Source organism: Rhodovulum visakhapatnamense, from assembly GCF_004365965.1.
Taxonomy (GTDB): Bacteria; Pseudomonadota; Alphaproteobacteria; order Rhodobacterales; family Rhodobacteraceae; genus Rhodovulum; species Rhodovulum visakhapatnamense.
Map to the genome: position 1 here is coordinate 1 of NZ_SOEB01000001.1, position 56586 is coordinate 56586.

49 protein-coding genes and 2 pseudogenes (1 of these 51 only partly in view) are annotated in these 56586 nt (G+C 67.6%); 20 read left to right on the top strand and 31 right to left on the bottom strand.

Going from position 1 to position 56586, the window contains the following annotated elements:
• A pseudogene (locus tag EV657_RS00005) lies at positions 1-623 on the bottom strand (transposase); the annotation flags it as partial.
• A gap of 452 nt (positions 624-1075) precedes the next feature.
• On the opposite strand from EV657_RS00005, the gene EV657_RS00015 reads away from it, so the two are divergent.
• A complete protein-coding gene (locus EV657_RS00015; RefSeq protein ID WP_134076764.1) occupies positions 1076-1837 on the top strand; it encodes an APH(3') family aminoglycoside O-phosphotransferase in 762 nt (253 codons plus the stop codon).
• Positions 1838-1907: 70 nt separating this feature from the next.
• On the opposite strand, the gene EV657_RS21405 is transcribed toward EV657_RS00015, so the two are convergent.
• Both EV657_RS21405 and EV657_RS00025 read right to left on the bottom strand, forming a co-directional pair.
• Complete coding sequence (locus tag EV657_RS21405; protein WP_166673608.1) at positions 1908-2081, bottom strand: hypothetical protein; 174 nt, start codon at positions 2079-2081, stop codon at positions 1908-1910.
• Positions 2082-2457: 376 nt separating this feature from the next.
• A pseudogene (locus tag EV657_RS00025) lies at positions 2458-2553 on the bottom strand (IS5/IS1182 family transposase); the annotation flags it as partial.
• 378 nt (positions 2554-2931) lie between these two features.
• On the opposite strand from EV657_RS00025, the gene EV657_RS00030 reads away from it, so the two are divergent.
• From EV657_RS00030 to EV657_RS00040, 3 genes are all read left to right on the top strand, one after another.
• Positions 2932-3273: a zinc ribbon domain-containing protein YjdM gene (locus EV657_RS00030; protein WP_134076765.1), complete on the top strand. Its 342-nt coding sequence runs from the start codon at positions 2932-2934 to the stop codon at positions 3271-3273.
• 482 nt (positions 3274-3755) lie between these two features.
• Positions 3756-3962 (top strand): cold-shock protein, encoded by a 207-nt coding sequence (locus tag EV657_RS00035; RefSeq protein ID WP_075787603.1) that lies wholly within the window; start codon positions 3756-3758, stop codon positions 3960-3962.
• A 435-nt stretch (positions 3963-4397) separates the two neighbouring features.
• Entirely contained in the window at positions 4398-4622 is a 225-nt protein-coding gene (locus tag EV657_RS00040) for a DUF982 domain-containing protein (RefSeq protein WP_341800839.1), read from the top strand.
• A 339-nt stretch (positions 4623-4961) separates the two neighbouring features.
• Here the strand turns inward: EV657_RS00040 and nhaA are convergent, their stop codons facing one another.
• Positions 4962-6149 (bottom strand): Na+/H+ antiporter NhaA, encoded by a 1188-nt coding sequence (gene nhaA / locus EV657_RS00045; RefSeq protein WP_134076766.1) that lies wholly within the window; start codon positions 6147-6149, stop codon positions 4962-4964.
• 116 nt (positions 6150-6265) lie between these two features.
• On the opposite strand from nhaA, the gene EV657_RS00050 reads away from it, so the two are divergent.
• The 4 genes from EV657_RS00050 (at position 6266) to EV657_RS00065 (ending at position 9147) form a co-directional block, all read left to right on the top strand.
• Positions 6266-6883, top strand: a complete 618-nt coding sequence (locus tag EV657_RS00050) for a VOC family protein (protein WP_134076767.1) — start codon at positions 6266-6268, stop codon at positions 6881-6883.
• 104 nt (positions 6884-6987) lie between these two features.
• Complete coding sequence (locus EV657_RS00055; RefSeq protein WP_075786170.1) at positions 6988-7671, top strand: molecular chaperone DjiA; 684 nt, start codon at positions 6988-6990, stop codon at positions 7669-7671.
• Positions 7668-8699 (top strand): endonuclease/exonuclease/phosphatase family protein, encoded by a 1032-nt coding sequence (locus EV657_RS00060; protein WP_134076768.1) that lies wholly within the window; start codon positions 7668-7670, stop codon positions 8697-8699. The genes EV657_RS00055 and EV657_RS00060 overlap by 4 nt, the downstream gene beginning before the upstream one ends.
• A gap of 64 nt (positions 8700-8763) precedes the next feature.
• Complete coding sequence (locus EV657_RS00065; RefSeq protein WP_134076769.1) at positions 8764-9147, top strand: AAA+ family ATPase; 384 nt, start codon at positions 8764-8766, stop codon at positions 9145-9147.
• 99 nt (positions 9148-9246) lie between these two features.
• Here the strand turns inward: EV657_RS00065 and EV657_RS00070 are convergent, their stop codons facing one another.
• The 6 genes from EV657_RS00070 to EV657_RS00095 form a co-directional block, all read right to left on the bottom strand.
• On the bottom strand, positions 9247-9675 hold the full coding sequence (locus tag EV657_RS00070; protein ID WP_134076770.1) for a GFA family protein: 429 nt from the start codon (positions 9673-9675) through the stop codon (positions 9247-9249).
• 204 nt (positions 9676-9879) lie between these two features.
• Entirely contained in the window at positions 9880-10383 is a 504-nt protein-coding gene (locus tag EV657_RS00075; RefSeq protein ID WP_243837447.1) for a DUF6653 family protein, read from the bottom strand.
• A gap of 33 nt (positions 10384-10416) precedes the next feature.
• Positions 10417-11964 carry a Ppx/GppA family phosphatase gene (locus EV657_RS00080; protein ID WP_075786165.1) on the bottom strand — a complete coding sequence of 516 codons (1548 nt, stop codon included), beginning with the start codon at positions 11962-11964 and terminating at the stop codon, positions 10417-10419.
• A gap of 55 nt (positions 11965-12019) precedes the next feature.
• Positions 12020-14188 carry an RNA degradosome polyphosphate kinase gene (locus tag EV657_RS00085; protein ID WP_134076771.1) on the bottom strand — a complete coding sequence of 723 codons (2169 nt, stop codon included), beginning with the start codon at positions 14186-14188 and terminating at the stop codon, positions 12020-12022.
• A 40-nt stretch (positions 14189-14228) separates the two neighbouring features.
• Positions 14229-14915 (bottom strand): P-loop NTPase family protein, encoded by a 687-nt coding sequence (locus EV657_RS00090; protein WP_075786163.1) that lies wholly within the window; start codon positions 14913-14915, stop codon positions 14229-14231.
• A gap of 1 nt (position 14916) precedes the next feature.
• Positions 14917-16014, bottom strand: coding sequence for an AI-2E family transporter (locus tag EV657_RS00095; protein WP_075786162.1), 1098 nt, complete (start codon positions 16012-16014; stop codon positions 14917-14919).
• A gap of 130 nt (positions 16015-16144) precedes the next feature.
• Here EV657_RS00095 and proS point away from each other — a divergent pair, with 130 nt between their 5' ends.
• Positions 16145-17536 carry a proline--tRNA ligase gene (gene proS, locus EV657_RS00100; RefSeq protein WP_113668272.1) on the top strand — a complete coding sequence of 464 codons (1392 nt, stop codon included), beginning with the start codon at positions 16145-16147 and terminating at the stop codon, positions 17534-17536.
• A 362-nt stretch (positions 17537-17898) separates the two neighbouring features.
• On the opposite strand, the gene EV657_RS00105 is transcribed toward proS, so the two are convergent.
• Positions 17899-18207 carry a hypothetical protein gene (locus EV657_RS00105; protein ID WP_113668273.1) on the bottom strand — a complete coding sequence of 103 codons (309 nt, stop codon included), beginning with the start codon at positions 18205-18207 and terminating at the stop codon, positions 17899-17901.
• A 379-nt stretch (positions 18208-18586) separates the two neighbouring features.
• On the opposite strand from EV657_RS00105, the gene EV657_RS00110 reads away from it, so the two are divergent.
• Together EV657_RS00110 and EV657_RS00115 are read left to right on the top strand one after the other, a co-directional pair.
• Positions 18587-19867, top strand: coding sequence for a lipoprotein-releasing ABC transporter permease subunit (locus tag EV657_RS00110; protein WP_134076772.1), 1281 nt, complete (start codon positions 18587-18589; stop codon positions 19865-19867).
• Positions 19860-20537, top strand: coding sequence for an ABC transporter ATP-binding protein (locus EV657_RS00115; protein ID WP_075786158.1), 678 nt, complete (start codon positions 19860-19862; stop codon positions 20535-20537). The genes EV657_RS00110 and EV657_RS00115 overlap by 8 nt, the downstream gene beginning before the upstream one ends.
• 10 nt (positions 20538-20547) lie before the next feature.
• Here the strand turns inward: EV657_RS00115 and EV657_RS00120 are convergent, their stop codons facing one another.
• Complete coding sequence (locus EV657_RS00120) at positions 20548-21501, bottom strand: hypothetical protein (protein WP_134076773.1); 954 nt, start codon at positions 21499-21501, stop codon at positions 20548-20550.
• Positions 21502-21676: 175 nt separating this feature from the next.
• On the opposite strand from EV657_RS00120, the gene dinB reads away from it, so the two are divergent.
• A complete protein-coding gene (gene dinB, locus EV657_RS00125; RefSeq protein WP_134076774.1) occupies positions 21677-22888 on the top strand; it encodes a DNA polymerase IV in 1212 nt (403 codons plus the stop codon).
• Positions 22889-23242: 354 nt separating this feature from the next.
• On the opposite strand, the gene EV657_RS00130 is transcribed toward dinB, so the two are convergent.
• Positions 23243-24925 (bottom strand): class I SAM-dependent methyltransferase, encoded by a 1683-nt coding sequence (locus tag EV657_RS00130; protein ID WP_134076775.1) that lies wholly within the window; start codon positions 24923-24925, stop codon positions 23243-23245.
• 81 nt (positions 24926-25006) lie between these two features.
• Positions 25007-26965, bottom strand: a complete 1959-nt coding sequence (gene parE, locus EV657_RS00135; protein ID WP_134076776.1) for a DNA topoisomerase IV subunit B — start codon at positions 26963-26965, stop codon at positions 25007-25009.
• 258 nt (positions 26966-27223) lie between these two features.
• On the opposite strand from parE, the gene ppk2 reads away from it, so the two are divergent.
• The 3 genes from ppk2 to EV657_RS00150 all read left to right on the top strand — a co-directional run bounded on the left by ppk2 (position 27224) and on the right by EV657_RS00150 (position 30328).
• On the top strand, positions 27224-28240 hold the full coding sequence (ppk2, locus tag EV657_RS00140; RefSeq protein ID WP_134076777.1) for a polyphosphate kinase 2: 1017 nt from the start codon (positions 27224-27226) through the stop codon (positions 28238-28240).
• A 64-nt stretch (positions 28241-28304) separates the two neighbouring features.
• Positions 28305-28910 carry an SAM-dependent methyltransferase gene (locus tag EV657_RS00145; RefSeq protein WP_134076778.1) on the top strand — a complete coding sequence of 202 codons (606 nt, stop codon included), beginning with the start codon at positions 28305-28307 and terminating at the stop codon, positions 28908-28910.
• A 59-nt stretch (positions 28911-28969) separates the two neighbouring features.
• The gene (locus tag EV657_RS00150) at positions 28970-30328 is read left to right on the top strand and encodes an MATE family efflux transporter (protein ID WP_113668280.1); all 1359 of its coding nucleotides are present in this window, start codon (positions 28970-28972) and stop codon (positions 30326-30328) included.
• Between the two features lie 41 nt (positions 30329-30369).
• On the opposite strand, the gene EV657_RS00155 is transcribed toward EV657_RS00150, so the two are convergent.
• Positions 30370-31572, bottom strand: a complete 1203-nt coding sequence (locus EV657_RS00155; RefSeq protein ID WP_075786151.1) for a pyridoxal phosphate-dependent aminotransferase — start codon at positions 31570-31572, stop codon at positions 30370-30372.
• Positions 31573-31661: 89 nt separating this feature from the next.
• Between EV657_RS00155 and EV657_RS00160 the strand changes: the two genes are divergently transcribed.
• From EV657_RS00160 to EV657_RS00170, 3 genes are all read left to right on the top strand, one after another.
• Positions 31662-32066 carry a helix-turn-helix domain-containing protein gene (locus EV657_RS00160; RefSeq protein WP_075786150.1) on the top strand — a complete coding sequence of 135 codons (405 nt, stop codon included), beginning with the start codon at positions 31662-31664 and terminating at the stop codon, positions 32064-32066.
• Between the two features lies 1 nt (position 32067).
• Entirely contained in the window at positions 32068-32328 is a 261-nt protein-coding gene (locus tag EV657_RS00165; RefSeq protein ID WP_113668282.1) for an FAD assembly factor SdhE, read from the top strand.
• Positions 32329-32415: 87 nt separating this feature from the next.
• Positions 32416-32913, top strand: coding sequence for a MarR family winged helix-turn-helix transcriptional regulator (locus EV657_RS00170; protein ID WP_075786148.1), 498 nt, complete (start codon positions 32416-32418; stop codon positions 32911-32913).
• Here the strand turns inward: EV657_RS00170 and EV657_RS00175 are convergent.
• From EV657_RS00175 to EV657_RS00195, 5 genes are all read right to left on the bottom strand, one after another.
• Positions 32907-33662 (bottom strand): DUF1194 domain-containing protein, encoded by a 756-nt coding sequence (locus EV657_RS00175; RefSeq protein ID WP_243627606.1) that lies wholly within the window; start codon positions 33660-33662, stop codon positions 32907-32909. The genes EV657_RS00170 and EV657_RS00175 overlap by 7 nt on opposite strands.
• 3 nt (positions 33663-33665) lie before the next feature.
• Positions 33666-34367 carry a DUF1194 domain-containing protein gene (locus tag EV657_RS00180; RefSeq protein WP_134076779.1) on the bottom strand — a complete coding sequence of 234 codons (702 nt, stop codon included), beginning with the start codon at positions 34365-34367 and terminating at the stop codon, positions 33666-33668.
• A complete protein-coding gene (locus EV657_RS00185; protein ID WP_075786146.1) occupies positions 34361-34789 on the bottom strand; it encodes a VOC family protein in 429 nt (142 codons plus the stop codon). The genes EV657_RS00180 and EV657_RS00185 overlap by 7 nt, the downstream gene beginning before the upstream one ends.
• A gap of 208 nt (positions 34790-34997) precedes the next feature.
• Positions 34998-35801, bottom strand: coding sequence for a VOC family protein (locus tag EV657_RS00190; RefSeq protein WP_243837448.1), 804 nt, complete (start codon positions 35799-35801; stop codon positions 34998-35000).
• A 64-nt stretch (positions 35802-35865) separates the two neighbouring features.
• Positions 35866-36288 carry a DoxX family protein gene (locus EV657_RS00195; protein ID WP_113668285.1) on the bottom strand — a complete coding sequence of 141 codons (423 nt, stop codon included), beginning with the start codon at positions 36286-36288 and terminating at the stop codon, positions 35866-35868.
• 125 nt (positions 36289-36413) lie between these two features.
• On the opposite strand from EV657_RS00195, the gene EV657_RS00200 reads away from it, so the two are divergent.
• Complete coding sequence (locus EV657_RS00200; RefSeq protein ID WP_113668286.1) at positions 36414-37328, top strand: LysR family transcriptional regulator; 915 nt, start codon at positions 36414-36416, stop codon at positions 37326-37328.
• 13 nt (positions 37329-37341) lie between these two features.
• Here the strand turns inward: EV657_RS00200 and EV657_RS00205 are convergent, their stop codons facing one another.
• Positions 37342-37953 (bottom strand): NAD(P)-dependent oxidoreductase, encoded by a 612-nt coding sequence (locus tag EV657_RS00205; protein ID WP_134076780.1) that lies wholly within the window; start codon positions 37951-37953, stop codon positions 37342-37344.
• Between the two features lie 388 nt (positions 37954-38341).
• Between EV657_RS00205 and thyX the strand changes: the two genes are divergently transcribed.
• On the top strand, positions 38342-39253 hold the full coding sequence (gene thyX / locus EV657_RS00210) for an FAD-dependent thymidylate synthase (protein ID WP_134076781.1): 912 nt from the start codon (positions 38342-38344) through the stop codon (positions 39251-39253).
• A gap of 547 nt (positions 39254-39800) precedes the next feature.
• Here the strand turns inward: thyX and EV657_RS00215 are convergent.
• The 10 genes from EV657_RS00215 to EV657_RS00260 all read right to left on the bottom strand — a co-directional run.
• Positions 39801-42491, bottom strand: a complete 2691-nt coding sequence (locus EV657_RS00215; RefSeq protein ID WP_243837449.1) for a methyl-accepting chemotaxis protein — start codon at positions 42489-42491, stop codon at positions 39801-39803.
• 63 nt (positions 42492-42554) lie between these two features.
• Positions 42555-43718: an ABC transporter substrate-binding protein gene (locus tag EV657_RS00220; protein WP_166673609.1), complete on the bottom strand. Its 1164-nt coding sequence runs from the start codon at positions 43716-43718 to the stop codon at positions 42555-42557.
• A gap of 154 nt (positions 43719-43872) precedes the next feature.
• The gene (locus tag EV657_RS00225; protein WP_134076783.1) at positions 43873-45432 is read right to left on the bottom strand and encodes a formylglycine-generating enzyme family protein; all 1560 of its coding nucleotides are present in this window, start codon (positions 45430-45432) and stop codon (positions 43873-43875) included.
• Positions 45429-46628 carry an ABC transporter permease gene (locus tag EV657_RS00230; RefSeq protein ID WP_134076784.1) on the bottom strand — a complete coding sequence of 400 codons (1200 nt, stop codon included), beginning with the start codon at positions 46626-46628 and terminating at the stop codon, positions 45429-45431. Before EV657_RS00230 ends, EV657_RS00225 begins: the two co-directional genes overlap by 4 nt.
• A complete protein-coding gene (locus EV657_RS00235; protein WP_134076785.1) occupies positions 46625-47368 on the bottom strand; it encodes an ABC transporter ATP-binding protein in 744 nt (247 codons plus the stop codon). Before EV657_RS00235 ends, EV657_RS00230 begins: the two co-directional genes overlap by 4 nt.
• Positions 47369-47372: 4 nt before the next feature.
• Positions 47373-49295 carry a vWA domain-containing protein gene (locus EV657_RS00240; RefSeq protein ID WP_208323195.1) on the bottom strand — a complete coding sequence of 641 codons (1923 nt, stop codon included), beginning with the start codon at positions 49293-49295 and terminating at the stop codon, positions 47373-47375.
• Positions 49292-50314, bottom strand: coding sequence for a hypothetical protein (locus EV657_RS00245; protein ID WP_113668292.1), 1023 nt, complete (start codon positions 50312-50314; stop codon positions 49292-49294). The genes EV657_RS00240 and EV657_RS00245 overlap by 4 nt, the downstream gene beginning before the upstream one ends.
• A 3-nt stretch (positions 50315-50317) precedes the next feature.
• Positions 50318-53020, bottom strand: coding sequence for a virulence factor SrfC family protein (locus tag EV657_RS00250; protein WP_134076786.1), 2703 nt, complete (start codon positions 53018-53020; stop codon positions 50318-50320).
• Positions 53021-53029: 9 nt separating this feature from the next.
• Positions 53030-56146 carry a virulence factor SrfB gene (locus EV657_RS00255; RefSeq protein ID WP_134076787.1) on the bottom strand — a complete coding sequence of 1039 codons (3117 nt, stop codon included), beginning with the start codon at positions 56144-56146 and terminating at the stop codon, positions 53030-53032.
• Positions 56143-56586 carry the final stretch of a hypothetical protein gene (locus EV657_RS00260; RefSeq protein ID WP_134076788.1) on the bottom strand. The gene runs 822 nt beyond the window's last position, so the window shows 444 of its 1266 coding nt (coding positions 823-1266); the start codon falls outside the window, past its right edge — the gene reads right to left on this strand; it ends in the stop codon at positions 56143-56145. The genes EV657_RS00255 and EV657_RS00260 overlap by 4 nt, the downstream gene beginning before the upstream one ends.

Below are 56586 nucleotides of genomic sequence, written 5' to 3' on the forward strand. Positions count from 1 at the left end.
CCAGACATCGTTCGGGCCGACTGCTTCCTGGCGATCTTCCCGTAGCTTTGCCTTCACCCTGCGCTTCGGGTGCTTGTTGCGCAACTGAAGGCCTAACTCGTTGTAGATCCTGCGGGTCTTCTTCATGTTGATCACCCATCCTTCCCGTCGCAGCAGGACATGCACGCGGCGATAGCCATACCGCACACGCGTCTCGCAGATCTCCTTGATCCGCATCTCGACGGCAGCCTGGTCCGTCCGCCGGGACTTGTAGTGGTAGCTGGACGTGTCGAAGCAGATGGCCCCACAAGCCTTCCGGATCGACACGCCCCAGTCGACGCACATCCCGGTCACGATCTCTCGCAGACGCCCAGGCTTCAGAGCTTTCGGCGGATCACGTCATGCAACATCTCCCGATCGAGGGTCAGATCGGCCACGATCTTCTTCAGTCGCGTGTTCTCGTCCTCGAGCGCCTTCAGCCGACGCATCTCGTCCGGCAGCAACCCGCCAAACTTTTTCTTCCAGTTGAAGTAGGTCGCCTGACTAATGCCCGCCTTGCGGCAGATCTCCGCGACGGGCGTGCCTTGTTCCCCCTGCTTCAGGATGAACGCCTTCTGCGCTTCCGTGAACTTCGATGCCTTCATGCGTTTCCGCTCCTCTCCCAGCCAGGAAAGATTAGCCGAAAACTCCAGCTTCAAACGGTCCAGTTTTCAGGGAACAGAGCAATCCCGTGACCGGAACTTCTGGAATGCCCGCCTCGGGAGCGAAATATCGGGAGACGAAGCCCACCGGTACCTTCCCGCTATCCACCCCTCTCTGCCTGCGGTTGGACGCAGCGAGCGCGTTTTCGTCGCGCATTCACCTTGGAAACCTGCCTGAGCGCTTGGCCAGGGCTCAGATGCCCGCCATGATGCCTATGGCCTTGGAGACCAGTCTGGCCTGCTGGCGGTTCAATGGTCGCGATCTTATCTTCGTGTCCACGGAACCGACCGCAGGCCACACGACCCAACCCGAACCTGAGTTTTGAACCATCTGGAGGCGTGCTTTGCATCAGGACTGCGAGGCGAGATTTGGGGCCGCGGCCGAGGCGGCAGCCATGTTTGACGGGTTGTCCGGATATGTCTGGACCCGGAACAACATTGGAGAGTCGGGGGGCGAAGTGTACCGGCTTCACGGCAATCCCGGAGCGCCGGATCTCTACCTGAAGTACTGTTGGGGCGCGGAGGCGGGTAGTCTCCTCGATGAGGTGAGCAGACTTCGGTGGTTGGCAGCTCATCTTCGGGTTCCTGCATTGGTTGAGTTCAGATGCAGCGCCGACGAGGCGTGGCTGCTCATGGAAGCCTTGCCGGGCGAGACCGCTTATCAAGCCCTGCTGGCCCGCCCGGAGGAACGGGAGGTGGTGGTTGATGCGCTCGCCCGCTTTCTGAAGAAGCTCCACTCTATTCCGATCAACCAATGTCCGTTCAACAGCGGTCAGGCATACCGGCTCGGCCTTGCGCGTCAACGCCTTGACGCTGGACTGGTGGACGAGGATGACTTCGATGAGGAGCGGCGGGGCTGGAGCGCTTCGCACGTCTGGCGCGAGATGCTCCTGCTGTTGCCCCAAGCGCCCGATCTCGTTGTCACACACGGCGACTTTTCGCTTGATAACATACTCGTGGTTGGCAACGAAGTTGCCGGTTGCATCGATGTTGGGCGAGCAGGCTCCGCCGACAGGTACCAGGACCTTGCGATACTTTGGAATTGCCTCGGCGAGTTCGATACGTCACTGCGGGAAAGGCTCTTCGCGAGCTATGGCATGCCAGTCCCGGATTGGAGCAAGCTACAATTCCACCTCATGCTCGACGAGTTTTTCTGAGTGTCTTGAGTAAGTTCTTGAGCCGGCGCTGACGCACCGCCTTGCCCCGACCCGGAGGCGGGGGAAGCTTTCAGGCCCGGCGGCGCGTGACCGCCTCGCCGATCCGGAGCATCTGCCCCGCCGCGCCGAGATAGGTCACGCCCTCCCACGCGACCGAACCATGGCCCGTGAACATGTTCAGCTCGCCGCTGTCGAAGCGGCATTGCACCAGAAGCCCGAGGATCCGGTCGCCGCTTGCGTCCATTACAGCGCCTCACCTGCCGCACGACTTCCGCGATCTGTTCCGGGCTGGCATTGCTGCCCGCGACCGAGACATGCACATCGCCCATGCGCACCCCGCCGCCGCCCAGGCTCGCGACCCCGAGCTTGCCATTGCCAAGGCGGGACAGCGGCAGGATCGCCTCGGGGCCTGCCTCGCCCATGAGCCCGGTCGAGCCGCCCCTCATCGGAAAGAAGGTCAGCCGGTCGACCACGCCGCCCGCGGCAAAGGCCCGGACCCGGCCGCCGTCGAAGACATTGCCAAGGGCGCTGGCCGCCTTGGGCACTTGATGCCTTTTCGCGTGAGGCTGAAGGCACGGCCTTGACCGCATACCATCTGGGCGTGGGAACGGGCCAACGGCTTTGCGCCCGTTCGGGGCGCGGACGGCGAGTATGAAACCCTCGAAGAACGCCCATTCCTCGTCCGACATAAGATCTCGTGCCAAGCTGGTCTCCATCGCAGATGCCAGCTTGAATCATGCCCTACGCACGAGCGGAATCCCTTTTGTCAACACGACCTAGGCGAACGGCCACTTCGTCCCGCTCTCCAGACCTTGGCGGATCCATGGCATGCCGCAGCGGGGATGAACGGCCGCTTCCGTGATCCACTGACGGATCGGGCTTGGGGGACCGAACGACCGCTATCGGCAGCGAGCGTCCCTGGTCGCTTGGGGCGGGTCGCGTCGCAGCCGCGCCCCAGGACGTTCGACCGCATTGGGGCTGGGGAGTTCACCTTGGTCGCACTAGCTGCGACCGGGCAACTCGGGTCCTTGAAATCCTGATAGGGGGGAACCTCCGCTGTACACCGGACGTTCATGAGGCTATCGGCGTACCCCATGACCGATACATTGCCTCCATGCCCCGAATGTTCCTCGTCCTACGTCTATCAGGTCGATGCTCTGTTGAACTGCCCAGAATGCGGGCACGAATGGGTGCCCGATGATCTGGCCGACACCGCTTCCGATGTGCGTGACAGCGTCGGGAATGTCCTTGCCGACGGCGACACAGTTACCGTTATCAAGGACTTGAAGGTCAAGGGTTCTTCGTTGGTGGTTAAGGTCGGAACCAAAGTTCGGGGCATTCGGTTGGTCGACGGCGATCACGACATCGACTGTAAAATTCCAGGAATGGGCCAGATGAGCCTGAAATCTCAGTTCGTGAAGAAAGTTTCTGGGTAGGCCGCTGAACGCGAACCCCAGGCAGAACCTTTCTGGCCGGATTTGGAGCAACGGCATCACGAGACGACAGTTTCGTCCGCCCTCCGGATCTTGGCGGCCTGAGTGCATGCTGCAGCGGGGATGAACGGCCGCTTTCGTGAGCCGCAGGCGGTTCGGGCTCGGGGCGTCGAACGGCGGCTATCGGCAGGAATCGGGCCTCGGCAACGGGGGCGTCTGATCGGGTTCGGCGACGCCTTTGGTCGACACACGAGTACGACTTATGGCGCTGGCCCGGCTTGGGATCGCAAGCAGGGATCTCTCTTCCTTCCGCCTCGGGAAAAGAATCCTTGCATTAGCGCGCCATGGCCTCCATACAGCGTGCGCTGACGTTTTTTCTCTTCGAAATGCTGCTGCCGCTGACCCGGTTTCGGTTGATCGACTTGGATCGACTGTTGCCAGGCTGCCGCGATTCTGCGGGCAGCAATATCATGGAGAACACGGATATGGCCAATGGCACCGTGAAGTGGTTCAACGCAACCAAAGGCTTCGGCTTCATTCAACCGGAACACGGCAGCAAGGACATCTTCCTTCATATCTCTGCCGTCGAGCGTGCTGGCATCAGCCGCATCGATGACGGCCAGAAGGTGACCTTCGACGTCGAAACCGGTCGCGACGGCCGCGAGTCCGCCACCAACCTGGCGCTTGCGTGAAGCCATCGCTGTAACACCCGCTCGCGGGTGTTACAGGTTCGGGAGGGAAGCCTTGGGGCTCATGAAGCCCGCAGCGTTTCCGCCCGAAACGAAATGACAGCATGAGCTTCGGGATCCCGAAGTGCCCGGTTTGAGAGGGCGCAACCCGATGAGGATGCGCATAGTCTGCCGGACCCGGTGATGTACGAAGCGCACGGCATGCGCGGCTCCGCCAGCAGGGCGGGGCCGATCTAATCCGCCCCTGTCTCCGCTCAGATGTGCCGCGCAACCGATGCGCATGGCCGGATTTTGACCGGGTCGGGGCTGGTCTGTTCCCACTCTGTATTCGCGTCGCTCCCTGCCGGTTGGCGGGGCAATGCCTGCCCACATGTGGCGGCCGCAATTACCTGAAAAAGAAAGATTTTACGAATGATGGAAATTCAATGGGGACAACCCATGGTGCTGATGACCTCGCATGATGGCGATGTCGAGCGTTTCGGAACGATCGAGAAGGTCCGCTACTGGCTGCGTCGCAGATGGCCGGTTTCGGACAGGGCGCGGCACACCGCGCTTGCCAAGGTCGAGTCCGCGATGGAATGCATGAGTTCCGTTGAGGAGGCTCGGCGAGCCTTCCTCGTCGCAGCCCTCTCCGCCGGGTTCGCACCTGCAGGCGCGGAATAGTCTTCAGAGGGATCGGTGCGCTTCAGTGGCATCCGTCTGACCTTTTTCCGGCAGGGATCGGATGTGTCCTGGCGTGCGATCTGTGAGTGTCGTTTTCGCGATGCCGCGTCGTCGCTCGTAGCCCCCAGTCCGGGTGGCTGGCTGAGGAAAATGTGCGCCCGAATCCGTTTCCCGGGTTCACGGTATGTGCATGTGTTGTTCTATACAACTCGGGCGGTTAGAGCGCTGAGGTCGCGCGACCTTCCGGTGATTTAGGGTCTGGCGTCGGAAGGGACGGCTTGCCGTCTGGCCGATCGGTCCGCAGTCGCCCACGGACGGGCGACTGCGGACCGGGGACGGTCATCGGGCCGTGGCGACCTGCTTGGCCGTGGCCGGGCTCGCGATCAGGCGCAAGGCTGCATAGCCCAGAACCGCCGAGATCGCCGAGCCGCACAGCACGCCCAGACGGACGTCGTTCATCAGGGCCGGATCGCCAAAGCTGAGCGAGCCGATGAAAAGCGACATCGTGAAGCCGATCCCGGCGAGGCAGGAGAGCCCGTAGATATGGACCCAGCCGACGCCCTCGGGCAGGCGGGCGAGCCCGGACTTGACCATGGCGAAGGTCACCGCGAAGACGCCCAGCTGCTTGCCGATCACCAGCCCGAGCGCCACGCCCAGCGGCAGCGGCTGCAGCAGGTCCGACGGCGAGATGCCGGTCAGCACCACGCCCGCATTCCCGAAGGCGAAGATCGGCAGGATCAGGTACAGCACATAGGGCGACAGCGCATGTTCCAGCGCGTGCAGGGGCGATTTCCCCCATTTGTCGGTCAGCGGGATGCAGAAGCCCGTCACCACGCCCGCGATGGTCGCATGCACGCCCGATTTCAGCACGAAGAACCACATGATCGTGCCCAGCAGGATCATCGGCGCGATCCGGTGCGCGCCCCGGAGGTTCAGCCAGATCAGCCCGGCCAGCGGGATCAGCGCCAGGAACAGGTAGTCGACTTTCAGATCGGCGGTGTAGAACAGCGCGATGATGACAATGGCGCCCAGATCGTCGAGGATCGCCAGCGTCAGCAGGAACACCTTCAGCGCCGCCGGGACCCGGTCGCCCAGAAGCGCCAGCACGCCCAGCGCGAAGGCGATGTCGGTCGCGGCCGGAATGGCCCAGCCTGACAGGGTTTCGGGGGTGCCCCAGTTGAAGGCCGCGAAGATCAGCGCGGGCACCACCATGCCGCCGACCGCTGCCATCCCCGGCAAGACCACATCGGCGGGTTTCTTCAGCTTGCCCTCGCGCATCTCGCGCTTGAGCTCCAGACCGATCAGGAAGAAAAAGACCGCCATCAGCCCGTCATTGATCCACAGGATCAGGGGCTTTTCCAGCCCCTCGCCATTCAAGAGCACCGAGAAGGTCGCGCCGAGCGCGCTGTCATAGGCGGGTTGCAGCGAGGAATTGGCGACGATGAGCGCGGCCAGCGCCGCAAGCATGAGCAGAATACCACCAGAGGCTTCGTGGCCGAAAAACTTGTCGAGCGCGCGGAGCAGCATTGAACTTCCCGATTTTTACTGGATTGTCTGTCTGCCAGATGGGGTTCTGGCCTTGAGAAGTCAATTGCGGGTGGGGCGATCCGGCCCCGAAACCGCCGCAAAACGCGGGACATGCGATGCTCGAACTCGATCATCTGGCCATTGCGGCGGCGACGCTGGACGAGGGCGTGGCCGCGGTCGAGGCCGCGCTTGGGGTGCGTCTGGCCGCGGGCGGGCGGCATGAGGCGATGGGCACCCATAACCGGCTGCTGCGGCTGAGCCCCGCGCTTTATCTCGAGGTGATTGCCATCGACCCCGAAGCGCCGCCGCCCGGCCGGGCGCGCTGGGTCGGGCTCGACCGGTTCGAGGGGCGGCCGCGCCCCGCCGCCTGGGTGGCGCGCACGTCTGACCTTGGGGCCGCGCTTGCGCGGGCGCCTGCCGGGTCGGGGCGGCCCATGGCCGTCGCGCGCGGCGATCTACGCTGGCGGATGGCGGTGCCCGAAGACGGAGAACTGCCCTTCGGCGGGCTCTTCCCTGCGCTGATCGAATGGCAGGGCGATCTGCATCCGGTGGCGATGCTGCCCGATACCGGGTGCCGTCTGGTGGGGCTTGAACTGTACCACCCGCGCGCGGACGACCTGTGCCACGCCCTCGAAGGCCTGCTGGACGATCCGCTGGTGGCGGTGCATCCGGGGCCGGAACCGGCGCTTCGGGCGCTAATCGACACGCCCCATGGGCGCCGGATTCTCGAATGATGGCGAATATTTGCCGAAAACCGGCGGGGCTTGCCGCAGCGACACCGTCAGGGCGGCCGAATGCCCGACCTGACTCTGCCGCGCTGGCGGGCTAAGCTCTGCGCATGTCGCTCTGGTCCCGCATCGCCGACGCTTTGTCCGCCCTTGCCAAGGGCGAAGGCCTTGCGGCCGTGTTCGACCGGCTGCGCACCGCCCCCGAACGCACCGTAGCTTTCACCATCGCGGTGATCGCGCTGGGCGCCAAGATGGCCAAGGCCGATGGCCGGGTCACCCGCGACGAGGTGACGGCCTTCCGCGAGGTCTTCACCATCCCGCCGGGGGAAGAGGCCAATGCGGCCCGGGTCTTCGATCTGGCCCGGCAGGACGTGGCGGGCTTCGAGGATTACGCCCGCCGTATCCGCCGCATGTTCCGCGAGACCGAGGCGCCGCTTTGCGACCTGATGGAGGGGCTTTTCTTCATCGCGCTGGCCGATGGCGACTATCACCCCGACGAGGATGCCTTCCTTGCCCGGGTGGCCGAGATCTTCGGGCTGACAGACCGCCAGTTCCGCACGCTCCGTGCCCGCTTCGTGCCCGACGCGGTGCCCGATCCCTATGCGGTGCTGGGGGTCGATCCCGAGGACGATCTGGACGCCATCCGCAAGGTCTGGCGGGCCGAGGTCCGCGAGACCCATCCCGACCGGATGCAGGCGCGCGGCGTGCCCGAAGAGGCGATCAAGCTGGCCGAACGGCGGCTGGTGGCGGTCAATCAGGCCTGGGAGGCCATCGTCGCGGAACGCGCGGCGTGAGGATCGCCACCTACAATGTCGAATGGTTCAACGCGCTTTTCGACGATGCGGGCGCGCTTCTGGACGATGACGGCCCATCGGGGCGGCACGGGCTGACGCGGCATGCCCAGATCGAGGCGCTGGGGATCGTCTTTACCGCGCTCGACGCCGATGCGGTGATGGTGATCGAGGCACCCGACCAGAATGGGCGGCGCGGCACGGTGCGGGCGCTGGAAGGTTTCGCGCAGGCCTTCGCCCTCAGGGCCCGGCGCGCGGTGATCGGATTCGCGAACGACACCCAGCAGGAAATCGCGCTGCTTTACGACCCCGACCGGCTGGAGGCGCGGCACGACCCGCAGGGGCTGCCCACCGGCCGCAAGGGCGCGCGCGAGGCGCCGCGCTTCGACGGGGTGTTTCGCTGGGACGTCGATGTCGATGCCGCGCCGGACCTCATCCGGTTTTCCAAGCCGCCGCTGGAACTGGCGGTCGAAACCGCCTCGGGCGCGTCGCTTCGGATGATCGGGGTGCATGCCAAGTCGAAGGCGCCGCACGGGGCGCGCAGCCCCGAAGAGGTGATCCGCATCTCGATCGAGAACCGCCGCAAGCAACTGGCCCAGTGCATCTGGCTTCGTCAGCGGGTCGAGACGCATCTTGAGGCGGGCGAGCCACTGATCGTGCTGGGCGATCTCAATGACGGGCCGGGGCTCGACGAATACGAAAAGCTGTTCGGCCGCTCGGGGCTCGAGATCGTGCTGGGGCAGGACGGGCCGCCCGACCGGCGGCTTTACGACCCCCATGCGCGCGCGGCGTTGCAGGGGCTTCTGGCGGCGCAACCGGCCTCGGCGCGGTTCTACGTGCCTGCAACCGGGCGCTATCTGTCGGCGCTGCTCGACTATGTACTGGTCTCGCCCGATCTGCGCGCGCGCGCTCCCGTCTGGCGGATCTGGCATCCCTTCGACGACCCCGAGCTTTACCGGGTGCCCGAGCTGCGCGAGGCGCTGTTGACCGCCTCGGACCATTTCCCGGTCAGCCTCGACATCGCGCTGTGACGCGCCCGCGACCCGATGTGCGCAGCCGGTTCATTTTCCGCCGCGCGGCGCCTATACTGGGGCCATGACTCGTCTGGCCGCCCATGCCCCGCTGATCGCCCTTCTGCTGGCCCTGTCGCTTGCGGCACCGCCTGTCGCGGCCCAGGACGGCGCGCCGCTCGACGGCACGGGCGGGGCCAACGATCCGGGCGATCTGGATAAGGGGCTCGATCTTCTGGGCGAGGGGATGCGCAAGCTCTTCAAGGGGCTCGGCGACGAGATCCAGCCCCGGATGAGGGACTTCGCCGAGGCCGCCGAACCGGTGCTGTCGCGGTTGATGGACCTGATCGACGATCTCGACGCCTATCAGATGCCCGAGCGTCTTCCGAATGGCGATATCATCATCCGCCGCAAGCCCGACGCGCCGCCGCTGGCAGATCCCGATCACGCCGACGACATCGAGATCTGACGCCTCGCTCTGACGCCTCGGCCGAAGGGAAGGCGGCCGCAGGCGGGAAGGGCGCCGGAACCCGGGCGTCCCGGCGCCCCCCCGTCGGCCCGCCGCCCGTCAGGACGGCTGGGGCCAGACGAAATCGGGGCGGAGCCCCTCATAGACCGGCCGCCCGTCATCGGGTTTCGCCACCCCGGTCGCGGGGTCGTAGAAGGCGTGATAGGTCGCGGGCATCTCGGCGCTGGAGCCCATCAGGTTCGGCACCACGGCGCGGATGCGCCCCTGCTTGTCGTCCAGCATGATCGGAGTGCCGCATTCCTCGCAGATGCAGATTTCCAGCGGCCCGTCCGGGTTCCGATCGTTGAAGGGCACCCGCTTCATCGGCCCGCCCTGGGCGGCAAGATCGCCATGCCTGAAGAACACCACATGGGTCGTGGGCTGGCCGGTCACCCGCTTGCAGACCGAACAGTGGCAGGTGTGGTTGTCGATCGGGTCGTGGTCGGCATGGGCATGCACATGGGCGCATCCGCCGTCATAGCTGGACATCGGGTCATCTCCTCCCTCGGGGTCCGATCCGGTCGGCGCACATGTGGCAAGGCCCGCGACATGCGCGAGGCTCTGGCGTCCGCAGCCCCCCGGCCGAACCGGTCCTCCATGCGGAAAGAGCTCTCCGCACATTCCGAGCCTAAGCCCGAGCGGCCGGTCCGGTCGATACCGACTTCCGTCTGTCCCGGTGGCAGGAGGGACGGCTCAGCCAGGCGGCAATCCGGGCGCGCCCGCATCGCGATGTACCCAGACCATCCGGTCGAGCAGCCAGAGCTTTGACAGCATCGCCACCGCGAGCCCGGCAGCCGTGGGCGCGGGTGCCAGCAGGGCAAGCCCGGCCAGAAGCAGACCAAGACCCAGCGCCCCCGCCAGGCCGAGCGCGCGGACCATCGGGCGGTGATGCGCGAAGGCGGGGTCGGTTCCCTGCGTCAGCCAGATCCGCTCGCCTAGCACCCCCCGCGACATCCAGGACCCGGTCGAGGCGGGCGGCGGGAAGAGGCGGGGATTGGCCCAGGTCCAGACCAGCACCAGCGCCAGCGGTGCCAGTGCGCCCCAACCAAGCCAGATCCGGCTCCAGGCGGCAACACTCAGAAGCGGCAGAACCGACAGGCGCGACCAGCCGCTCCAGGGATTGGCATGGCGCGCCCAGGCGGCATCGTCCATAGCCATCAGCCGTGCCGAGGCGCGAAAGACAAGATCCCTGCCCATGCTTCCGGCCTCCTCTGGCCTGCGCCGCGCCGCTCAGTGGCGGCGGACGCGGACGCTGGTTTCGACCCCCAGCGCCTTCGCGAGCGAGGCGAACCGCGCCTCGGCCACCTCGCCGAACAGGGCCTCGGACCCGGCGGCGAGGATCAGTTCAAGTTGCTTCTTCTTGGGGTAATGACGCAGCTCGGCCAGGCTGTCGGGCGCCTGCAGCGAGAACATCGCACCGAAGCGCATCGCCTTGCCCAGCACCTCGGCCTGGCGGATCTGCTCGGGCTCGAGCAGCGCGAATAGCGGCTCGAACCGGCTGCCCGCGCGGCTGTTCTTGTAGCGATGCAGCAGCGACACCCCCAGAAACACCCGCTCCCAATGTTCCAGCCCGCCCAGATTGGCCTGGGTCGCGGATTCGAAGCAGACCTCGTGGCGATAGTCGGGATGGGCGCGCCAGGCGGTGTCGTGCAACAGGCAGGCGGCGCGGATCAAACGGCGCTTTTCCGGACCGGCCGCGCCGAACAGCGGCAGGATGAAGTTGTAAAGCCGGTTGCCGAAGCCCGGAAGCCGCGCCGAGGTCTGTTCGGCAAAGCGGCAGGCCTCGATCAGCGGGTCGCGGGCGCGCAGATCTGCGGGCATCTGTTCGAAAAGCAGCCCCTCGCGGATGCCGTAGCTCGACACCGCGATCTCGCGCGGGCGCAGATGGGCGACAAGCTTCTTCAGCACCTGCGCCGCATAGGGCACCAGCGCCATGCGGTCGGGCGAGGTGCCGGTCCTTTGGCGCAACGCCTCGGTATCCGACGTGGCGATCCAGTCGATGGTTTCCGACAGCGAGCTTCGCGTCATCCGGTATTCGTGCAGCACCGTCAGCGGATAGCCGCGCCGTTCCATGTCGAGCCGGGCTATGGCGCGCCAGGACCCGCCGACGAGATAAAGCCGGGGCGGCGCGATCGGCATCGGCGCGGCCAGACGCTCGATCTCCTGCCCGATATAGCGGTCGAGCCCCTTCTTGCCGCCCGGCACGTCGCGCAACTTGAGCGGGCCCAGAGGCGACGTGCCGCGCTGTCCGACGATGCCGCCCTTCAGCTCCGCCAGCTCCATCGAGGACCCGCCGATGTCGCAGACGATGCCCTCGGCGCCGGGCCAGCCCAGAAGCACCCCCTGGGCCGACAGCCGCGCCTCTTCGGTGCCGTCGATCACCCAGATCTTCAGCCCGGTGGCGCGTTCGATCTCGGCGCGGAATTCGGGGCCGTCCTCGGCGTCGCGCATGGCGGCGGTGGCGACCACGGTCAAGGGCGCGGCGCCCATCGCTTCGGACAGGATCTCGAAGCGTTTCAGCGCGGCCAGCGCCCGGCGCCGCCCCTCGGGCGACAGGCGGTTGGTTTCGCTCAGGCCCGCGCCGAGCGCGCACATGACCTTTTCGTTGAAGAAATAGGCGGGGCTGCGCGCCGCGCCGTCGAACACCACCATCCGGACCGAGTTCGACCCGATATCGACGACGCCGACGCGCGACAGCGCACGGGCCTCTGGCCCGCCGAACAGCGAGCGTCCGAAAGGATCCCATGCCTCGGGGCGATCCTCGGCCTGTCCGTCCATGAATTGCCTCTCCTCGGGACCGCAGGGGGACTCTGCCAAAACTGGCGAGGTGGGGTCAATCCTTGACCTTCGCCAGCTGCCGCACATCGGCCGCCCCGGCCGAGCCCCGCCCCGAGAGCGAGGCATTCTCCATGAAGAAGCGGTGGCAGTTGAAGGCATCGGGTCCCGCTTCGGCGCGCACGAAGCTGCCATCGGGCTGCATCACCCAGCTTTGCGCCTCGTCGGCGAAATTCGCGGTCATGATCTGGTCGGTGATCTGTGCCTTGACGGTGGGGTTGGTGCATTCGACCAGCGTCTCGACCCGGCGGTTGAGGTTGCGGCCCATCCAGTCGGCCGACGAGATATAGACCCGGGCGCGGTGCGAGGGCAGGCCATGCCCGTTGCCGAAGCAGACGATGCGCGAATGTTCGAGGAACCGGCCGATGATCGACTTGACCCGGATATTCTCGGACAGGCCCTTGATCCCGGGCCGAATGCCGCAGATGCCGCGCACCACAAGCTCGATCTTCACGCCCGCGCTCGAGGCCGCGTAAAGCGCGTCGATCACGTCGGATTCGATCAGCGAGTTCATCTTGGCCCAGATATGCGCGGGCCGCCCGTTGCGGGCATGGTCCGATTCCTCGGCGATCCGCTGCATCAGCGTCGATTTCAGCGACAGCGGCGAGATCGACAGGTTCTCCAGATGGGCGGGCTCGGCATAGCCGCCGACATAGTTGAAGACCTTGGTCGCGTCGCGCCCCAGAGCCTCGTCGCAGGTGAACAGCGACAGGTCGGTATAGATCCGCGCGGTGATCGGGTGGTAGTTGCCGGTGCCGAAATGGGTATAGGTCACCAGCTGGTCGCCCTCGCGCCGGACGACCGTGCTGATCTTGGCATGGGTCTTGTAGTTGATGAAGCCATAGATCACATGCGCGCCCGCACGCTCCAGCCGACGCGACTGGCGGATGTTGGCGGCCTCGTCGAAGCGCGCCTTCAGCTCGACCAGCGCGCTGACCGACTTGCCGTCCTCGGCCGCCTCGCACAGCGCCTCGACGATGGGCGAGTTCTTCGAGGTCCGGTAAAGCGTCTGCTTGATCGCCACCACGTTGGGATCGCGCGCGGCCTGCTGCAGGAAGCGCACCACCATGTCGAAGGTCTCGTAGGGGTGGTGCAGCAGCATGTCCTTCTGCCGGATCGCGGCGAACATGTCGCCGTCATGGTCCTGGACCCGTTCCGGCACGCGCGGCGTGAAGGGCGGCCAGAGCAGGTCGGGCCGCTCGTCGATGACCAGTTCCTTCAGATCGGCGACGCCGATGATGCCGCGCACCTCGATAACTTCTTCCTCAGTGATGTGCAGCTCGCGCATGATGACCGAGCGCAGCTGTTCGGGCGCGCCCGCCGACAGCTTCATGCGCACCACCTCGCCGCGGCGGCGGCGTTTCAGCGCCACCTCGAATTCGCGCACCAGATCCTCGGCCTCGTCCTCGACCTCGAGGTCGCTGTCGCGCAGCACCCGGAAGGTGCAGCTTCCGACCTCGCGATAGCCCGGGAAGAGCGAGCCCAGATGCACCAGCAACAGCTCTTCCATCGGCAAGAAGCGCTGCTGGCCATCCTCGGCGGGCAGCCGCACGAAGCGCTGGATCTGGTGCGGGATCGGCAACAGCGCCTGCAGCGGATGGCCGTCGCGGTCGCGTTCAAGCTGGAGCGCCAGGCAGAAACCCGTGTTGGGGATGAAGGGGAAGGGATGCGCCGGGTCGATCGCGAGCGGCGAGAGCACCGGAAACACCTTCCGCAGGAAATAGTCTTCCAGATGCGCGCGGTCGGCCGCGGTCAGCCGCGAGCGGGTCAGGATGTGGATGCCCGCATCCTCCATCTCGCGCTTGAGCTTGTTCCAGGCGGTCTGTTGCGATTGCAGGAGCTTGCGCGCGTCGCGGTCGATCAGCACCAGCTGTTCGGCGGGCGTCAGCCCGTCGGCCGCGGGTACGATATTGCCCTTCTTGGCCAGCTCGCGCAGGCCCGCGACCCGGACGGTATAGAATTCGTCGAGGTTCGTCGCCGAAATCGAGACGAAGCGCACCCGTTCCAGCAGCGGCACCCGCGGGTTCGACGCCTCTTCGAGCACCCGCCAGTTGAACCCCAGCCAGGACAGTTCGCGGTTATAGAACCGCTTGGGGCCGATCCGTTGGGGTTCGGGGATCTCGACCGGTTCGGGGAACGGGGCAACGAGGAAATCGGCTTGGGTCATGGCGGGCTTATGAGCAATCACTGTGACGGATGCATGACAGTTAATCATCCCCTCCGGGGCCGTTGTCCAGCACCTCGCGGGCCAGGCGGGGGCCGGGCTTGCGGCGGCTGGCCAAGGCCTCGCGGTCGATGGCGGCAACGGTCTCGGCGGCGGCGGCGAAGGACCGTTCCATCCGGTCCACCAGATAGCCGATCAGGTCGGGGCTGACGGCGATCTGGCGGTCTGCGAACAGCTTGACCAGCACTGCGGCCAGCAGCGTGTCGTCGGGCGGCTCCAGATGGGCGGTGGCGGCGGCCTGCACCCGGCTGGCCAGATCGGGCAGGCACAGCCCCCAGTCGCGCGGCGCCCGGCGCGCGGTCATCAAGAGCGTGCCGCCCTCGGCCGCCAGAAGGTTGTGCAGATGAAAAAGCGCATCCTCGGCCTGTCTGCGGCCCGCGATCCGGTCGGCATCCTCGACCGCCACGGCCCCGGCGGCCGCCAGCGCGGGCAATTCGGCCTGCGGCAGGTCGCGGGCATGGATCACCTCGGCCGAGGCGAGATCGGCCCAGACATGCACCAGATGGGTCTTGCCCGAGGCCTCGGGGCCGATCAGCACCAGCTTGCGCGCGGGCCAGTCGCGCCAGGCGTCGATCTGCTGCACCGCCAGCGCATTGGGCGGGGCCACGAAGAAGGCGGCCCGGCCGCGGGCCGGACGCACCGGAAGCTCGAGGGCCAGTTGCCGTACCATCTCAGGCCGCGTCCTCGTCGCTGTCGGGGGCGGGCGCGTCGTCGCGCCCGGCCATGCCCCGGTAAAGTCGGCTGTCCATGTATTGGGCGATGAAGAATCGGGTCAGCACGCCCAGAGCCGCCGCCACCGGCACCGCGGCCAGCAGCCCGACGAAACCGAACAGCGATCCGAAGGCCGACAGCGCGAAGATCAGCCAGACCGGATGCAGCCCGACCGACCCGCCGACGAGCTTCGGCGTCAGGATATGGCCCTCGATCTGCTGGCCCGCGAAGAAGATGCCGCCCGCGATGGCGATCATCCACCACTCGCCCCAGAACTGGAACAGCGCGAGCCCCAGCGCCAGGACGCCGCCGACCACCGCGCCAACGTAAGGAATGAACGAGATCATCCCGGCGACGAAGCCCACGATCAGCCCGTAATTCAGCCCCAGCAGGCCCAGCGCCACCGCATAGAAGACGCCCAGGATCAGGCAGACCGTACCCTGGCCGCGGATGAAACCCGCGAGCGTCCGGTCGATCTCGCCCGCGAGACGGCGGATCACCGGCGCATGGTCGCGCGGCAGAAGCCGGTCGACCTCGGCCACCATCCGGTCCCAGTCCATCAGCAGGTAGAAGGTGATGACCGGCACCAGCACGACCAGCACCACCATGTCGACGATGCTGACGACCGAGGTCAGCACCCCGTTCAGAAGCTCGCCGCCCTTGGCCTGCACCGCCTCGCCGATGCCCGTCAGGGTCTTTCGGACGGTCGAGCCGTTATCCGCAAGCGACGGGAAGCGTTCGGTCAGGAAGGCATGCAGATGGCTGGCGAGATCGGGCGCGGCATTGACCAGCGCCACCGCCTGTTCGATCATCGAGGGCAACACCAGCAGTGCGCCCAGCACGAAGATCACCAGCGCGCAGAGCGTGATCGTGACCGTCGCGCCTACCCGCGAGAACCCCGCCCGTTCCAGCCGGTCGGCCACCGGGTCGAGGAAATAGGCAACCGCCATCCCCACCAGGAAAGGCATCATCACATCGCCCAGCAGCATCAGGATCAGCACGATCGCCGCAGCCGCGATGCCCCAGTATTTCGCCTGTGCCCGGACCGGCAAGCCCATCCGCCCTCTCCCGTATCGGTTGCAATCCGTCTTCGCCCAGACCGGCCTGCCTTGCAAGGGCGGCGCTTGTCTGGCCGTCCGCGATGACATAGGAGGGCAGGGACGTCAATTCACGAGGCCCGACCCGAAAATGCGCCTGTCCCGCTATTTCCTGCCCGTCCTGAAGGAGACCCCTTCCGAAGCCCAGATCGCAAGCCACCGGCTGATGCTGAGGGCGGGAATGATCAAGCAGGCCTCGGCCGGGATCTATTCCTGGCTGCCGCTGGGCTTCAAGGTGCTCAAGAAGCTCGAGGCCATCGTGCACGAAGAACAGATCCGCGCGGGTCATATCCCGATGCTGATGCCGACGCTGCAATCGGCCGATCTTTGGCGCGAGAGCGGGCGCTATGACGCCTACGGCCCCGAGATGCTGCGGATCCGCGACCGTCACGACCGCGACATGCTGTACGGCCCCACCAACGAAGAGATGATCACCGACATCTTCCGGTCGCATGTGGGCAGCTACAAGGACCTGCCGCTGACGCTGTACCACATCCAGTGGAAATTCCGCGACGAGGTCCGCCCGCGCTTCGGCGTGATGCGGGGCCGCGAATTCTACATGAAGGACGGCTACAACTTCGATATCGACTATGACAGCGCGATCCATGCCTATAACCGGCACATGGTCAGCTATCTGCGCACCTATGAACGGATGGGGCTGAAGGCGATCCCGATGCGCGCCGACAGCGGACCGATCGGCGGCGACGACACCCATGAATTCCTGGTGCTGGCCGATACCGGCGAATCCGAGGTCTTCTATGACAGTGCGATCCTCGATCTGACCTTCGGCGACCGGAACGTGAACTACGACGACCGCGCCGAATGCGCGCAGATCGTCAAGGAATGGACGACGCCCTACGCCCGCACCGACGAAACCCATGACGCGGCGCTTTACGAGGCGATCCCCGAGGCGCGGCGGCGCAGCTCGCGCGGGATAGAGGTCGGCCAGATCTTCTATTTCGGCACCAAGTATTCCGAACCGATGGGTGCCACCGTCGTCAACGACAAGGGCGAACGGGTGCCGGTCCACATGGGCAGCCACGGCATCGGCGTCTCGCGCCTGGTCGGCGCGCTGATCGAGGCCAACCATGACGACCGGGGCATCATCTGGCCCGAGGGCGTGACGCCCTTCCATTGCGGCATCGTCAATCTCAAGCAGGGCGATGCCGAGGCCGATGGCGCCTGCAAGGGGATCTACAAGGCGCTGTCCGACAAGGGGCTCGAGCCGCTTTACGACGACCGCGAGGAACGCGCCGGCGCCAAGTTCGCGACCATGGACCTGATCGGCCTGCCCTGGCGGATCACCGTGGGCCCGCGCGGGCTGAAGACCGGCGTGGTCGAGCTGACCTCGCGCCGGACCGGCGACAGCGAAGAGATGAGCCCCGAAGCCGCCGTGGCGAAGATCGCCGAGATCTACGCGCCCCACCGGACCGGGTCGCACTGGGAGCCGATGGCGAAATCGAGCTTCCACACCTGGCTCTGAACGGCGGAGGCGGAGGTCCGGGTTCGGGGGGCAGCGCCCGGATCGTCGAAATGAAAGCCGGCGCGTGTAACGGGCGTGCCGGTTTTATTTGTGCCCGGCGGGACCGGGACGCGCGGATCGGCGCTCCGCCTGGCTGGTCGATGCGCGAGGGGGCCGATGGCTTGCGGGATCGAGGCGGAAATCGGCCTCAAAAGCCCGTCGAAGCCGGAGTTTGGTCGGGATATCCCTCTCGGTTCACGATTGCTCCCCCGGTCCGATAGTGCGGCCCGCCAGAGCCTTGAGGCCGGGGCCTGTTCAGGCGGGGGCCAATTTTCGTACATTAGAAACAACAGATTGCCGTTGGGCTGGACGCGGAAGCCGGATCAGCGCAGGGCGAACCCCGCGATCAGCCGTTTTTGTGCCTCGCGAGCGCCAACGATCTTGCCGTTCTCGCGATAGTTGATAAGTCCGAGACGCCCGGGATGCGGCAGCCTCCGGATCCCGATCCGGTCCGGCAGGTTCAGATACCGCGCGCTTGTCCAGGCCTGCCGCCCGAGAAGCAGCACCAGATCCACGCCCGCCTCCAGAATGAGCCGACGGTTATAAGCGGCGCCCTCCTTCAGCAGCCGCGCGGGCCGACTGGCCGGGCCATCGTACCAGGGAATGGCGTTCATCGGCAGATAGGCGGACAAGGGAATGCCGTTGGCCTCCAGAGCCTGGCCTGCAAAGGGTCGCGCTCGGATCGCCGTTCAGAACCCCGATTTCGCCGGTCTTCTGGGCGTTGCAGCCCGATCCGGGAAGGGTGCCCGGGTCTTGCAGGATGGCGCCCAGCCGGTAGGGGCCAGAATGATAGGGCGCGATCCTCGGGATCACGCGCGGCGCGTCGGACAGGGCAGTCGTCATCGGCAGGCGGGCCTTTTCTGCGACGCGGACAAGCGCGTCCCTGGCCCGGGAAGGCCCGCCATGGCCCGCGCCCATCAAGCCTTCACGAACGCGCGGGCGTTCCGGCGCGGCCTTGACCCCGATCCGCAAATCCTGCTCTTTGCGCCCGGAACGCCGACCGGAGAGCCCATGACCGCCGCCCCCTTCGCCCGCTTCGAATGGATGATCGCCTGGCGCTATCTGCGCGCCCGCAAGGCCGAGGGCGGGGTCAGCACCATGACCTGGATCAGCCTGCTGGGCATCACGCTTGCCGTGTTTGCGCTGATCGCGACGCTGGCCGTGCGCTCGGGCTTTCGCGAGGAATTCGTCGATACCATCCTCGGCGCCAATGCCCATGTCACGGTCTATGCCGCAAGCGAGGTGAACGCCGTCGGCGTACGGACCCGCACCATCCCCGATTACGAACCCATCGCCGAAAGGCTGCGGACGGTGCCCGGCGTGACCCGGGTGGCCCCGCTGATCAAGGGGCAGGTGATGGCGGCCGGGCCCGGCGGCACCGCGGGCGTCGAGGTCTTCGGCATCGCGCCCGCCGATCTGGCCACGATCCCGCGCATCGCTTATCCCGAGGCGCATGCGGGCACGCTCGACCGCTTCGCCGAGGGCATCGCCATCGGTTCTGGCGTCGCGCGCGAGCTGGGGGTCGGCATCGGCGACCGGGTCCGGCTGATTTCGCCCGACGGGGTCAAGACGCCCTTCGGCACCTCGCCCCGGGTCAACGCCTATGAGGTTACCTACATCTTCACCGCCGGGCGCTACGACATCGACCGCACCCGGGTCTACATGCCCTTCGCCGAGGCCCAGAGCTACTTCAACCGCGAGAGCGTCGCCGACGAGTTCGAGGTGATGGTCGCGGACCCCGAACATGTCGACGACCTGACCTCGGCGCTTTTGCGCGCGGCGGGCGACCGGGCGCTGATCTGGAGCTGGCGCGATGCTTCGGGGTCCTTCCTGCGTGCGCTCGATGTCGAGGACAACGTGATGTTCATCATCCTCTCGATCCTCGTGCTGATCGCAACCATGAACATCGTCTCGGGGCTGATCATGCTGGTCAAGAACAAGGGCCGCGACATCGGCATCCTGCGGACCATGGGGCTGTCCGAGGGCTCGATCCTCAGGGTATTCTTCATCTGCGGTGCGTCGGTCGGGCTGGCGGGGACGCTGTTCGGGGTGATCCTCGGCTGTCTTTTCGCGATCTATATCGACCCGATCTTCTCCTTGGTGAACTACGTGTCGGGCGGGGGCGTCTGGGACCCGTCGATCCGGGGCATCTACAACCTGCCCGCCAAGCTGGAACTGCAGGACGTGCTGTCGGCGGTCCTGCTGTCGCTGGGCCTGTCCTTCGTCATCACGATCTTCCCGGCCCGCCGCGCGGCCCGGATGAACCCGGTCGAGGCCCTGCGGTATGAGTGATCCTGTCCTGAGCCTCGACGCGGTCGAGAAATGTTATAATCGCGGCCTTCCCGGCGAGGTCTCGGTGCTGCGGGGCGCCTCGCTGTCGGTGGCGCCGGGCGAGGTCGTGGCCCTGGTCGCCCCCTCGGGCGCGGGCAAGTCGACGCTTCTGCATATCGCGGGGCTGCTCGACACGCCCGACAGCGGCGCGGTGCGGATCGCGGGGGCCGACATGACCGGGCAAAGCGACCGCCGCCGCACCGCCGCACGCCGGGCCGATATCGGCTTCGTCTATCAGTTTCACCACCTGCTGCCGGAATTCACCGCGCTGGAGAACATCCTGCTGCCGCAGATGGCGGCGGGCACGCCCCGCGCGGCGGCCGAGGCGCGGGCGATGGACCTTCTGACCCGGGTCGGCATCGCACCCCGTGCCGCGCACCGTCCGGCGGCACTGTCGGGGGGCGAACAACAGCGCGTGGCCTTCTGCCGGGCGCTGGCCAACCGTCCGCGGCTGCTGCTGGCCGACGAGCCCACCGGCAATCTCGATCCCGGCACCTCCGATACCGTCTTCGGGGCGCTGATGGAGCTGGTGCGCGAGACCGGACTGGCCGCGCTGATCGCGACCCATAACCTCGATCTGGCCGCGCGGATGGACCGGACCCTGCATCTGGAGGCCGGACGGCTGGTCTGAAGGGGCTGGCTCAAAGGGTCGGGGGACCGATTCCGCCGAGGAAATGCCCGATGGCGTCGCAGAGCGCCGCGGTTTCTGGCAAGTCCGGCGGACAGAGCGCGAAGGCCCCGGCCAGTTCGACCCCGATGAAGAAGGGCAGGTGCAGCGCCCGTTCGCCCGCCGGAATCGCCGGAATCGGCGCCAGCAACGCATCGAGATCGGCGCCATGGAAGCCAAAGCGGATATCTCCGGTCTCGGCGCGCGGGTGACCGGCGCGCAGCGCCACCAGAAACCGCGCGGTGTCGCGAACCAGCTGCATCCGGCCCGGGTCGCCCGATGCCAGCCCATAGACCGCGCCGTCGCGCAGAAGCAGGTTGCGCGGCCGAAAGTCGCCGCTCCAGCGGGCCTGGGTGATCGGCCGGCCCGCGACGGTCGTCAGAAGCGCCTCGAGCCGGTTCGACAACTCGTCCGCCAGACGCCGGTCGGTCGGCTGGGCCCGCTTGGCGGCCAGTTCCGCGCCGCGCCGCCGCAGCCAGTAACGTCCGCCAAAGGAAAGCCGCCGCCGTTCGGTCGAGACCAGATGGGCCAGCCAGCCACCGGCGCGCCCGATCATCTCGTCGCGCTCGGGCCCGGCCAGCGCCTGGCACATCGGACGGCCCTCGGTCAGGCGCTGCACCGGAAGCCCCTTGCCGGGCCAGGCCGCGACCCGCGGCGGCACCCGGACCGGGTCGTGTCCCATATGAAGCGCCAGACGCTGCAGGTCGCGGTGGAACGCGTGGGCGCGCTCGGGACCCTTCGCGCCGCGCAGCAGGGGCAGTTCGGCCGGGTGGCCGTCTTGGCGGCCGACAAAGACAGCCTTGCGCGCATCGGTCCCGGTCACCCGCTCGATGGCGAAGCGGGCGAAGCCGGGGCGGCGCGCCTGGGTCTCCTGCTCCTCGTGCGGTGCATCCAGAAGGCATTCGAGCCCGAATGTACTTCGCGCCATGCGGGACTCTTCGCGCCAAAGTGATGTTTCGTCAATGATCGGGTGCGCGGCAGCGCGAGACCCGGACCCGGGTCGCGTTGAGCCCGGAGGACCGAGGCGGTATGCTTGGCCGCGATCCGGCGGGGGCCTGACCCGCAGGACGCAGAACTGGCGCGCAATCCGGGAGAGCGGGGCGATGGAGGTCGGCCATGGCGACGATCCGGCAACCGGGACCGATCCCGAGACCGATCCCGGGGGCGCCCCAGGGGCGGCAGCGGACCAGCGACGCATCATCCATGTCGACATGGACGCCTTCTTTGCCTCGGTCGAACAGCGCGACCGGCCCGAGCTGCGCGGCCGCCCGGTCGCGGTCGGGCATGGCCGGGCGCGGGGGGTGGTGGCGGCGGCCAGCTACGAGGCACGGGCCTTCGGTGTGCGGTCGGCCATGCCCTCGGTCACGGCTCTGCGGAAATGCCCCGAGCTGATTTTCGTGCCGCCCCGCTTCGAGGTCTACAAGGCGGTCTCGGCCCAGATCCACGCCATCTTCGCCGCCCATACCGATCTGGTCGAGCCGCTGTCGCTGGACGAGGCCTATCTCGACGTGACCGGGGCCTGTGCCGCCGGGCGCCCCGCCACCGGGATCGCCGAGGAGATCCGGGCCCAGATCCGCGCGGCGACCGGGCTGACCGCCTCGGCCGGGGTCAGCTACAACAAGTTCCTCGCCAAGCTCGCCTCGGACCAGAACAAGCCCGACGGGCTGACCGTCATCCCGCCCCACCGCGCCCAGGCCTTCGTGGCGGCGTTGCCGGTCGGGCGGTTTCACGGCGTGGGTCCGGTGACCGAACAGAAGATGCACCGTCTCGGCATCCGCACCGGCGCCGATCTTCGGGCCCGGAGCCTCGCGTTCCTGCAGGCCCATTTCGGGTCTTCGGCCGTGCATTATCACGCCATCTCGCGGGGGATCGACACGCGCCCGGTGCGGCCCGACCGGCGGCGCAAGTCGATCGGTGCCGAGACGACGCTGTCGGAGGATCTGCGCGAGTTCGGGGCGGCGGTCGAGGTGCTGCGCCGTCTGGCTGGGAAGGTTGCGCGGCCGGCCGCCGAAAAGCGGCTGTCCGGTCGGACGGTGACCGTGAAGGTCCGTTTCGCCGATTTCGAGCAGCTCACCCGGCGCCGCACCCTGCCGCGGCCGCTGGCCGGGGCCGAAGAGATTCTGGCGGTGGCCGAGAGCCTGCTGGAGGACCTCCATCCGTTCCGCCGTCCGGTCCGGCTGCTGGGTGTGACGCTTTCGGGATTCGAGCCGCCAGCGGGCGAGACCGGGCAGCAGCTCGATCTGTTCGATGCGGCAGAGGTGCCGCCGCAAGGGAGCGGCCGCGCCGGGCGTCTCACGGGGGTGCCTTCGTCCTGAGAGCGGCGCCCTTTATGCGGCCGGTTCGCCAGTCTGGAATGACCGCGAGGGCGGCCTGCGCCATTCTGTGTCGGGACCACACCCCTTTGGGCCCGGCCGAGGCGACAGACCCCCGGAGGGGTGACGCACCCCGGCGACGGGTGCGTCCGGCGGGTGCGGCCGGGGGGCCAGACCGCACTGCCGGGCTGGGTCCGGGCAGACCGGCCTTGTCCGGTTCGCCTCCTTTCCGAGGCACGCCGGACAAGGGGCGCGCGTGTCGCCCCGTTGGACCCGGGGCGACGCCTTTCCTTCCGCAGGACAAGCTTTTCTGTCCCGCGTTTGCCGCAGCCGGGCACACGGCCCGCCTGGGCCCGCCTAGGCCGGGCTGACGGCAGAGGGCGCAGCCTTGCGGCACGAAAGCCGGTACATGCCCCGAAAGGTCTCGGGGTGGCGGTCCTCGAACCGGCCCCAGGCCGCGAGATCGGTGCCGGTGGGATCGTCGGGCGTCTCGGCGCGATAGCGCTGCATGATATCCGCGTCGAGCCCGGAAAAGCCCAGGAATTCCAGGCCGTTCCGATCCAGCATCTCGGCCAGTTCAGAGGTGGTGTAATCGCGTTCCTGCACGTGAAAGATCAGGTCGCGCAGTTCCGAAGTCGCGTAAAAGTCGCGAAAGCTGCAAAGCTCGGGCGCTTCGGCATAAAGCCGGTCGAGGAAGAAATCTCGCCGGAAGGCCCGCATGCCTTCAAGATCGGGACGATAGCCGACCGTGGCGATGCGGCTGCGCATCGCGATCACGGCCCGGCGGGCGAGGCGGCTGTAAAGACCCAGGCGCAGGAACCCGCCAGGACGGAGCGCCTTGACCAGAACCGCAAGGCCGGCCTCGGGGTCGCGCATGTGGTGCAGCACGCCCATCGCCTCGATCAGCTCGAAGGCGTCTTCGAGCCCGTCGAGCTTGAGGATGTCGGCATGGGCAAAGCCCAGGTTCTCGACGCCGCGCGCCCGCGCCTCGCGCGAGGCATAGGCCAGGCTTGCCCGGCTGAGGTCGATGGCCAGCACCGTCGCGCCAGTCAGGCTCAGGGCCAGCGAGATGGGATGCTGGCCGGTCCCGCAGCCCGCCACCAGCACCCGGGCCTGCGCGGGGGCAGAGGCGGTCAGGGCGGGAGCGAGCGCAAGCTCTCTGCTCAGATAGGTCTTGAAATCGACCGGTGTGCGGCGGCCCAGGTGGCGCCAGCGCGGATAGGGATTTTCCTCGTATTGCGCCTGGACGGCGGCCGAGGTGGCATCCTCGATCGCGGTCAACGTCTCGATCCGGGGGATCAGGGCCTCTTCCTGCAGCCGGTCGAAGACCAGCAGCCGCAGCGTCGGGTCGAGCCTCTCGAGCCCCTGCGCCGCCTGCAGCGCGACCCAGGCGCGCAGCGCGGGGATGCGGTCGAGCGGCCGGTAGGCGCCCAGCACGAAAAGCGGCAGCGCCGGAACGTCCGCGCCTTGGGCAATGGCAGTCTCGACCTGGTGCTGGACCGTTTCAAGCGCCGCGGTTTCGGCCTCGGCCTCGAGCCAGATGTATTCGCAGGTAAAGCTGTGCCGCGCCAGCGCCTCGGCCAGCGCGATCTGTTGGGCCGACACCGCACGGCCATCCCTCGCGGCCTCAAGCAGGTCGCGGCGGAACGCGATCAGGAAGGGTTCCAGCGCGAGGCTGACGTTGAGCCGGTGATAGAGATGGGCGATGGTCAGGTTCAGAAGACCCGGCGGCACGTCGACTTTTCCGTCGGCCTTGTCTGCGGCCGCCATGAAACGCCCGGCCAGATAGGCCGAAGCGAAGCTCTGGATGGTCAGATTGCAGACCGAGGGTTCGGCCAGAGCCCGGGCCAGCGCGGCCTCGAACCGGGCGGACCGGGCGCGTTCCATGTCCGCCTTGGCCAGCGTCGCGACGAAGGCGCGCAGCGCGGCCGGGTCGGACGGTGCGCGGTCGAGTGCCGCAAGCGCCGCCGATACGCTTCCGCGCGGCGGTTTCGCCCCAACCCGGGCGCGGCTTGGGATGGGTCTGGTATGGATCGACATGGGCGGTTTCTGTCCTTTGACGATATCGCCGCCAGATGACCACCGTGCGGTTAAAACCGCGTGTATTCCGGCCCGCCCGGGCTAGACATCGACCTCGTCGACGAAACGGGCATTTTCCTGGATATACTGAAAGCGCAGCTCGGGTTTCTTGCCCATCAGCCGTTCGACCAGATCGGCGGTCTCGCCGGGTTCGTCCTCGTCGATCGAGACCCGGATCAGCTTGCGCGAGGCCGGGTCCATGGTGGTTTCCTTCAGGTCCTTGGCATCCATCTCGCCCAGGCCCTTGAACCGGCTGACGTCGATCTTGCCCTTGCCGCCCAACCCCTTGGCCAGCCACATCTCTTTCTCGGCCTCGTCCAGCGCGTAGATCCGTTTCGGCCCCTGGGTCAGGCGGAACAGCGGCGGGCAGGCGAGGTACAGGTGCCCCTGGTCGATCAGCGGGCGCATCTGGGTGAAGAAGAAGGTCATCAGCAGCGAGGCGATATGGGCGCCGTCGACATCGGCATCGGTCATGATGATGACCTTGTCATAGCGCAGATCGTCGATGTTGAAGCGCGTCCCCAGCCCGGTCCCCAGTGCCTGGGTCAGGTCGTTGATCTCGGCGTTGGAGCCCAGCTTGGACGAGGCCGCCCCCAGCACGTTCAGGATCTTGCCGCGCAAGGGCAGCAGCGCCTGGGTCTTGCGGTCGCGCGCCATCTTGGCCGACCCGCCCGCCGAGTCGCCCTCGACGATGAACAACTCGGTGCCGTCGCGGCTGGTGGCCGAACAGTCGACCAGCTTTCCGGGCAGGCGCAGCCGCTTGGTGGCCGATTTGCGCTGGGTTTCCTTCTCGGCCCGGCGGCGCAGCCGTTCCTCGGCCCGCAGCACGAGGAAATCGAGGATCGCCCCCGCGGCCTTGGTGTCCGAGGCCAGCCAGTTGTCGAAATGGTCGCGCACCGCACCCTCGACCATGCGCTGGGCCTCGGTGGTGGCAAGGCGATCCTTGGTCTGGCCGACGAATTCGGGCTCGCGGATGAAGGTCGACACGATCGCGCAGCCGCCCGTCATCAGGTCGTCGCGGGTGATCTGGGCGGCCTTGCGGTTGTTGGCCAGTTCGCCATAGGCCCGCAGCCCCTTCAGGATCGCCGACCAGAAGCCGGCCTCATGGGTGCCGCCCTCGGGCGTGGGGATGGTGTTGCAATAGGACTGGATGAAACCGTCGCGCGAGGGCGTCCAGTTGACCGCCCATTCGACCGAGCCGGGCTGGCCGAATTTCTCCTGAAAGCCGACCTTGCCCGCGAAGGGGCGGTCGGCATAGGTCGAGGCGCCTTCCAGCGTCTCGGTCAGGTAGTCCGACAGCCCGCCGGGGAAGTGAAACACCGCCTCCATCGGCGTGTCGCCGTCTGGAATGGCCGACTTCCAGCGGATCTCGACGCCCGAAAAGAGATAGGCCTTGGATCGGACCATCTTCAGCATCCGCGCCGGGCGGAAGCGGTGATGGCCGAAGATCTGTTCGTCGGCATGGAAGGTCACGGTGGTGCCGCGCCGGTTCGCGGTGGCGCCCAGCTTCTCGACCGGGCCAAGCGGTACCCCGCGCGAGAAATCCTGCGCGAACAGTTCGCGGTTGCGCGCCACCTCGACCCGAAGCCGATCCGACAGCGCGTTGACGACCGACACACCCACGCCATGCAGCCCGCCCGAGGTCTCGTAGGCCTTGCCCGAGAACTTGCCGCCCGCATGCAGCGTGCAGAGGATCACCTCGAGCGCCGACTTGCCGGGGAATTTCGGATGCGGATCGACCGGGATGCCGCGGCCGTTGTCGCGGATCGTCACCGAATGATCGACATGCAGCTCGACCTCGATCCGGGTGGCATGGCCCGCGACCGCCTCGTCCATGGCATTGTCCAGCACCTCGGCCACCAGATGGTGCAACGCCCGCTCGTCCGTGCCGCCGATATACATGCCGGGGCGCTTGCGGACGGGCTCAAGCCCCTCCAGCACCTCGATCGAGGAGGCATCATAGGTGTCCCGGCTGGCGCCGGAGAGCAGATCGTCAGGCATTCTTCGCTCTATCTTGTGGATGTGCGACAGCATCATCGCAGGTTTGGGGGGCGGGGGAAAGGGTGGCCTCTCCTTGCCGTGCTGCCCCGAAAGACAGCAAGTCTCACGCGACAAACCGGCTCGAAACAAAGCACCTTCCTCGATTTCGGGCCATTTATCGTGCGGGGTCAGGGTTTTGTAACCGTTTTTTGACTTTCTCAAACCGGAGCCCACCGTTTCGGGTTAGGCTTATTCCAGTTCCCCGGGAAGGAGTCGTGCATGGATCAGCTCACCCCGCCGGCGGCGCAGACATCTGCGGCGTTGCCCAAGACGGAGGAGGACGAGACGGGTCAGGCGCCCCTGCCGACCGTCGCAGAGCCTGCCGCCCCGGCGTCGGTCCCGCGCAAATCCACTCCGAAGGCCGCGCCGCCGGTGGCCACGGCGGCCAATATCGCGCATGCCTTCGAATCCGGCGAATATCCCTATCGCACGAAGATGTCGCGCCGCAGCTACGAGGCGCAGAAGGCCAAGCTGCAGGCCGAACTGCTGAAGGTCCAGCTCTGGGCGCAGGAGACCGGCCAGAAATTCGTGATCCTGTTCGAGGGCCGCGACGCTGCCGGCAAGGGCGGCACGATCAAGCGGTTCATGGAACATCTCAACCCGCGGACCGCCCGGGTCGTGGCGCTGAACAAGCCGACCGAGGAAGAAAAGGGCCAGTGGTTCTTTCAGCGCTATGTGCGCGAGTTGCCGACCGCGGGCGAAATGGTGTTCTACGACCGCTCCTGGTACAACCGGGCGGGGGTCGAGCGGGTGATGGGGTTCTGCACCCCGAACGACTATCTCGAATTCATGCGCCAGACCCCCGAACTTGAACGCATGCTGGTGCGCTCGGGGGTGCGGCTGTTCAAATACTGGTTCTCGGTGACCCAGGAAGAACAGCGGCGACGCTTCAAGTCGCGCGAGACCGATCCGCTGAAGCGCTGGAAACTGTCGCCCATCGACAAGGCCAGCCTCGACAAGTGGGACGACTATACCGAGGCCAAGGAGGCGATGTTCTTCTATACCGACACCGCCGACGCCCCCTGGACGATCATCAAGTCGAACGACAAGAAGCGCGCCCGGCTGAACTGCATGCGCCATTTCCTGCACGGGCTCGACTATCCGGGCAAGAACCCCAGGGTCGCCCATGCCCCCGACCCGCTGATCGTCGGCCGGGCCGAACATGTGATCCACAAGGCCGAGCATATCCTCGGCACTTCGCTGCATCCCGACCTGCGCAAGGGGCGCGAGGACTGATCCTGCCCGCCCGCCTTGCCCGCCCCGCCCGGCGCGCCATATCGGCGGGCAGGGGGACCTGCCGATGTGGAACGACCGATACGCCGGAGAGGACTATCTGTTCGGGACCGAGCCCTCGACCCTGCTGAGGCACGAGGCCGCCCGCCTGCCACCCGGCGCCGAGGTGCTGTCGGTCGCCGAGGGCGAGGGGCGGAACGCGGTCTGGCTGGCCGGGCAGGGGCACAAGGTGACTGCGGTCGAGGCCGCGCCCAATGCGCTGGCCAAGGCGCGGCGGCTGGCCGAGGCGCGCGGCGTGACGCTCGACCTGCGTGAGGCCGATATCGACCGCTGGGACTGGGCACCTGGCGCCTTCGATGCGGTTCTGGGCGTCTTCATCCAGTTCGGCGACCGCGCAGCCCAGGACCGGCTCTTCGCGGGGATGCGCCGGACGCTGAGGCCGGGCGGGCTGGTCTTGCTGCAGGGCTATGCACCGCGGCAGGTGGGCTATGGCACCGGCGGGCCCGGCGATCCGGCGCAGATGTATACCGAGCCGCTCCTGCGCGACCGCTTCGCCGGGTTCGAGATCCTGCTGCTGCGCGATTACGACACAGATCTTGCCGAAGGGCGGGGCCATTCCGGCCGCTCGGCGCTGGTCGAGATGGTTGCCCGAAAGCCGCGCCCGGAGGATTGAAACCGGGCGCTCCGGCGGGGCCTCTTGCCGGGCGCGCGGGGCGGCGATATGCCCCGGGGATGGCCTCCGTTTCGCCCCTTCCCCTGTCCGCGCATCTGCGCGCGACCCTCGTGCTTGGGCTGCCGCTTGTCGGCAGCCACCTCGCGCAATTCGGCATCTCGCTGACCGATGCGGTCATGCTGGGCTGGTACGACGTGGGCGCGCTGGCGGCCGAGGTGCTGGCAACCTCGTTGTTCTTCGTGCTGTTCATCGTGATTTCGGGCTTTGCCTGGGCGGTGATGCCGATGATCGCCACCGCCGCGGCGGCGGGCGACGAAACCCAGGTGCGGCGCGTGACCCGGATGGCGCTGTGGATCTGCCTTGGCGTCGGGCTGCTGAGCCTGCCGGTCTTCTTCGTCTCGGAACGGCTTTTCCTCGCGCTGGGCCAGACCGCCGATCTGTCGGCGATGGCGCAGGACTATCTGGCCATCGCCGGGCCGGGTCTTTTGCCCGCGCTGGTGGTGATGGTGCTGAAAAGCTATCTCTCGGCTCTGGAACGCGCCCGCGTCGTGCTGTGGATCACGCTGGGGGCGGTCGCGGTCAACGCGGTCGGGAACTACCTGCTGATCTTCGGCCATTTCGGCCTGCCCGAGCTGGGTCTGCAAGGCGCGGCACTGTCCTCTCTGATCGTGAACGTCCTGTCGATGGCGGCGGTGGTGCTTTACGCGCTCTTGGCCACGCCGGAACACGAGCTGTTCCGCCGGATCTGGCGCCCCGACTGGGAGGCGTTCTGGCGCGTCTTCCGGCTGGGCTGGCCCATCGGGCTGACGAGCCTTGCCGAGGTCGGGCTTTTCGTCGCCTCGTCTGTGATGATGGGCTGGATCGGCGAGGTCGCGCTGGCGGCGCACGGGATTGCCGTGCAGATCTCCTCGGCGATCTTCATGGTTCATCTGGGGCTGTCGAACGCGGCGACGATCCGGGCGGGCGCGGCGCTGGGGCGGGGGGACCGGACCGGGCTTTACCGCGGCGCGGTGGCGGCCTTCGGGGTGTCGGCCGTCGCGGTCGCGGTCTCGGTGGTGGCCTTCCTCGCCTGGCCCGAGGTGCTGGTGGGGTTCTTCCTCGACCCGGCCTCGCCCGACCGGGCGGCGGTCATGGCCGTCGGCACCGGGCTTCTGGCGGCGGCCGCGCTGTTCCAGCTGGTCGATGCGGCGCAGGTGATGGCTCTTGGCCTTCTGCGCGGGGTACAGGATACGCGGGTCCCGATGGTGATGGCGGGGATCAGCTACTGGCTGGTGGGGATGCCGGTCAGCTACGGGCTCGGGTTCGGGCTGGGCTGGGGCGGCATCGGCATCTGGCTGGGGCTCGCCTCGGGGCTGGCGCTGGCCGGGGTGCTGATGATGACCCGGTTCTGGTCGCGGGACTGGGTGCCCGCACGCTGAGAAAAAGGCCCGCCGCCCCGGAAGCGGCAGCGGGCGACTGTTCAGCTCAGGCTGGCGCAGAAGTCCTGGATCCGGGTGCAGGCCTCTTTCAGCGCCTCATCCGAGGTCGCGTAGCTGACGCGGAAGTTGGGCGACAGACCGAAGGCCGCGCCGAAGACCACGGCCACGCCCTTTTCCTCCAGAAGCGCGGTCGCGAAGACCTCGTCATTCTCGATCTTCACACCGGCGGGCGTGGTCTTGCCGATGCAGCCCGCAATCGAGGGGTAGACGTAGAACGCCCCTTCCGGCACCGGGCAGTCGATGCCCTCGGCCTGGTTCAGCATCTCGACCACCATGTCCCGGCGACGCTGGAACACCGCGTTGTTTTCGGCGATGAAATCCTGCGGCCCGTTCAGCGCCTCAAGCGCCGCCCATTGCGCGATCGAGGACGGGTTCGAGGTCGATTGCGACTGGATCTTGCCCATCGCCTTGATCAGGGGGGCGGGGCCCGCGGCATAGCCGATCCGCCAGCCGGTCATCGCATAGGCCTTGGACACGCCGTTGCAGGTCAGCGTGCGGTCGTAAAGCCCGGGCTCGACTTCGGCGGGCGTGCAGAATTCGAAATCGCCATAGGTCAGCTTTTCATACATGTCGTCCGACATGATGTGCACATGCGGATGCTTCATCAGCACGTCGGTCAGCGCCTTCAGCTGCGCGCGCGTGTATCCCGCGCCGGTCGGGTTCGAGGGCGAGTTGAAGATGAACCACTTGGTCTTGGGCGTGATCGCGGCTTCCAGCGCCTCGGGCGTGATCCGGAAGCCGTCTTCCATCCGGCCCTCGACGAAGACCGGCTCGCCGCCCGCAAGCAGCACCATGTCGGGGTAGCTGACCCAGTAGGGCGCGGGGATGATCACCTCGTCGCCGGGGTTCAGCGTCGCCATCAGGGCGTTGTAGAGGATTTGCTTGCCGCCCGCGCCGACGCTGACCTGAGAGGGCTCGTAATCCAGGCCGTTGTCGCGTTTGAACTTGGCGCAGATCGCCTTTTTCAGCTCGGGCAGGCCGTCGACGGCGGTGTATTTCGTCTCGCCCCGGTCGATGGCGGCCTTGGCCGCGTCCTTGATGTTCTGCGGCGTGTCGAAATCGGGCTCGCCCGCGCCAAGACCGATGACGTCCTTGCCCGCGGCCTTGAGTTCCCGCGCCTTGGTGCTTACCGCGATGGTCGGCGAGGGTTTCACACGCGCGAGTGTCGCAGACAGGAAGGACATGGTCGTCTCCGGTTTGAAGTTGGGATCGCTTTCTCATAGGGTGCCTCAGGACACCGTTCAAGCGGCTTTGCCGAAAGGAGCTTGCACCGATGGACACTTCCGAGACAGACGCCGCCGACTGGTATTCCGAGGATGCCGCGACCTTCGGCGACCGGGTGGTCGCCGCGCGCGAGGCGCTGGGCATGACCCAGACCGAACTGGCCAAGCGGCTGGGCGTCAAGCTCGAGACCGTGCGCGGCTGGGAGGACGATGTCTCCGAGCCCCGCTCGAACAAGCTGCAGATGCTGGCCGGCGTCCTGAACGTGTCGATCATGTGGCTGCTGAACGGGCATGGCGACGGGCTGGACGGGCCCGGCGAAGAGGCCGTCATCCCGGGCGACGTGCGCGGCATCCTGGGCGAGATCCGGGCGGTCCGGGCCGACATGGCGCGGCTTGCGAACCGGCTCGGCGTGCTCGAAAAGCGGCTTCGGCACGCATTGAAGGAGCATGGCTGAGATGACCGAGTCGACCGAATCCCGCCGCAAGCGGATGCATATCCGCGCCTGGCGGCGGGGCACCAAAGAGATGGACCTGATCCTGGGCCGCTATGCCGATGCCCATCTTGCCGCAATGGACGCCGCCGCGCTGGAGGCCTTCGATGCGCTGCTGGCCCAAGACGATCACGATCTTTATCAATGGGTTACGGGTCAGGTCGCGGCGCCGGACGAGTTCGCGCCGCTGATCGAAAGGCTCGTCGCACGCCCGGTGAACGGGTAGGGAATTCCTGCCTTTTCCACGTTTTAACCGAATATTCGCGACTCATTTCATATTCCTGTCCGGACACTGCGAACGGCGGAGACAAGTATGAGCATCCATTCCCCCATCCCGGAGGGCGATCATCGGGAAGTCATGACCGACTATCTCGAGGCGCTTTCCCTGGTCGAGCGGCTGCACCGGCTGCTGCTGGACGTGATCAAGGACGAGTTCGAACGCCTCGGCGTTCTCGAGCTGAACTCGGTCCAGGCCCTTCTGCTGTTCAATATCGGCGAAAACGAGGTGACCGCGGGCGAACTGAAATCCCGCGGCTACTATCAGGGCTCGAACGTGTCCTACAACCTCAAGAAACTGGTCGAGAAAGGCTACATGCACCATCAGCGCTGCGAGATCGACCGCCGCGCCGTGCGTGTCCGCCTGACCCCCAAGGGCCGCGAGATCCGCGAAGTCGTGGGCGGGCTTTTCGCGCGCCATGCCGAGGGGCTGGTCGCCCGCAACGTGGTCGACGATGACGGCCTGCGCGAGATCACCGCCGCGCTCAAGCGGATGGAACGCTACTGGTCGGACCAGATCCGCTACATCTACTGAGCCCGTCGCGGGCCCGGTCCCGGCCCTGACGGCGCCTGTCCGACGGCCATGGTCTGCAACTCGCGCAACAGCTTGCGCTCCATCGCGGCCTCGAAGTCGGAAAAGCCGCTGGCAACCTCGACGAAGGCGCCGGGGCCGCGGATCACCTCGGCCTCGAAATAGGCGACCAACTCGTCGAGTTCGGTTTCGGCCTGATCCAGCCGCAGGGACGAACCGATCCCGATGGCCAGCGCATTCACCGTCACCTCGCCGATCTCGACCGCCGCCGGACGCGGCCCCTCGTTCGAGCTTCCGTCGCCGGTCAGATCGAGCGTGGCCTGCCAGCACTGGGGCCGGTCGGCCAACAGGGCGGCGCCCCAGGTCAGGGCGGTGCCGATCGCCGTCGTCCGCGCCGCCGAATTGCGACCCGCGCGCCTCAGCGTGGCCGAGGCCTCTGCCAGCGCGGCCGGGCTGTCGATGACCGTCCAGGGCAGGATCAGCCGCTGGTCCAGCGTCCCGCTCCATTCATAGATCGCCAGCGCCACCGGTGCCGAGGGGATCTGCAGGAAGGCGGCCTGAATGTCGGGATGGATCAGCGCCGCGGCCAGCCCGTCGCGCTGCAGCCGGTATTCCTCGGCATCGACCGACCCCGAGACGTCAAGCCCGATGGCCAGCGCCTGGCGGCACTCGGCGGCACCGGCCGATGCGGGGGCATGCGCACTTCCCGCCAGCGCGACCAAGACCCGACACAGCCCCGGTCCCGCCCGCACCGCTCAGCCCCCGTCCCGGGGCAGCAGGCTGGTCCCGCCATAGACCCGCGCGGCCACCTCGCGCATCAGCTTGCGCCGGATCGCGCGTTCGAAATCGGAAAAGTCGCGGGCGGTCTCGACGAAGGCGCCGGGTCCGCGGATCACCCGGTCGCGGTAAAAGTCGAACACCTCGGCGTCGTTCGGGCTGCCGCCACCGATGGCCAGTCCGTTCACGGTGATGTCGCCGAAGGGAAAGCTGGCATAGGCCAGATCGGGGCCGAAACCGTCATTGTTGATGCCGTCGCCCGACATGTCGAGCGTGCGTTCGGTGCAGTCGGGCACGCTGTCGAACAGCCTGGCCCCGAAGGCCAGGCCAAAGCCCATCGCGGTCGGGAACGCGGCATAGGACCGGCGCGACCCCGCGATGGCTTCGGCTGCGCCCAGAATGGCCGACGGGCTTTCCAGCAGGCGCCAGGGCACCACCACGCGTTGCTGATAGCGCCCGCTCCATTCGTAGACCGCCAGCGCCACTGGACGGTCGGGCACCGACAGGATCGCGGCCTGGACTTCGGAGGACTTCAGCGCAGCCGCAAGTCCGGCCCGCTGCAGCGCGTCCTCGCCCGGATCGACCGACGAGGAAATGTCGAGAGCCAGCAGCAGGGCCAGCCGGCAGCCGGCCTCTGCCTGGATGGGCGCAAGCGCCAGAAGGGCGGCGAGCCTTACCAATGCCCCGTATTGGGCATGCTGGCCCAGGGCTCGGCCGGGGGCAGCGACTCGCCGATCTGCAACAGCTCGACCGAAATGTTGTCGGGGCTGCGCACGAAGGCCATATGCCCGTCGCGCGGCGGGCGGTTGATGGTGACGCCCGCTTTCATCAGGCGGTCGCACATGTCGTAGATGTTCTCGACCCCGTAGGCGAGATGGCCGAAATGGCGGCTGTCCGACGGCAGGCCGTCGTCTCCATCCCAGTTATAGGTCAGCTCGACCGGGCACTCCTCCTGTCCGGGGGGCGCCAGGAAAACGAGGGTAAAGCGGCCCTTGTCGTTCTCGATCCGCCGGGTCTCGGTCAGGCCGAGCAGCTGGTAGAAAGCCATCGATGCGTCAAGGTCTTTCACGCGGACCATGGTATGCAGGTAGCGAACTTTCATGCGTCTCTCCGTCTTGTGGGCTGCCATCTAGAACGGATCGGCGCGGCGGCGAGGGGCGGGCCTTTCCCGTGCGTCGCCTGGCGCCTTTGCCGCGCCGAAACGCCACCGCCCCGGTCCTGCGGTGACCGGGGCGGTGCGGCCGGGAACCGGCCTTTCGGTTTTGCGGGCTGAAAGGCCGACTGGGCGCCTTGGGTTTTGCGGGCGATCCTCAGGCCACGCGGATGCGGTTGCCCCAGGGGTCGTCGACCGAACGCCCGGAGCGGCTCGCGGCGGGGTCGGTTGCGGCCAGCACCAGTTCGGCAAGCCCGGTCGCATCGGCGGGCCGCATCCCGGCGCCCGCGCTGTTCCATGTATTGGTTGCCACATGGTGGTGATAGCCGCCGGTCGAGAAGAAGCTGGCCTGCGGGATCTCGGCGGTAACATCGAAGCCCAGCTCGCCGGCATAGAAGGCGCGGGCCTCGGGGATGGCGCCCACCTGCAGATGGACATGGCCGATTACCGTGCCCTCGGGCGCGCCGGTCCAGTGGCCCTCTGCGCGGCGGAGGCTGGCAAGATCGAGCGGCAGGGTATCCATCACCACGCGGTCGCCGTCATGCAGCCAGCTCGCGCGCGGCCGGTCGGCGTAGATCTCGATGCCGTTGCCCTCGGGGTCGCGCAGGTAAAGCGCCTCGCTGACCAGGTGATCCGAGGCCCCCGACATCCGGACCTTCCGCGCATGGGCATGGCGCAGCCAGCGGCCCAGATCGTCGCGGTGGGGCAGCAGGAAGGCGGTGTGGAACAGGCCCGCGGCATTGGGGTAGGGGCGGGCGGCCGCGTCGCGGCGCAGCTCGATTAGCGCGCGGCCGTCCTGGCCGAGGATCAGCTCTTCGCCCGAGCCGGAGATGCGGTCGAGCCCGAGGATGCGCTGGTAGAAGTCGCCGATCAGATCGAGGTCGCGGACGGTCAGGGCGACGCGGTCGATGGCGACGGGGGCGATCTTGGAAACGGTTTCGGAAACGGTGTTGGTGGTCACGGCAAAAGCCTTTCTCGAATGCGAGGAAGAGGGGCGCGGCCCGGCGGTCCGGGCCGCGTGGCGGTCAGATCGCGGTCAGGGCCAGGGCGCCGCTGCCCAGCAGGGCCTGCACCAGCAGGGTCAGGGTCCAGAAGGCCGGGTATTCCCAGCCGCCGTTCTGGTTGTTGAACCAGAATCCGTTGGCGCGGTGGGCGAACCAGCCCGCACCGGCGATCACCGGGATCAGCAGGATCGAGACGAGGCTGGTCCAGAGCCCGACGATCAGGGCAAGCCCGCCCAGGATCTCGGCAGCCATGGTCAGATAGGCAAGGACGCCGGGCAGGCCGAGCGAGCGGAAGAAGCCCGCCGCGCCCGCCGGTCTGAAGACGAAGATCTTCAGCCAGGCATGGGCGAGAAAAAGCGCGCCCAGAGCAACGCGAAGCAGCAGGGCGGCGACGTCGATGGCGGTGGCAGAGCCGAAGCCGAGGTCTTGAAGCAGAGTGGTCATGATCTGTGTCCCATTGCGGTGCCGCCAGTGGCGGCGTTGTGCGATGACCCCGAGATAGCGGCTTGCGATTGTCGCAGGAATGATATGAAACTGGGGAACACTATCGCCGAAATGGGGATAAAAGCATGGATCTGGTCGACGGACTCCGCACCTTCGTGGCTGTGGCCGAAAGCGGGTCTTTCACCCGGGCCGGAGAACAGCTGGGCATCACCAACAAGGTGGCCAGCAAATACGTGGCCGCGCTGGAAGAGCGGTTGGGGCACGTGCTTTTCTACCGGACCACGCGCGCGGTCTCGCTGACCCATGAGGGTACGAAATGGCTGCCCCATGCCCGCAAGGTCCTGGCCGCGCTGGAAGAGGCGGACAGCGCGCTGCGCGATCCGGCCGACGGGCTGTCGGGGCGGCTTCGGCTGACCTGCGGCACCACGATGGGCGAGCTGGTCGTGGCCGACGCGGTGCGTGGCTTTCTGGACGAAAACCCGGCAATGCAGGTCGAATTGCACCTGTCGGACGCGCTGGCCGATCTGGCGGCCGGCGGGTTCGATCTGGCGGTGCGGATCGGCATTCCACAGGATTCCAGCCTGAAGATGCGGCGGATCGGGACGACACGGCTTTGCGTGGCGGCCAGCCCGGCCTATCTGGCGCGGGCCGGGCGGCCGCAGCATCCGCGCGATCTGGAAGGCCATACGGCACTTCTGGACCTGAACGAGCACCCGGCGGGGCGCTGGCAGTTCCGGGATGCGAACGGTCCGCTGACCGTCACGGTCTCGGGGCGGTTCGCCGTCAACAGCGCCTCGCAGACGATCCGGGCCGCGCTGGCGGGGGAAGGCGTGATGCGGGCGCCCGACATCTTTCTTGCGCCGCATCTGGCATCGGGTGCGCTGGTCGAGCTGTTGCCCGGCCATGGGACGGCTGCACATCCTTTGAACCTGCTGACCTTGCCCACGGCCTTCCGGCTGGAAAAGGTCGATGCCTTCGCGGCGGTCCTGAAACGCCATCTCGCAGGTCTCGGCTCCGACACCCGGCACCCGGCACCCTGACGGGCGGGGGCCGTCAATAGCCGACGGTAAAGCGTTCGCGGCGATGCGCGGGCCGTTCCAGCTCGTCGACCATCGCGATGGCGTAATCCGCGAAGCTGATGCGGCTGCCATCCTTGCCGGTCAGAAGCCGGTCCTTGCCAAGGCGGAAGGTCCCGGTCCGCGCGCCCTGCTCGAACAGCGCCGGGGGCGACAGGAAGGTCCAGTCCAGATCGTCGGCCTTGCGCAGCATCTCAAGATAGTCGGCGCCCCGGGCGGCCTCGGGTTTGTAGGCTTCGGGGAAATCGGGCGTGTCGATCAACCGTTGCCCCGGAGCGATCTCGAGGCTGCCCGCCCCGCCGACCACCAGATAGCGCTTGACGCCCGAGACCCGAACCGCCGCCAACAGCGCGGGCAGGTCGGTCGCGGTGAAATGCACGGCCGAGATCGCGGCGTCATGGCCGGACAGAAGCCCGACGATCCGGTCCCGGTCATGCAGGTCGGCCGCCTCGGCGGTGACCCCGAGCAGCGCCGCGATCCGCTCGGGGTTGCGCGCGATGGCGGTCACCCGATGGCCCCGGGCCGACAATTCCTTGAGAATTTCCGAGCCCGCGTTCCCGGACGCCCCGACAAGAGCGACATTTGTCATGCGAAAGTCCTTTCCTTTGATCGTTTGTCGGGACCGAAGCCCGGCGGGCCTGAGGGAAGGTGCGCCGTACCGTTCTTGTTTTTGCGTGCGATCGGTACGGGACATGCTGGCCGGGGTCCGTCATGATGTCTTCTGTCCAGAGCCGCAGCGCCGCCGGGCATGGCATCAATATGGGCGCCGTATTGGCATAGAGTACGCCGCTAAATGCAGCCTTGGTGTTCGTTTATGACAGACAGTCGCGCGTGGCCGCGGTGGCTTTGACCGCTGTGGGCGTTGCAGGAAAGCCTCGCTGAGGACCCCGCGCGCCCTACTGCATGTCGCTGTTTTGTAGTCCGGCTTGCATAGATATAGTCTGGTCCGACTCACCTTCTGCCGGAAAGGACGCTTGATGCCCGTCACCGAGGACCAGCTTGCCGAGATCGAGGCGCAGCGCGCCGAGACCGCGCCCACCCGCCGTGTCGTGGCGCGCGGGATGGAAGAGCGTCTTTATACCCTGCATCCGGTGCTGGATCACGGCTTTGTGCGGGTGATCGACTACATGGGCGACGATGCCGCCATCTGTCAGGCTGCCCGGGTCAGCTATGGCCGGGGCACAAAGGCAGTCAGCAATGACGAGGGCCTGATCCGCTACCTGATGCGGCACTGGCACTCGACGCCCTTCGAGATGTGCGAGGTGAAATTCCACGTCAAGCTGCCAGTCTTCGTCGCCCGGCAATGGATCCGGCATCGCACGGCCAATGTGAACGAATATTCCGCGCGCTACTCGATCCTCGACCGCGAATTCTACATTCCCGCGCCCGATGCGCTGGCAGCCCAGTCGACGGTCAACCACCAGGGCCGGGGCGAGGTGCTTGAAGGCGAAGAGGCGGCCCGGGTTCTCGAGATCCTGAAAGCGGATTCGGCGCGCAGCTACGACAATTACGAAGCGATGCTGAGCCAGGACGGCCAGAGGGGGCTGGCCCGCGAGCTGGCGCGCATGAACCTGCCCGCGAACATCTATACCCAATGGTACTGGAAATGCGACCTGCACAACCTGTTCCATTTCCTGCGACTTCGCGCCGACAGCCATGCGCAATATGAAATCCGGGTCTATGCCCAGACCATGTGCGAGATCGTGGCCGACTGGGTGCCCCTGGCGTTCAAGGCCTTCGAGGATTACCGCATGGGCGGCGTCACCCTGTCGGCCCCGGCCATGGACTGCGTCCGTCGCATGCTGAAAGGTGAGCCGGTGACGCAGGAAAACTCGGGCATGTCGAAGGGCGAGTGGCGCGAGTTCGAGGCGGCGATCCTGTCGAACTGAGGCGCCTGGCGGTTCGTCCATTTTCCGGCCGGACGCGGATCGGGGCCGCGCGCAGGACCCGATTAGACAGGAAGGCGCGCCGGTTCCTCGGCGGGGACGTGGCCCAAGTCGCCGCCTGGGCACTCGGCCAGCCGGAGGCCCTTGCCCTGCGCCCGGCTTCCGGCGGGTCCGGTCCTCGGTCCGTCCGGACACCCCGTTCGGGTGTCGGAGGGGCGCAGTCGGTTCATGCGTCGGTCCGGAATGGGGGGGCGCGGCAGGCGCGTCCGGTCCCGGACTGGGGAGACTGTTCCCGAGCGGTCGAGACTGTCCCCGAGAGGTCAGTGTCGCGGTCAGCTGACCGGCTTGGCCTGCCGGTCAGCGCGAGGCTCGTCGCGAACGACACCACCACCCGGGACCCGATCCTCTTGTGCAGGATCCGATACGGGGTATGGCGCCCGTCGCCCCAGATCCTGCGGCGGAAACGGGCAGGTCGCGACGCAGGTCCCGCCACGGCATTTCATATCACGGGTCGTCCGGGCCGCCGCTTTGGGCGGCGGCCCGAAATGGTTCAGAAGTCGGCCCAGCCGGTTCCGGCCGCCGCGCGGCGCGGGGCCTCGTTTGCGGGACCGCTGGCCCAATCCGGTTCGGCATTGGCCGGCGATGAAAGCGACGCGCCGCCCTGATCCAGCCGGAACCGCGCGACAAGGTCGGCCATGGTGGTCGCCTCTTCGCGCAATTGCATGCTGGCGGCGGTCGCTTCCTCGACCATGGCGGCGTTCTGCTGGGTCACCTGATCGAGCTGCGCCGTGCCCGCGTTGATCTCGGCGATGCCGACCGACTGTTCGCGCGCGCCCGTGGCGATGGCGTCGACCAGTTCGGCAATATTGCCGATCCGCGCCGCCATGTCGGTCAGCACCTCGCCGGTGCGGTTCACCAGCGTCACGCCGGATGCGACATGGTCGGTGCTGGCCGCGATCAGGCCCTTGATTTCTTTGGCCGCGTCAGACGAGCGCTGGGCGAGCGCCCGCACCTCGGAGGCAACAACGGCAAAGCCCCGGCCCGCCTCGCCCGCCCGCGCCGCCTCGACGCCCGCGTTCAGCGCCAGAAGGTTGGTCTGGAAGGCGATGTCGTCGATCACCCCGATGATCTGGGAAATCGAATCCGACGAATCCTTGATGCCGGTCATCGCCGCCACGGCCTCGACCACCACCGTGTTGCTTTGCTCGGCCTGGTCATGGGCCTCCTTGACCACGCGGTCGACTTCGGCCGCGCCTTCGGCGGCCGCGCGCACGCTGGCGGTCAGCTGGTCGAGCGCCGCTGCGGTTTCCTCAAGCGTGGCGGCCTGATTCTCGGTCCGGCGCGACAGGTCGTCCGACGAGGCGCCCATCTCGGCCGCCCGCGACCGGATCGCGGTTGCATTGAGCGCGATGGTCGCCATCATGTCGTTGAGTGTGGCGAGGGTCGCGTTGAAACCGGCCCGCAGCGCCTCGTAATCGGGCGGGAAGGGGGTCGAAAGGGTCCGGGTGAGATCGCCCGCCGCCAGCGCCTGCAAGCCGCCGGCCAATTCCCTGACCATGGCCTTCTGCTCGTCGGCGCGGCGCCGTTCCTCGGCTTCGGCCTCGCGTTCATGGGCGCGCAGCCGCTCACGTTCGGCGAGGTTGTCGCGGAAGACCAGAAGCGCGCCGGCGAGCCGCGCGACTTCGCCGCCAAAAAGCCGGAAACCCGGAATTTCGGTCATCTCGCCCCGGGCCAGGCGGTCGGTGATGCCGGTCAGCCGTCCGATCGGCCAGACGATCAGCGCCCAGGACAGCACGATGGCCAGCACTGCGACGGTGCCGCTGGCGACGGCCAGCATCATCAGCCGGTCGCGCGCCTCACCCGCCTGAAGCAGGATGGCATCGCCCGCCTCATGTGCATTGGCGATGGCCTCTTCGCTGGTGAGCCGGACGGCCGCCGCGATCTCGCCAAGCCGGTCATTGGCGGTCAGGGACCGGTCTTCGGCCTGGTCCTGGGCATCGAGAAGCGCCAGACGGGTGGCCACGATGCCGGTCTCGGCCGAGGTTTCGCCCGCGATCCGGGCGATCAACTCTTGCAGGTCGTCGGGCACGTAGCTGCGGGCGACCACCGCCTCGAGTTCGGCGACAAGCCCATCGAGCGTGTCCTGGATCTTCGCCGCCTCGTCGACATCCTGGGCGATGGCCCCGAGGAAGGCGGTCGCGATCAGTTTCTCGACCGACAGGCCGATATCGGCGGTGTCGCGGATCTGCTGCACCTCGTTGGTCAGAAGCCGCTCGATCGCCTCGCCGTTGAACTGGGCCGCATCGCGCGCGCCGGTCATCAGGTCGAAGGTCAGGTCGTCCATCGCGCCGCTCAGGGCCTTCTCGCTGGTTTCGCGTTGTTCCAGGACCAGTTCGGTCAACCCCTTGCGCAGGCGGAAGCCGCGCCGGGCGAGCTTTTCGAAGGACTCGTGCGTCTCGACCAGGGCGGGCAGGTAGTCCTCGACCGTCTGCATCTCGGCGAGGCGGCCGAGCGCCACGTCGAGGGCGTTGAGGCTGGTATCGGCCATGTCGCGCATGATCGCGGTATAGGCGGCATCCTCGGACTTCGAGATCGCCAGCGCTAAGCCGCCCAGAAAGTTGATTTCGGCGCGGACCTTCAGGATCAGGGTTGCCGCGACGAAGTCGGTGCCAACCAGATGGTCGAGGGTGGAGGTGACGGTTTCGCCGGTCTGCTGGCCGGCAAGCGTCATGTCATAGGCCGCGTCGTCGCTGAGCTGAAAGAGCCGGGCGCGGGTCTCTTCGGCCAGGCGCGTGAAGCTGACCACCTGGCCGGTCATCCGGTCGCTGCTGTCGAAGCGAAGCCCCAGCGCCGCGCGCATCTCGTGCGCCGCCGCATCGAGACTGTTCAGCATCGGGTGAAGATCGCGCGCGACCTCGGGCGAAAGGTTGTCGATCGACCGGCCGAGGTCTTCCTCGCGCGCCTTCAGCGCGGCGAAGGAAACGTCGACGGCGGCGGGACTGCCCGCCAACAGCATGCCGGTCAGCGCGCCGCGGATCTCGCCCGTATTCTCGATCACCGAGACGCTGTCCTTGATGCCGGGCAGCTGTTCGCCCAGCAGACGGTCGAGCGCACCCGACATCGCGGCGAACACCATGAGGCTGATCGCGATCGCGCCGCCCGTCATGGCGCCCATGGCGAGGAAGCCGGTCGCGACCTTGAGCGCTATGCTTCCGAACACTCTTGAAATGAAACTCGCCATCGTATCCTCCGGCGTGCGAAAGTCCTCTTTGCCCTGCGGATCCCTTCGGCCCCGCGGGGCATGTCACGTCCCCGAGGGAGCGGTCCCTGCGGGGACGAGGGTGCCATCCCCGGTCAGGCGGTAGATCCCGACCGCATCAAGCCCCTGCCGGTCGCCTGGGCCGAAGCGCAGCACGAGACCGCCAAGATCGATGTCGCCAAGCCGGTCGAGCGCCTCGGCAAGCTTGTCGCGCGTGGGCTCTGCCCCTGCCTCGCGCAGGGCCTCGATGGCCAGCCGGCCCGACAGATACCCCTCGAACGACCCGAAGCCGGGCGTCGCCTCGGGCAGCGCCGCCTTCAGCGCGGCGCGGTAGTCCGAAGCCACCGGCAGATCCGTGTCGAAGGGCGAGGGCACGGCCTCGCTGAACAATGTCCCGGCCGCGTCCGCCCCGGCCTCGGCCGCGAGCGTCGCGGGATCGACGGTCGACAGCGCCAGATACCGGGTCTCAAGGCCCAGCTCGCGTGCGATGCCCATCATGCGTGCGGCGGGACCCGCACTGGCGACCAGGATCACCGCGTCGGGCGCCGCATCGGCCAGCATCAGTGCGGCGACCTTGACCGCCACGGTGTTGCGCGTGTAGCGCCCCTCGGCGACCATTTCGAGATCGCGCCGGGCCAGCGCCCGGATCACCCCGTCGCGCCCGGCGGCCCCGAAATAGTCGTCCTGATAGAAGACCGCGATCCGTTTCAGCCCGATCCGGTCGACCAGTTCGGCCACGGCGGCCTCGGTCTCCTGATCGTAGCTCGGGCGCAGGTTCAACACCCGTCCGGCCGTTTCTGCCCGGGCGAAATCGGCGCCGGTGAAGGGCGCGATCATCGGCATGCCCGAGCGATTCGCGACCGGCAGCACCGCTTTCAGTGTCGCGGTGCCCACCTGGCCGATGAAGGCCGCATGGGTGTCGCCCTCGGCCACATCGCGGGCCAGCACGATCGCCCGACCGGGTTCGTAATGATCGTCGAAGGTGTCGAGCAGAAGCTTGCGGCCGCGCACACCGCCTGCGCGGTTGACTTCATCGAAGGCGGCCAGAAGGCCGTCGCGGATGTCGGCGCCCATATCGCCCGACGGCCCCTCGGTCGTGGCGAGCTGGGCGAAGCGGACGGAATCGCGGTCGATGCCCCCGGCGGCCCGGCCGGGGGTCGGCGGGCAGGCAAGGACGAGCATGAGCAGCAGGAAGGAAACGGCGCGCATCGGACACCCGGTTTCGTGAGCAATTCCGAAATGCGATACCGTTCGGGGTCTTAACATTCAGTTCAAAGGGGGGCCCCCGACACCAATACATGCGGCGGGAACTGCGCTTTTCCCGCGGCCCGACGTCGCACCGGGCAGGTCGCTCCGGTTGCGTTCAGCGAGAGAGCACCAGCGCGTGCAATTCGTCCTCGGACATGTCGGGATGATCGCGGTAGGCGTCGAGCACTGCCGAGAATCGGGTCAGGTTGTCGAGGATCTGGCGTTGCGACGAGGCCGAAAGCTCGCCCTGCAAAAGCCGCAACGCATCGCCGGTCACTTGAGAATCGGCGCCTTCGGTAAGGGATTCGACCGCCGAGCGCAGCGACAGCAGGTAGGTTTTCTGTACCTCGCGCAGGGTGGCGAGCTTGGTCATCAGCTGGGCACCCGCGCCCCGCAGGGCTGTGCATTGCTCGGGGCGGCTGCACAGCCGGGTCTGGTCGGCGATGCCGATCAGTTCGCTGCTCATCCGTGCTTCTTCCTGGCGGCCCGCAAGCATCGCGCCGACCAGAACCGCGCCGTTCAGAAGGTTCGACTTGGCAGCCTCGCCGAAGGCCGCGGTCGCTTCCTCGGCCGAACGGCGGACCTCGAGTTGCAATTCCTGCAACGCGGCCTTCCGGCGGGGGTCGATTTCCTCGTCGATCATTTCGGTCAGCGTACCCAGCGGGGTCTGGTTGGCCCCGCCGCGGCCCGTATCTTCGGTTCGCGCGATCCAGCCCGCCTTGATCTCGCGCAGGACCGGGTCGGACCAGGCGACGCTTCGGCTGAGCACCAGCCGCAGACCGAAGGTCTCGCCTGCCGTCGCGCTGCCGTCCGAGGCGCTGTAAAGCGGGTATTCGGTGCGCTCGGCCGAATAGACCTGCGCGGGCGCCGACAGGACCGAGCCGCCGCGTGTGACCAGCCCGCCCGCCTGGCCATGCTCGCGCCCGACCGCGTTCAGCCGGTAGGGCTCCAGCATCAGTTCCTCGGCATTGCCGTAGATGTCGTAAAGCCCCAGCGGGTTGGGCCTCGTCAGCCCCACGGGCAGCAGCGCGCCGCGCGCCGAGCCCACCACCTTGGCATAATCGAACAGATCGCCCTCGCCGAAGAAGCGCCGCGAGGGAAAGACCGTGGGGTCGACGGCCGCTCCGCCGCGGGCGGCGAATTCCCATTCGGTCTCGGTCGGCAGCCGCAGATAGGCCCGGCCGTCGGTTTCGGGCGGCAGCGCGTCGCGGGCCTCGGCCAGCAGCCACTCGGAATAAAGCTGTGACAGCTCGACCGCGCGAAACCACGAGAGCCCCCCCAGCGCGGTCCGGTCAATCCGTTTGGGCAGGCTGCAATCGCCCATGAGCGCCCGGCCCTGGGCGCGGGTCATCTCGTAGCGGGCGATGTAATAGACGCTGTCGCCCGGGGCGGGGCCGGGGAAGGCGCCGCGCAGATAGGCGGTGCGCAGATAGTCGGAATAGCCGGTCTCGGGGTCGGACTGGCCTACCCGGATCCGGCGGTCGGCCAGCGGGTCGTCGGCCTCGACCGGGACCACGACGCGCTGAAAGGCCATCGCCCCGCCGCAGGGCATCGGCAGGATCAGGTCGGCAGACGCGGTCGCACCGCCCGGATCGTACTGGTCCCTGTCCCAGGTGACCCCGGCTGCGGCGGGCGCGGCCAGCAGAAGCGACAGGGCAAGGGCCGCAGCTTTCATGTCTCTTCCCTCAGGACGGTGGCCGGGTCGGTTGCCAGCGCCGCCCGCGCCGCCGCCAGCGAGGCGCAGCCGACGAAGGCGATCACGGCCGCCGCGATGGCCAAGGCTTCGGCGGGCGACACCGAGACCAGCCCGCCGCGCTCGGTCAGCCCGGTCTCGAACAGCCGCTCGGCCAGCGCGGCGGTCAGGCGGAACAGCAGGAAGGACACGCAAAGCCCCAGAACGGCTGTGACCAGCGCCTGCACCACCGGGAACAGCGACAGCTGCCATTGCGGCAGGCCCAAGAGCCCCAGATTGGCCAGCGTCCGGCGCGTGCGCACGACCTCGCCCCAGAAGCCGAAGATCAGCGAGGCGGCAAGCCCCGCCGCCGCCACGGCCACGGTCAGCGCCAGCGCCAGCCCCAGATTGCGCCCGAGCGTCAGCACCGAGGTCACTTCGGCGGTGCGCGCCAGCGTCCGAACGCCAAAGCGGGTTTCCAGCCGGTCCTGCAAGGGCGCCAGCCGGTCGAGCGCGGCCGCATAGACCCGCATCCCCTCGAAGCTTCCGGCACGGTCGGCCAAGGGCTTGCCGCTGTCGATGCCGTGCTCGGGCAGGGCGTAGCCGTCATAGAAGGCCTCGATCAGGTCGAGCAGGCCGATATCGGCCATCACCACCCGCCCGTCGAGCCGCCCCGGGGGCAGCACACCCGCAACCCGCGCGTTCAGCACCAGCTGACGCGGCCGGTTTTCGGCCTGGGTGAAGATCTCGACCCCATCGCCCGCAGACAGTCCGAGTTGAGTGGCCAGCGCAGGCGAGACCGCGACCTCGTCGGGCCCCAGCCCGGGCAGCGGCGCGATCATCGGATCGCCCGTGCCGGAGGGCGCGATCAGCGCCTCCTGCCGCCCGCGCCCGCCGGTCGCACGGACGTTCACGTAATCGAAGAGGCTGCGGGTCTTGAGCGTGGCAAAGCGCACATCCTCCCAGCCCTGCACCTCGGCCAGATCGGCGGGGGTGAAGCTCTGGTTGCCCGCGGTGTCGATCTGCAGCGTCGCAGGGTTTGCCATCAGATCGCCGATCAGCGCGTCATAGACCCCGTTCCGCACCCCATAAAGCACCAGCAGCGGCACGATCACGCCGGCCAGCACCGCGACATTGCAAAAGACAAAGATCCAGTCGCGGAAAAGCGCCCGAAGCGCGAGTGTGACCAGCAGTGTCATGCCGCCTCCGGCCCGTCTTCTGCGGCGACCAGGCGGCTGACCGGGCGGCCCGGTGCATGGTCGGGGTCAAGCGCCAGCCGGTAGCGGGTAAGCGCAAAGCGGCCAAGCAGGTCCAGATCGTGCGACGAGACGATCACCGCGCTGCCGGTGCGCCCGGCGGCCTCGAACAGAAGCGTCATCGCCTCGGCGGCGTTTTCCGGGTCGAGCGCCGCGGTCGGTTCATCCGCGATCACGAAGCGCGGCCGGTGTGCCAGTGCCCGGGCGATGGCCGCGCGCTGGCGCTGGCCGATCGACAGCCGTTCGGGACGCAGCCCCGCGACCGGGCCAAGCCCGAGCCGGTCGATCAGGTCGCGGACCAGACCGGGGTCGGGACGGCCGCAGATCCGCTGGGGCAGTGCGACATTCTCGGAAAGCGTCAGGAAGGGCAAAAGCCCGCCCGTTTGCGGCACGAAACCGAAAAGCCGCCCGCGCAGACGCGCGATCCGGCCCCGCCGGGTCCAGAGTGCTGTCAGATCGCGCTCTGGCGCATCGCCCGGGCAGAGCCGGTAGACCCCGCCCGCATCGGGCACGCGCAAGAGGCCCAGAAGTTCCAGCAACAGCGTCTTGCCGGTGCCGCTGGGTCCCGTCAGGCCGACGGTCTCGCCCGCGGCAATGGAAAGCTCCGGCACCCGCAACGCGAAGCCCCGGTCGCCATCGGCAAGCGAGACCCCGAGATCGCGGAGGACAAGCGCGTCCGCCATCGGCTCAGGGCAGGATGTCGAAGGGCATGGCGAAGACCTGCTCGCCATCGGGCGCACCCTCGTAAAGCGCGGTCCAGACGGACGGGTCGTACAGCCATTTGCGATATTGGGTCAGCTTCTGGCGCATGCCGTCGATGATCTCGCGCCGGACCATCGGCCCCGACATCCAGCGGGTTTCGTCGGTTTGCAGAAGCTGGCTGCGATAGGGCAGCCGCTCGAGGTATTCGAGCGCGCCGCCGAGGCTGTCGGCATCGGTCGCGACCAGCCGGTCGGGGTTCTGGGCCATCTGCGCGATGACGCCGCGCACCTGCCGGAAGAAATCCCGCGCCTCGTCCTCGCCGCGCGTCGTCTCGGCGATCCGGGTCAGGTTGTCGAGCAGCTCCGCCATGGTCGCCATCTCGTTCTTGGTGACCAGCAGCCGCGGCTCGATGGCCAGCGCCTGCGGCTTTTCGGCCGCTCGTTCGGTCACCCAGCTTTCGAAGACATCGGGCGCGCGGGTGCCCTCGCGCGTGCCCAGCCAGGCCAGTTGCAGCGCGTGGCCGAGGAACTCCAGATCGTCGTCGCGGTCCTCGGGGGCCTGCACCCGGGCCTGCCCCAGGGCCATCCGCACATGATCGGTCAGGGCCGTGACCAGCAACGTCACGGTATCCTCGAAAGCCTGTTCCGAGCCGCCCTCGATGGGGTAGTAGAACTGCCGCCCGGCAAAGCGCGACAGCTGCCGGTAGCGGTCGGCGGCATAATCGTGATTGGCGGCCCCGGCATCGGTCTTGAGGTGCAGCGTCATGATGACGATGTTGCGGTCCTCGGCATCGCGCTGGATCTCGACCGGGCCGATTTCCGACCGGGCATTGGGATCGCGCGGGTCCTTGGGGCCGGCATCGGTCACGAGGATGATGTAGCGCGCGTCGAACGGGTCGCCCGAGGCCGTCTGGTCCCAGTCGGTCTGGCGGATCGCGTCCTCGACCCCGGCCAGACTGTCCTCGTTGAAGCCCGGCGATGACACGGTCGCGGCGCGGGTGTTGTCGATTGCCTCCAGCACCGGCAGCTGGTTGATGCGGCGTGCCAGCGGGATCACCTGGCGGGTGCGGTAGTCGAGCCCCGGGGCGGCCTCTGGATTGTCGCGGAAGGCCTCGATGCCGAAATTGATCCGGTCGCCGATATCGGTGCCGTTGATGTCGAAGATGATCTTGGCCAGCGCCTTGCGGGTCAGCTCGATATAGGGCTGCATCGACTTGGTGGTGTCGAAGACGAAGACGACGCCGGTATCGAAGCTTCCGGCCGAGGACGAGGCCTCGGCCGCCGCCGCGGGCAATTCGTCCCGCAGCGGCACCGAGGCCACCTTCAGAAGCAGGTTCGGGTCATAGGTCATCGGGTGCAGGTCCTCGACGAAATCGAGGATCGGCAGGATGTAGAAGCGGTCGCGGATATTGACGAAATTCTCGGGCTCGATCGAGACGACGCCATCCTCGGGCGTCAGCATCCCGGTTTCGGCCTTCTCGATCAGCCGGGCCTGGGTGTCGACCAGCGCCTCGTCCTCCATGAAGCCGCGCAAGCCCCCTTCGGTCCTGAACATCAGCGACCGGGCGCGGTCGGCGGGGTTGGTGAAGGCCGCGACGATGTTCTGGTTCCAGTCGACCACGGTCTCGGTCTCGACCCAGCCCGCGGGGGCCGCGGCCGAGGACGGGCCGATCTGGACCCAGCCGTCCTGCCGGGCAAAGACGTAAAGCGGCTGGAAGGCCGGATAGCGGCTGGAAACCGGGCCGCCCGGCGCGTCGTGAAGCGCCGCCCCCGGCCGGGTCAGAACGCGCTGATAGACGGTCGAGGTGCCCTCGATCAGCAGGGGCCGGGCCAGCGCCGGTCCCGTCTGGATCAGGGCCAGCGACAGGGCGAAGGCGGACAGAGCCGGGCAAAGGCGGGCGCGGATCATGGACGGCAATACTCCTCGGCGGCGCTTCGCGACAGCGTGTCCGAGGCCGCGCGCAACTCGGGACAGAGACGGTCAAGACGGGCCCCGGCCTCGGCGCTGCCTGCGGCCCGTGCCCGGGCATAATAGTCGGCGGCTTTCGAGCCGCTGGGCGTCAGGCTTAGCCCGATCTCGGTCTCGACTGGGTCGTCATTGGCGCCTTCGTCGTAGATCTCGCCGAAAAGCAGCAGTGCCCCGGCGTCGCCCGCATCGGCCCCGGCCTCAAGGGCCGCCAGCGCCTGTTGCGGCGTCACCCGCGCCCCGCAACTGGTCATCAGCGCCCGGCCTTCGGCGAAGGGCAGACCGGCGAGCCCGGCCAGCGCCTCGGCGTCGCAGGGGTCGGGGGGCGGCGGAGGCGCGGGGGCTGTCTTGCGGGTCTCGGTGACGATCGGCGCGGGCGGCTGCATCAGGAACCAGGCCAGCGCACCGCCCGCGATCAGCAGCGCCAGCACCGACAGCCCGGCGATCAGCGGCAGGCGCGAGCGGGCTTTGGGGGCAGCGGTCCCGGTTGCGGTCTCGGTTGCGGTCTCGGTGGCGGTCCCGGGCGTTTCGGGTGTCCCGGGCGTCGGCGTCCCGGCGCCCGGCGCCTTGCCGGTCAGCGCCCCGGCCCCCCGCGCCGGAGCGGCGCGTGCTACGGCAAGCCCGCCGATCCGGGCGGCGCCCGGCATCGGGACCACGTCGTCGGGCCAGCTGATATCGGCCTCGACCCGGTTCACCCGGATCTTCAGCGCGGCATATTCCTCGATCCGGTTGACGATCTCGGGGCCGATCACCAGCGTCGCGCGGCCGCCGTCCTGCACCACCGGATAGGGTCCGAACTCGGCCCGGTCCGACTGCCAGCCGTCAATCCCGAGGAAGCGTTCCGAAAAGGCGTCGAAGACCGACACCGTGGCCTCGGTCTCGGGCAGCGCGTCGGACGCGGCCGACAGTTCGGCATAGCCCCCCGAGGGGCGGTGCGGATCGGGGCGGACCGTCAGGGCCATGGCCTATGCGCCTCCCGCGCCGAAATCGGCCAGGATCTCGCCCAGCCTGAGGTTCTGCGCGATATTGACCGTGCCCGCATCGGTGTCCTTGGCATTGGCGACGAACATCGCATCGAGCGCGAAGACCCAGTCGGTCCAGGTCTCTTCGGCAGTCGGGCGCGGCTCGGGCGGCAGGCCGTCGGCATCCTCGGCGCCGGGGCGGGGCGCGAAGACCGGGCGGCTGCCGCCCTCCGGAAGCTCGACCCGGGCGCGCTGGGCCTCGGGCAGGGCATCGGTGCCCAGCACCGAGACGAAGCGGTTGATATGCTCGGCACAGACGATGGCGGCGGGCTCGGCCTGCTTGTCGACGGTAAGCCCGAAGGCCATCGCCTTGAGCTGGGCGCGGGCCCGGTCGACCACGCCGATCCGCCGCAGCGCATGGGTCAGCTCGGCCGAGAGCGTCGCGACCGATCCGGGGCTCAGCCCGAAATGGCCCACCGTCTCGACATCCTCGCGGAAGCGCTTGAGCCCCTCGATCCAGACCTCGACCGCGCTTTCGGCCTGGAAGGTCTCGGCGGTCATGGTGCGGATGTCGGTGCCGTTGCCAGTGCCATTGCCATTGCCGGACTTGGGGGCGGCGGCGGGCGCCTCGGCCAGCGCCAGATCGGCGCCCGCGGCCCGTCCGGGGCGCAGCGGCCGTCCGGGGCGCGCGGGTGCGGCCGCGTGCGCGGTGTCGGCCGAGGGGCGGGCGATGGCCGCGCTCGAGACCGCCTGCGAGATCCGGATCGACGAGGGCACCCGCGAGATCCGGTCCTGCACCAGATCCTGATCGACCATCAGCGCCGCTAGCACCGCGCCGAAGCGATGCCGCTGCAGCGCGATTTCCAGTTCGTCGATGATCGCCGCCGCCGCCTCGCGCTTTTCCTCGACGCGCCGACCGATATCGTCCGAGACATGGAAGGGCGCCAGATCGGCGGCGAGATCGCCCGCCAGCTTGTCGAGCTGCACGCCGATCTGGCCGATCTTGCTGTCCGGGGTGCAGACCTCGGCCAGCCGCCCGATCAGGTAGCTGACGCCGCCATCGTTCAGCCCGAGTGCCGCGTCCCAGGCGGCGGCGGGATCGGCGAAATGGCGCTGGACGCTGGCGGCCTCCAGGCAGCCCGCGCGCAGCTCGGCCAGCCGCGCCTCCTTTTCGGGGCGGATGCGGATTTCGCGCTTGGCGTCGTCATAGTCGATCAGCCCGTCGACGAAGAAGTTGGGGTTGCGCAGCCAGTAGCAATTGTCGAAGGGCCGCCCCGGCGTCCAGCTGTCGACCCAGGGGTCCTTGCCCCGGCCGAATTTCTCCAGAAGCGAGGCCTGCATCCGGCGTTCGAACCGGGTTTCCTCGCCGCCGCCGGCAGCGCTTTCGCCCAGATGCTTGTCGAACTTGGTCAGAACGAAGAACAGGATGCAGCGGCTTGCCGCGCGCTGTTTCGCGCTGGCGCCATGGGTCATCGCGATCCAGTTTTCGACCAACCCCGGCAGGTCCAGCGTTTCCATATTGCTGTCCGGCACGCAGAGCAGCATCGAGGTGATTTCCTGGTGTTCGACATAGCGGTCGAAGAGATAGGCGACCTTGCCGCGCAGCAAGAGCTGGGTGACCGTCTTCTCGGGCTCGGCCAGGGTCTTCGACAGCGGCTGTTCGAACCGGTTGCGGGCGCCGGGGAAATCCAGCAGGTCGGTTTCGTCGAACAGGTCGTAGGGCCGGGTCTGCATCGGCATCACCAGCTCGGCCGCCAGCGCGCAGACCAGCGCGCGCGGCAACTCGACCCGGGCGCCCGAGGGCAGGCACAGCGGCAGGCTGTCGCCCGCCTCGCCGTAAAGCCCGTGCAGCGTCTTCACGTCGATGATCGAGGTCTCGCGCGGCGTCAGGGCGGCAAGGGGTGCGTGCACCTCTTCGGCATTCCAGATCTTCTGCAGCGCCTCGCCGAGTCGGATGTAAAGATCGGTGAGCGGCGCATGCCCGCCCCAGAGGATCGCGAAGAAGGCGGCCCGGTCGGCGACGGCCAGCTTCGGCGCGATCAGGGCGGCATCCTCCCAGAAGGTCTTGAGCCCGGCGGCATAGGCCGCGCGCCCGAAGCTGCGATTGACGTAATCGGCGATTTCCAGAACGTCCTCGTAACTGACCCCCGGCACCTCGGCGCCGCCCGCTTTCGCGCGGAAGGCGGCCAGATGCGCGGTGATCGCCTCGGGCTCGGGCACCGGTTCGGACTGGTCGCCATCCATGTAGAAGGAATTGACGATGGTGCGCGCGACATCGGCCTCGGACAGCAGCACCAGCCGGATCGGAAATCCCTCGGGGCAGGGCGCCTTGGTCATGGTGAAGCGGGTGACAAGCCCGGTCGATTCGCCTTCGCCCTCGGGATTGATCTCGCGGATATAGTCGAGCTGGCCGCCGGGCCCCTGGAAATCGGCCACCAGACGGCCGTCCTCGGGCCGCGCCAGCACCGAGACCAGGAAGGATTTCCCCGCCTGCGACGGGCCGAAGACGCTGACCGACATCTTGGTCCGTGCCGCGCGCCCCAGCTTCTGCGCCCGGCGCGCGCCCTTGCGCAAGGCCTGCACCAGCGACTTGCGCTCGAGCCCGACGGTTTCGGCATTCTCGGGGTCGGCCACCCAGTCAAGCGCCCGGCGGGCCGCGCCCTCGACCCGGGCGCATCGTTCGGCAAGCTGGTCCTTCGTCGTCATCCTGCCCCCTCAGTACCGGAACACGCCGGTGTCGATCCAGTATTCGTCGTCAAAGCCCAGCGTGTGCAGCTTCAGCACGACATCGCCATTCTTCATCCCGCCGCCGTCGCCATCCTCGACCTGTGTGATCTCGAACGCCTCGCGCAGCGCCTCGCGTCGCAGCTTGGCTTCTGAATCGTCGCGGTCGTCATCGTCGTAATCGGCCTTCTCGAAGGTGACCCTGATCGGCGTCGGCCGCCGCTGGGCATTCGGGTTGGCGAAGTCGAGCCGGAACAGCGGCGTCGTCGTCCAGCGTTCGATGGGCAATTGCCGCGAGCCGATATGGACGGGCGAGAACATGGCGACCGTGGCTTCCTGCGCGCCGCCCTTCGTATCGAGATCGAGTTCCGAGAACATCAGCTTTTCGTCGAGGATCTGGCCATTGTAATCCATCTCGCCCACGAACCGGGCGGTCGATTTCATCTGGAAGGCGCCGGTCGTGACCTTGAAGTTCGGGATCCGGCTTTCGGACAGCGCGATCAGCATGCCGCCCACCGCGACCGTGCTTTTCGGGTCGCCGATGCGCTGGGTGATCGGGTCGCGGAACGGGTACCAGCGCCCGGTCTTGTAGGTATGCATCGAGACCAGCCGATAGGGCGGCACCACCAGCAGTTCCTCGACGATGGACCGCACCGCCGGCAGCCGCGAGGGCCGACCCGTCAGCAGCACCACATCGACGCCCAGATGGTCGATGACCTCGGCCATGTTGCCCAGCACCTTCTGGAAGGCCTCGCGGGCGATGGCGTCGACATCCTCGCGCGAGGTGGTCAGCACCACATCGGCAAACCGCCAGTCCGGGGCGCCCACATCGCGCGCGGCCTGTTCGATATAGGCCAGGATCTCGGTCGAGATCAGCGGCTCGGCCGGGCCGGTCCGGGGCGGCGCCACGCCATCCTCGTCGGGTTCGGGCGCAGGCCGGGGCAGGCCCAGCGTTTCGGCCACCGACAGATCGAAGCGGTCGTATTCGGCGGCGGTCTCGGAATGGGTCAGGATCGCGACCGCCAGCGGCATCAGCGCGCGCAGCGCGAACTGGCGGCGTTTCTGCACCACTTGCTGGTCCTGCCCGCCGATATCGCCCGCGAAAAGCTCGCGCAGCTTCTCGCCGACATAGCGCCCGCCCGCAGCCTCGATCGAGGTTTGCAGACGCGGCAGCACGATGCCCGAGACCACGCGTTGCAGCATGTCGTCGCCCGCAACCCGAAAGCCCTCGCGGAAGGTCTGCACCGGGTGCAGCACGCGGTTGGCCTCGGACCAGTAGGTCGAGATCATCAGGTCCGTGGTGCCGCCGCCGATGTCGATGCAGGCGAGGCGCAGGCTGGGGCTGGGCGCGGCCTCGCCGGGGCGGACCCGGTCGCGGCCCTTCAGACGCAGGAAGGCGTCGATATTGCCGTCGAATTTCTGGGTGATCTCGCTGTAAAGATAGACCAGCTGGGTGCAGCTGGCCTCGTCCCATTCGACGGTGACGGCGGGCTTGGTCTTGTAGCGGTCCAGCGCCTCGTCCATGCCCAGCATCGCCCAGACCATCTTCAGCGCGCCCTCGGCGCGGCTGCGCATGATCGCCTGTTCCTGAACGGACGTCGCGGTGGGCAGGGTCAGGATGATGCGGTTCAGCCTGCGCGGCAGGTCCGACTGCGCCCGGCGCGACCGCGAGGCGGGGTCGTTGATCTGCACCAGCGCATGGCTGAAGATCTCGGCCAGCATGAAGCCGAAGAGCGAGGACCGCGAAAACCGAGGCCGGATCGCGCGGTCGGTCGGGGCCTTGCGCGGATGGCGCAGGCGCTGCTTCACCTCATGGCGGACCTGTTCGATCACATCGCCCGCCTCGTTCAGCTGCCGCATCGCCGCGCGCACCGATTTGGGCAGGTTGTTCGGGTCGAAATGGTTGTGGAAGCGCCAGTCCTGCTGGCGCGCCTCGTCATCCCAGAGATAGCGCTTGGGCGAGGACAGGCCCGACATGGTCTCGGTGCCCTCCTCGCGCTGGATGAGCCGCAGCGCCTCGGGGCCGACGCGCACGAAGCCCGGCCACATGAAGGCGTTCCGGCGCCCCGACCGGCTGGCGAAGCGGTCGTCGCCGAATTTCAGCTCGGCAAATTCGACGCGGCTTTCGAAAAGCCCCGAATAGTACAGCTCGGGCCGCGACAGGTCGCGGATCTCCAGCGGGAAGGACCGGACCAGATCGACCCGGGATTCCCCCGGGAACCGTTCGATCAGGATGCCGCAGGTGCGCGAATTGCCCACATCGAGCACCAGATCGACATCGACCGGCGTCACCGCGTCGCGTTCCGAGACGGTGTTGACGAAGCGGATCTTCGGGATCTTCACCGCCTGGTCGATGACTTGCAGACAGGCCAGATAGCGCGCCCAATGCTCGAACTGATGCGGCAGGGTGTCTTCCGAGATGTTGCGCCCGGGCCGTTCGGCCCGCTTGAAGGACAGGAACAGCTCCTTCAGCCAGTCCGACACCCAAAGCTGCGGGTCGCGCGGCTGGCCGTCCTCGCCCTCCTCGATCCGGCGCAGGAACCAGTCCATCTGGGCGGGGTCCGACACGAAGCGGAAATCGCGCGGATTTTCGGCATCGGCGATCTGGGGCGCCACGTAATGAATCGACTGATCCTGCGCGGTCAGCGCGGTATCAAGCGCGATCTGCACGCGGTGGGTATGGCCGGTCTCGGGGTCCGGGCGGGCCAGTTCCACCACCCGCATCCGCGCCCAGGTCGAGGGGCCGGGATCGAAGCGTTCCTCGCCCGCGGGGCCGCGTTCGGATTTCATCCGCAGGACCGGCACCGGCACCCATTTCGACAGGAAGGGTTCCAGCGCTGCGGCGGGGCGGACCGAATATTCATCGTCATCGGGCCTGGCGGCAGCTTCGAGCGGCGCGTCGAGGTCTTCGTTGCCGGTCAGCGGGATCAGCATCCGTTCTTCGGGCGCGTCATCGACGGTGCGCTCGATGAACCGCCAGGGGCGCGCGGTCAGCTTGTCGATGGCAAAGCCGAAATCCAGCATCTGGATGCCGGAAAAGGGCACCACGGTGATGTCCTCGTGCCAGTTCACGAGCGGCCGAAGCTGTTCCTTGCGGTCAGAGATCATGGCATTCCGGGATAGTTGATGGTGGTGGTCCAGCTTTCGCCCTGACGGCCGAGGGTGCCTTCTTCGATCCGCGACACGTCGCCATGGCGGATCAGCAGCTTGAAGCTGTCGGGACCGCGCGTGCGGTCCGAGAACAGGGTGACCGTGGCGCGGTAGCCGCCGGCGGCCGGACCGTTGAAATAGACGTTTTCGACCGGGTCGGGACGGATATCGTCGACATTGCTGTCGACATCCAGTCGGCCGTTGCAGACGTTCTTGGCACGATAGGAAATGCGGGCGCCGGTCGGGCAGGTGACCGCCAGGTCGATATCCGAGGCGCCGGTCCAGAACAGCGAGAAGTTCAGATCGCCCCGCGTCGCCCCCGCATCGTCGAGCGCGCGGTCATAGCGGCTTTCCTCGACGGGCGCGGCGGCCGGTGGCGGCGGAGGGGGGGCTGGCTG

Excerpts from the sequence above, each read along its gene's own strand:
- EV657_RS00160 (WP_075786150.1), top strand. The coding sequence starts at position 31,662 with ATGGACACTTCCGAGACAGACGCCGCCGACTGGTATTCCGAGGATGCC.
- EV657_RS00255 (WP_134076787.1), bottom strand. The coding sequence starts at position 56,146 with ATGATCTCTGACCGCAAGGAACAGCTTCGGCCGCTCGTGAACTGGCAC.
- parE (WP_134076776.1), bottom strand. The coding sequence starts at position 26,965 with ATGCCTGACGATCTGCTCTCCGGCGCCAGCCGGGACACCTATGATGCC.
- EV657_RS21405 (WP_166673608.1), bottom strand. The coding sequence starts at position 2,081 with ATGGACGCAAGCGGCGACCGGATCCTCGGGCTTCTGGTGCAATGCCGC.
- proS (WP_113668272.1), top strand. The coding sequence starts at position 16,145 with ATGCGCCTGTCCCGCTATTTCCTGCCCGTCCTGAAGGAGACCCCTTCC.
- EV657_RS00225 (WP_134076783.1), bottom strand. The coding sequence starts at position 45,432 with ATGAAAGCTGCGGCCCTTGCCCTGTCGCTTCTGCTGGCCGCGCCCGCC.
- EV657_RS00235 (WP_134076785.1), bottom strand. The coding sequence starts at position 47,368 with ATGGCGGACGCGCTTGTCCTCCGCGATCTCGGGGTCTCGCTTGCCGAT.
- EV657_RS00085 (WP_134076771.1), bottom strand. The coding sequence starts at position 14,188 with ATGACCCAAGCCGATTTCCTCGTTGCCCCGTTCCCCGAACCGGTCGAG.
- EV657_RS00165 (WP_113668282.1), top strand. The coding sequence starts at position 32,068 with ATGACCGAGTCGACCGAATCCCGCCGCAAGCGGATGCATATCCGCGCC.
- EV657_RS00115 (WP_075786158.1), top strand. The coding sequence starts at position 19,860 with ATGAGTGATCCTGTCCTGAGCCTCGACGCGGTCGAGAAATGTTATAAT.
- EV657_RS00245 (WP_113668292.1), bottom strand. The coding sequence starts at position 50,314 with ATGGCCCTGACGGTCCGCCCCGATCCGCACCGCCCCTCGGGGGGCTAT.
- nhaA (WP_134076766.1), bottom strand. The coding sequence starts at position 6,149 with ATGCTGCTCCGCGCGCTCGACAAGTTTTTCGGCCACGAAGCCTCTGGT.
- EV657_RS00055 (WP_075786170.1), top strand. The coding sequence starts at position 6,988 with ATGTCGCTCTGGTCCCGCATCGCCGACGCTTTGTCCGCCCTTGCCAAG.
- EV657_RS00240 (WP_208323195.1), bottom strand. The coding sequence starts at position 49,295 with ATGATCCGCGCCCGCCTTTGCCCGGCTCTGTCCGCCTTCGCCCTGTCG.
- EV657_RS00145 (WP_134076778.1), top strand. The coding sequence starts at position 28,305 with ATGTGGAACGACCGATACGCCGGAGAGGACTATCTGTTCGGGACCGAG.
- EV657_RS00090 (WP_075786163.1), bottom strand. The coding sequence starts at position 14,915 with ATGGTACGGCAACTGGCCCTCGAGCTTCCGGTGCGTCCGGCCCGCGGC.
- EV657_RS00015 (WP_134076764.1), top strand. The coding sequence starts at position 1,076 with ATGTTTGACGGGTTGTCCGGATATGTCTGGACCCGGAACAACATTGGA.
- EV657_RS00080 (WP_075786165.1), bottom strand. The coding sequence starts at position 11,964 with ATGGACGGACAGGCCGAGGATCGCCCCGAGGCATGGGATCCTTTCGGA.
- EV657_RS00040 (WP_341800839.1), top strand. The coding sequence starts at position 4,398 with ATGGTGCTGATGACCTCGCATGATGGCGATGTCGAGCGTTTCGGAACG.
- EV657_RS00130 (WP_134076775.1), bottom strand. The coding sequence starts at position 24,925 with ATGTCGATCCATACCAGACCCATCCCAAGCCGCGCCCGGGTTGGGGCG.
- EV657_RS00075 (WP_243837447.1), bottom strand. The coding sequence starts at position 10,383 with ATGGGCAGGGATCTTGTCTTTCGCGCCTCGGCACGGCTGATGGCTATG.
- EV657_RS00220 (WP_166673609.1), bottom strand. The coding sequence starts at position 43,718 with ATGCGCGCCGTTTCCTTCCTGCTGCTCATGCTCGTCCTTGCCTGCCCG.
- thyX (WP_134076781.1), top strand. The coding sequence starts at position 38,342 with ATGCCCGTCACCGAGGACCAGCTTGCCGAGATCGAGGCGCAGCGCGCC.
- EV657_RS00155 (WP_075786151.1), bottom strand. The coding sequence starts at position 31,572 with ATGTCCTTCCTGTCTGCGACACTCGCGCGTGTGAAACCCTCGCCGACC.
- EV657_RS00250 (WP_134076786.1), bottom strand. The coding sequence starts at position 53,020 with ATGACGACGAAGGACCAGCTTGCCGAACGATGCGCCCGGGTCGAGGGC.
- EV657_RS00070 (WP_134076770.1), bottom strand. The coding sequence starts at position 9,675 with ATGTCCAGCTATGACGGCGGATGCGCCCATGTGCATGCCCATGCCGAC.
- EV657_RS00230 (WP_134076784.1), bottom strand. The coding sequence starts at position 46,628 with ATGACACTGCTGGTCACACTCGCGCTTCGGGCGCTTTTCCGCGACTGG.
- EV657_RS00170 (WP_075786148.1), top strand. The coding sequence starts at position 32,416 with ATGAGCATCCATTCCCCCATCCCGGAGGGCGATCATCGGGAAGTCATG.
- EV657_RS00185 (WP_075786146.1), bottom strand. The coding sequence starts at position 34,789 with ATGAAAGTTCGCTACCTGCATACCATGGTCCGCGTGAAAGACCTTGAC.
- EV657_RS00150 (WP_113668280.1), top strand. The coding sequence starts at position 28,970 with ATGGCCTCCGTTTCGCCCCTTCCCCTGTCCGCGCATCTGCGCGCGACC.
- EV657_RS00195 (WP_113668285.1), bottom strand. The coding sequence starts at position 36,288 with ATGACCACTCTGCTTCAAGACCTCGGCTTCGGCTCTGCCACCGCCATC.
- EV657_RS00215 (WP_243837449.1), bottom strand. The coding sequence starts at position 42,491 with ATGGCGAGTTTCATTTCAAGAGTGTTCGGAAGCATAGCGCTCAAGGTC.
- EV657_RS00065 (WP_134076769.1), top strand. The coding sequence starts at position 8,764 with ATGACTCGTCTGGCCGCCCATGCCCCGCTGATCGCCCTTCTGCTGGCC.
- EV657_RS00030 (WP_134076765.1), top strand. The coding sequence starts at position 2,932 with ATGACCGATACATTGCCTCCATGCCCCGAATGTTCCTCGTCCTACGTC.
- EV657_RS00095 (WP_075786162.1), bottom strand. The coding sequence starts at position 16,014 with ATGGGCTTGCCGGTCCGGGCACAGGCGAAATACTGGGGCATCGCGGCT.
- EV657_RS00120 (WP_134076773.1), bottom strand. The coding sequence starts at position 21,501 with ATGGCGCGAAGTACATTCGGGCTCGAATGCCTTCTGGATGCACCGCAC.
- dinB (WP_134076774.1), top strand. The coding sequence starts at position 21,677 with ATGGAGGTCGGCCATGGCGACGATCCGGCAACCGGGACCGATCCCGAG.
- EV657_RS00205 (WP_134076780.1), bottom strand. The coding sequence starts at position 37,953 with ATGACAAATGTCGCTCTTGTCGGGGCGTCCGGGAACGCGGGCTCGGAA.
- EV657_RS00050 (WP_134076767.1), top strand. The coding sequence starts at position 6,266 with ATGCTCGAACTCGATCATCTGGCCATTGCGGCGGCGACGCTGGACGAG.
- EV657_RS00200 (WP_113668286.1), top strand. The coding sequence starts at position 36,414 with ATGGATCTGGTCGACGGACTCCGCACCTTCGTGGCTGTGGCCGAAAGC.
- ppk2 (WP_134076777.1), top strand. The coding sequence starts at position 27,224 with ATGGATCAGCTCACCCCGCCGGCGGCGCAGACATCTGCGGCGTTGCCC.
- EV657_RS00035 (WP_075787603.1), top strand. The coding sequence starts at position 3,756 with ATGGCCAATGGCACCGTGAAGTGGTTCAACGCAACCAAAGGCTTCGGC.
- EV657_RS00110 (WP_134076772.1), top strand. The coding sequence starts at position 18,587 with ATGACCGCCGCCCCCTTCGCCCGCTTCGAATGGATGATCGCCTGGCGC.